The 57,671-nt window shown below is 34.4% G+C and carries 58 protein-coding genes, 2 tRNA genes and 1 other RNA gene (1 of these 61 running past the window's edge); 46 read left to right on the forward strand and 15 right to left on the reverse strand.

Translation table 11 applies throughout. From position 1 onward, the window contains the following. The 4 genes from F5ESL0233_RS02745 to F5ESL0233_RS02760 all read right to left on the reverse strand — a co-directional run. Window positions 1-527 carry the beginning of an ABC transporter permease gene (locus tag F5ESL0233_RS02745; RefSeq protein ID WP_122058616.1) on the reverse strand. 2,245 nt of this gene lie to the left of the window's left edge, so 527 of the gene's 2,772 nt are visible here — the first part of the coding sequence; it begins with the start codon at window positions 525-527; its stop codon lies off the left edge, out of view. Window positions 528-539: 12 nt separating this feature from the next. Continuing rightward, window positions 540-1,241 (reverse strand): ABC transporter ATP-binding protein, encoded by a 702-nt coding sequence (locus F5ESL0233_RS02750; RefSeq protein ID WP_122021511.1) that lies wholly within the window; start codon window positions 1,239-1,241, stop codon window positions 540-542. 49 nt (window positions 1,242-1,290) lie between these two features. Further along, entirely contained in the window at window positions 1,291-2,103 is an 813-nt protein-coding gene (locus tag F5ESL0233_RS02755) for a Cof-type HAD-IIB family hydrolase (protein WP_090093153.1), read from the reverse strand. A 107-nt stretch (window positions 2,104-2,210) separates the two neighbouring features. Further along, window positions 2,211-3,812, reverse strand: coding sequence for an APC family permease (locus tag F5ESL0233_RS02760; protein ID WP_370448338.1), 1,602 nt, complete (start codon window positions 3,810-3,812; stop codon window positions 2,211-2,213). Between the two features lie 254 nt (window positions 3,813-4,066). On the opposite strand from F5ESL0233_RS02760, the gene F5ESL0233_RS02765 reads away from it, so the two are divergent. The 18 genes from F5ESL0233_RS02765 to F5ESL0233_RS02850 all read left to right on the forward strand — a co-directional run bounded on the left by F5ESL0233_RS02765 (window position 4,067) and on the right by F5ESL0233_RS02850 (window position 19,950). Further along, window positions 4,067-4,792, forward strand: a complete 726-nt coding sequence (locus tag F5ESL0233_RS02765; protein ID WP_090093156.1) for a YebC/PmpR family DNA-binding transcriptional regulator — start codon at window positions 4,067-4,069, stop codon at window positions 4,790-4,792. 269 nt (window positions 4,793-5,061) lie between these two features. Next, a complete protein-coding gene (locus F5ESL0233_RS02770; RefSeq protein ID WP_122058620.1) occupies window positions 5,062-5,982 on the forward strand; it encodes a nucleoside hydrolase in 921 nt (306 codons plus the stop codon). An 11-nt stretch (window positions 5,983-5,993) separates the two neighbouring features. Then, window positions 5,994-7,400 carry a C4-dicarboxylate transporter DcuC gene (gene dcuC / locus F5ESL0233_RS02775; protein WP_122058621.1) on the forward strand — a complete coding sequence of 469 codons (1,407 nt, stop codon included), beginning with the start codon at window positions 5,994-5,996 and terminating at the stop codon, window positions 7,398-7,400. Window positions 7,401-7,586: 186 nt separating this feature from the next. After that, window positions 7,587-8,561 (forward strand): competence type IV pilus ATPase ComGA, encoded by a 975-nt coding sequence (gene comGA, locus F5ESL0233_RS02780; RefSeq protein WP_122021516.1) that lies wholly within the window; start codon window positions 7,587-7,589, stop codon window positions 8,559-8,561. Beyond that, window positions 8,527-9,531: a type II secretion system F family protein gene (locus F5ESL0233_RS02785; RefSeq protein ID WP_122058623.1), complete on the forward strand. Its 1,005-nt coding sequence runs from the start codon at window positions 8,527-8,529 to the stop codon at window positions 9,529-9,531. The genes comGA and F5ESL0233_RS02785 overlap by 35 nt, the downstream gene beginning before the upstream one ends. Window positions 9,532-9,542: 11 nt before the next feature. Then, window positions 9,543-9,893, forward strand: coding sequence for a competence type IV pilus major pilin ComGC (gene comGC / locus F5ESL0233_RS02790; protein WP_090093163.1), 351 nt, complete (start codon window positions 9,543-9,545; stop codon window positions 9,891-9,893). Further along, entirely contained in the window at window positions 9,865-10,305 is a 441-nt protein-coding gene (locus F5ESL0233_RS02795) for a hypothetical protein (RefSeq protein WP_090093165.1), read from the forward strand. Before comGC ends, F5ESL0233_RS02795 begins: the two co-directional genes overlap by 29 nt. A gap of 19 nt (window positions 10,306-10,324) precedes the next feature. After that, window positions 10,325-10,570: a hypothetical protein gene (locus F5ESL0233_RS02800; protein WP_147440866.1), complete on the forward strand. Its 246-nt coding sequence runs from the start codon at window positions 10,325-10,327 to the stop codon at window positions 10,568-10,570. Then, a complete protein-coding gene (locus tag F5ESL0233_RS02805) occupies window positions 10,557-11,039 on the forward strand; it encodes a ComGF family competence protein (protein ID WP_158593117.1) in 483 nt (160 codons plus the stop codon). The genes F5ESL0233_RS02800 and F5ESL0233_RS02805 overlap by 14 nt, the downstream gene beginning before the upstream one ends. A 197-nt stretch (window positions 11,040-11,236) precedes the next feature. After that, window positions 11,237-12,238, forward strand: coding sequence for a class I SAM-dependent methyltransferase (locus F5ESL0233_RS02810; RefSeq protein ID WP_122058626.1), 1,002 nt, complete (start codon window positions 11,237-11,239; stop codon window positions 12,236-12,238). A 46-nt stretch (window positions 12,239-12,284) separates the two neighbouring features. Beyond that, on the forward strand, window positions 12,285-13,469 hold the full coding sequence (locus tag F5ESL0233_RS02815; RefSeq protein WP_122058628.1) for an acetate/propionate family kinase: 1,185 nt from the start codon (window positions 12,285-12,287) through the stop codon (window positions 13,467-13,469). A 231-nt stretch (window positions 13,470-13,700) separates the two neighbouring features. Next, complete coding sequence (locus F5ESL0233_RS02820; protein ID WP_122058629.1) at window positions 13,701-14,513, forward strand: Cof-type HAD-IIB family hydrolase; 813 nt, start codon at window positions 13,701-13,703, stop codon at window positions 14,511-14,513. A gap of 54 nt (window positions 14,514-14,567) precedes the next feature. After that, window positions 14,568-14,933: a transfer-messenger RNA gene (gene ssrA / locus F5ESL0233_RS02825) on the forward strand. Window positions 14,934-15,463: 530 nt separating this feature from the next. After that, window positions 15,464-16,174: a hypothetical protein gene (locus tag F5ESL0233_RS02830; protein WP_090093175.1), complete on the forward strand. Its 711-nt coding sequence runs from the start codon at window positions 15,464-15,466 to the stop codon at window positions 16,172-16,174. Between the two features lie 207 nt (window positions 16,175-16,381). Further along, window positions 16,382-17,350: a type I phosphomannose isomerase catalytic subunit gene (locus tag F5ESL0233_RS02835; RefSeq protein ID WP_122058631.1), complete on the forward strand. Its 969-nt coding sequence runs from the start codon at window positions 16,382-16,384 to the stop codon at window positions 17,348-17,350. 26 nt (window positions 17,351-17,376) lie between these two features. Beyond that, a complete protein-coding gene (locus F5ESL0233_RS02840) occupies window positions 17,377-17,766 on the forward strand; it encodes an SdpI family protein (RefSeq protein ID WP_090093179.1) in 390 nt (129 codons plus the stop codon). A gap of 1 nt (window position 17,767) precedes the next feature. Further along, a complete protein-coding gene (locus F5ESL0233_RS02845; protein WP_165777852.1) occupies window positions 17,768-18,493 on the forward strand; it encodes a response regulator transcription factor in 726 nt (241 codons plus the stop codon). A gap of 2 nt (window positions 18,494-18,495) precedes the next feature. Further along, entirely contained in the window at window positions 18,496-19,950 is a 1,455-nt protein-coding gene (locus tag F5ESL0233_RS02850; RefSeq protein WP_090093180.1) for a HAMP domain-containing sensor histidine kinase, read from the forward strand. 157 nt (window positions 19,951-20,107) lie between these two features. Here F5ESL0233_RS02850 and F5ESL0233_RS02855 read toward each other — a convergent pair whose 3' ends face one another. Beyond that, window positions 20,108-22,291 carry an LTA synthase family protein gene (locus F5ESL0233_RS02855; protein WP_122058633.1) on the reverse strand — a complete coding sequence of 728 codons (2,184 nt, stop codon included), beginning with the start codon at window positions 22,289-22,291 and terminating at the stop codon, window positions 20,108-20,110. 143 nt (window positions 22,292-22,434) lie between these two features. Here F5ESL0233_RS02855 and F5ESL0233_RS02860 point away from each other — a divergent pair, with 143 nt between their 5' ends. From F5ESL0233_RS02860 to F5ESL0233_RS02870, 3 genes are all read left to right on the forward strand, one after another. Continuing rightward, complete coding sequence (locus F5ESL0233_RS02860; RefSeq protein WP_122058634.1) at window positions 22,435-23,031, forward strand: VanZ family protein; 597 nt, start codon at window positions 22,435-22,437, stop codon at window positions 23,029-23,031. 108 nt (window positions 23,032-23,139) lie between these two features. Continuing rightward, complete coding sequence (locus F5ESL0233_RS02865; RefSeq protein WP_122058636.1) at window positions 23,140-24,489, forward strand: glucose-6-phosphate isomerase; 1,350 nt, start codon at window positions 23,140-23,142, stop codon at window positions 24,487-24,489. A gap of 250 nt (window positions 24,490-24,739) precedes the next feature. Further along, a complete protein-coding gene (locus F5ESL0233_RS02870) occupies window positions 24,740-25,819 on the forward strand; it encodes a PTS sugar transporter subunit IIC (RefSeq protein WP_090093254.1) in 1,080 nt (359 codons plus the stop codon). 126 nt (window positions 25,820-25,945) lie between these two features. Here F5ESL0233_RS02870 and pgmB read toward each other — a convergent pair whose 3' ends face one another. From pgmB to F5ESL0233_RS02885, 3 genes are read right to left on the reverse strand one after another with little or no spacing between them, the layout of a single operon-like run. Continuing rightward, window positions 25,946-26,617: a beta-phosphoglucomutase gene (pgmB, locus tag F5ESL0233_RS02875; RefSeq protein WP_122058637.1), complete on the reverse strand. Its 672-nt coding sequence runs from the start codon at window positions 26,615-26,617 to the stop codon at window positions 25,946-25,948. Then, window positions 26,598-29,414 carry an alpha-L-rhamnosidase gene (locus tag F5ESL0233_RS02880; RefSeq protein ID WP_122058682.1) on the reverse strand — a complete coding sequence of 939 codons (2,817 nt, stop codon included), beginning with the start codon at window positions 29,412-29,414 and terminating at the stop codon, window positions 26,598-26,600. The genes pgmB and F5ESL0233_RS02880 overlap by 20 nt, the downstream gene beginning before the upstream one ends. An 18-nt stretch (window positions 29,415-29,432) precedes the next feature. Then, on the reverse strand, window positions 29,433-31,136 hold the full coding sequence (locus F5ESL0233_RS02885; RefSeq protein WP_122058639.1) for a glycoside hydrolase family 3 protein: 1,704 nt from the start codon (window positions 31,134-31,136) through the stop codon (window positions 29,433-29,435). A gap of 178 nt (window positions 31,137-31,314) precedes the next feature. Here F5ESL0233_RS02885 and F5ESL0233_RS02890 point away from each other — a divergent pair, with 178 nt between their 5' ends. The 5 genes from F5ESL0233_RS02890 to F5ESL0233_RS08305 all read left to right on the forward strand — a co-directional run bounded on the left by F5ESL0233_RS02890 (window position 31,315) and on the right by F5ESL0233_RS08305 (window position 36,923). Then, window positions 31,315-32,325: an AraC family transcriptional regulator gene (locus F5ESL0233_RS02890; RefSeq protein ID WP_122058640.1), complete on the forward strand. Its 1,011-nt coding sequence runs from the start codon at window positions 31,315-31,317 to the stop codon at window positions 32,323-32,325. Between the two features lie 166 nt (window positions 32,326-32,491). Further along, a complete protein-coding gene (locus tag F5ESL0233_RS02895) occupies window positions 32,492-33,685 on the forward strand; it encodes an MFS transporter (protein WP_122058642.1) in 1,194 nt (397 codons plus the stop codon). A gap of 35 nt (window positions 33,686-33,720) precedes the next feature. Then, window positions 33,721-34,701, forward strand: coding sequence for an alpha/beta hydrolase (locus F5ESL0233_RS02900; RefSeq protein ID WP_122058644.1), 981 nt, complete (start codon window positions 33,721-33,723; stop codon window positions 34,699-34,701). A gap of 312 nt (window positions 34,702-35,013) precedes the next feature. Beyond that, window positions 35,014-36,480, forward strand: a complete 1,467-nt coding sequence (locus tag F5ESL0233_RS02905; protein WP_122058646.1) for a beta-xylosidase — start codon at window positions 35,014-35,016, stop codon at window positions 36,478-36,480. 266 nt (window positions 36,481-36,746) lie between these two features. Then, window positions 36,747-36,923 carry a hypothetical protein gene (locus tag F5ESL0233_RS08305; protein WP_165777851.1) on the forward strand — a complete coding sequence of 59 codons (177 nt, stop codon included), beginning with the start codon at window positions 36,747-36,749 and terminating at the stop codon, window positions 36,921-36,923. 31 nt (window positions 36,924-36,954) lie between these two features. Here F5ESL0233_RS08305 and F5ESL0233_RS02910 read toward each other — a convergent pair whose 3' ends face one another. The 3 genes from F5ESL0233_RS02910 to F5ESL0233_RS02920 form a co-directional block, all read right to left on the reverse strand. Next, entirely contained in the window at window positions 36,955-37,965 is a 1,011-nt protein-coding gene (locus F5ESL0233_RS02910; RefSeq protein WP_122058648.1) for a serine hydrolase, read from the reverse strand. An 81-nt stretch (window positions 37,966-38,046) separates the two neighbouring features. Beyond that, on the reverse strand, window positions 38,047-38,505 hold the full coding sequence (locus tag F5ESL0233_RS08510; RefSeq protein ID WP_122058650.1) for a DUF3021 domain-containing protein: 459 nt from the start codon (window positions 38,503-38,505) through the stop codon (window positions 38,047-38,049). Then, entirely contained in the window at window positions 38,502-38,945 is a 444-nt protein-coding gene (locus tag F5ESL0233_RS02920) for a LytTR family DNA-binding domain-containing protein (RefSeq protein ID WP_090093201.1), read from the reverse strand. The genes F5ESL0233_RS08510 and F5ESL0233_RS02920 overlap by 4 nt, the downstream gene beginning before the upstream one ends. A 208-nt stretch (window positions 38,946-39,153) precedes the next feature. Here F5ESL0233_RS02920 and F5ESL0233_RS02925 point away from each other — a divergent pair. Further along, window positions 39,154-39,225, forward strand: a tRNA-Glu gene (locus tag F5ESL0233_RS02925). Between the two features lie 8 nt (window positions 39,226-39,233). Beyond that, window positions 39,234-39,305: transfer RNA gene (locus tag F5ESL0233_RS02930), tRNA-Gln, on the forward strand. A 509-nt stretch (window positions 39,306-39,814) separates the two neighbouring features. Here the strand turns inward: F5ESL0233_RS02930 and F5ESL0233_RS02935 are convergent. From F5ESL0233_RS02935 to F5ESL0233_RS02945, 3 genes are all read right to left on the reverse strand, one after another. Next, complete coding sequence (locus F5ESL0233_RS02935) at window positions 39,815-40,090, reverse strand: type II toxin-antitoxin system YafQ family toxin (protein WP_090093203.1); 276 nt, start codon at window positions 40,088-40,090, stop codon at window positions 39,815-39,817. Next, window positions 40,077-40,355: a type II toxin-antitoxin system RelB/DinJ family antitoxin gene (locus tag F5ESL0233_RS02940; protein ID WP_158593118.1), complete on the reverse strand. Its 279-nt coding sequence runs from the start codon at window positions 40,353-40,355 to the stop codon at window positions 40,077-40,079. The genes F5ESL0233_RS02935 and F5ESL0233_RS02940 overlap by 14 nt, the downstream gene beginning before the upstream one ends. Before the next feature lie 484 nt (window positions 40,356-40,839). Then, on the reverse strand, window positions 40,840-42,192 hold the full coding sequence (locus tag F5ESL0233_RS02945) for a Mur ligase family protein (protein ID WP_090093206.1): 1,353 nt from the start codon (window positions 42,190-42,192) through the stop codon (window positions 40,840-40,842). A 146-nt stretch (window positions 42,193-42,338) separates the two neighbouring features. Here F5ESL0233_RS02945 and F5ESL0233_RS02950 point away from each other — a divergent pair, with 146 nt between their 5' ends. From F5ESL0233_RS02950 to F5ESL0233_RS03035, 18 genes are all read left to right on the forward strand, one after another. Continuing rightward, window positions 42,339-42,947, forward strand: a complete 609-nt coding sequence (locus F5ESL0233_RS02950) for a thymidine kinase (protein ID WP_090093208.1) — start codon at window positions 42,339-42,341, stop codon at window positions 42,945-42,947. Between the two features lie 6 nt (window positions 42,948-42,953). Next, window positions 42,954-44,042: a peptide chain release factor 1 gene (gene prfA, locus F5ESL0233_RS02955; protein ID WP_090093210.1), complete on the forward strand. Its 1,089-nt coding sequence runs from the start codon at window positions 42,954-42,956 to the stop codon at window positions 44,040-44,042. Next, window positions 44,035-44,883 (forward strand): peptide chain release factor N(5)-glutamine methyltransferase, encoded by an 849-nt coding sequence (prmC, locus tag F5ESL0233_RS02960; protein WP_122058651.1) that lies wholly within the window; start codon window positions 44,035-44,037, stop codon window positions 44,881-44,883. The genes prfA and prmC overlap by 8 nt, the downstream gene beginning before the upstream one ends. Beyond that, window positions 44,883-45,887, forward strand: coding sequence for an L-threonylcarbamoyladenylate synthase (locus F5ESL0233_RS02965; RefSeq protein WP_122058653.1), 1,005 nt, complete (start codon window positions 44,883-44,885; stop codon window positions 45,885-45,887). The genes prmC and F5ESL0233_RS02965 overlap by 1 nt, the downstream gene beginning before the upstream one ends. A gap of 86 nt (window positions 45,888-45,973) precedes the next feature. Next, window positions 45,974-46,603 (forward strand): uracil phosphoribosyltransferase, encoded by a 630-nt coding sequence (gene upp, locus F5ESL0233_RS02970; RefSeq protein ID WP_090093217.1) that lies wholly within the window; start codon window positions 45,974-45,976, stop codon window positions 46,601-46,603. Between the two features lie 115 nt (window positions 46,604-46,718). Beyond that, window positions 46,719-47,432 (forward strand): F0F1 ATP synthase subunit A, encoded by a 714-nt coding sequence (gene atpB / locus F5ESL0233_RS02975; protein ID WP_122058654.1) that lies wholly within the window; start codon window positions 46,719-46,721, stop codon window positions 47,430-47,432. 18 nt (window positions 47,433-47,450) lie between these two features. Continuing rightward, the gene (gene atpE / locus F5ESL0233_RS02980) at window positions 47,451-47,675 is read left to right on the forward strand and encodes a F0F1 ATP synthase subunit C (RefSeq protein WP_090093219.1); all 225 of its coding nucleotides are present in this window, start codon (window positions 47,451-47,453) and stop codon (window positions 47,673-47,675) included. Window positions 47,676-47,722: 47 nt separating this feature from the next. Then, window positions 47,723-48,235: a F0F1 ATP synthase subunit B gene (gene atpF / locus F5ESL0233_RS02985; RefSeq protein WP_118896830.1), complete on the forward strand. Its 513-nt coding sequence runs from the start codon at window positions 47,723-47,725 to the stop codon at window positions 48,233-48,235. Further along, window positions 48,235-48,783 carry an ATP synthase F1 subunit delta gene (gene atpH, locus F5ESL0233_RS02990; protein ID WP_090093222.1) on the forward strand — a complete coding sequence of 183 codons (549 nt, stop codon included), beginning with the start codon at window positions 48,235-48,237 and terminating at the stop codon, window positions 48,781-48,783. The genes atpF and atpH overlap by 1 nt, the downstream gene beginning before the upstream one ends. A gap of 15 nt (window positions 48,784-48,798) precedes the next feature. Further along, window positions 48,799-50,310: a F0F1 ATP synthase subunit alpha gene (gene atpA / locus F5ESL0233_RS02995; RefSeq protein WP_122058656.1), complete on the forward strand. Its 1,512-nt coding sequence runs from the start codon at window positions 48,799-48,801 to the stop codon at window positions 50,308-50,310. Between the two features lie 10 nt (window positions 50,311-50,320). Next, window positions 50,321-51,283 (forward strand): F0F1 ATP synthase subunit gamma, encoded by a 963-nt coding sequence (locus tag F5ESL0233_RS03000; protein WP_090093226.1) that lies wholly within the window; start codon window positions 50,321-50,323, stop codon window positions 51,281-51,283. Window positions 51,284-51,306: 23 nt separating this feature from the next. Next, on the forward strand, window positions 51,307-52,746 hold the full coding sequence (gene atpD / locus F5ESL0233_RS03005; protein WP_122058657.1) for a F0F1 ATP synthase subunit beta: 1,440 nt from the start codon (window positions 51,307-51,309) through the stop codon (window positions 52,744-52,746). Between the two features lie 11 nt (window positions 52,747-52,757). Continuing rightward, on the forward strand, window positions 52,758-53,195 hold the full coding sequence (locus tag F5ESL0233_RS03010; RefSeq protein ID WP_122058659.1) for a F0F1 ATP synthase subunit epsilon: 438 nt from the start codon (window positions 52,758-52,760) through the stop codon (window positions 53,193-53,195). Between the two features lie 67 nt (window positions 53,196-53,262). Then, the gene (locus F5ESL0233_RS03015; RefSeq protein WP_090093232.1) at window positions 53,263-53,493 is read left to right on the forward strand and encodes a DUF1146 family protein; all 231 of its coding nucleotides are present in this window, start codon (window positions 53,263-53,265) and stop codon (window positions 53,491-53,493) included. Between the two features lie 82 nt (window positions 53,494-53,575). Further along, on the forward strand, window positions 53,576-54,562 hold the full coding sequence (locus tag F5ESL0233_RS03020; RefSeq protein WP_122058660.1) for a rod shape-determining protein: 987 nt from the start codon (window positions 53,576-53,578) through the stop codon (window positions 54,560-54,562). Window positions 54,563-54,582: 20 nt separating this feature from the next. Further along, complete coding sequence (yidD, locus tag F5ESL0233_RS03025; protein ID WP_122058662.1) at window positions 54,583-54,876, forward strand: membrane protein insertion efficiency factor YidD; 294 nt, start codon at window positions 54,583-54,585, stop codon at window positions 54,874-54,876. Window positions 54,877-54,884: 8 nt separating this feature from the next. Then, a complete protein-coding gene (locus F5ESL0233_RS03030) occupies window positions 54,885-55,112 on the forward strand; it encodes a DUF2969 domain-containing protein (protein ID WP_090093237.1) in 228 nt (75 codons plus the stop codon). A 17-nt stretch (window positions 55,113-55,129) separates the two neighbouring features. Next, window positions 55,130-56,323, forward strand: coding sequence for an FtsW/RodA/SpoVE family cell cycle protein (locus F5ESL0233_RS03035; RefSeq protein ID WP_122058664.1), 1,194 nt, complete (start codon window positions 55,130-55,132; stop codon window positions 56,321-56,323). Window positions 56,324-56,378: 55 nt separating this feature from the next. On the opposite strand, the gene F5ESL0233_RS03040 is transcribed toward F5ESL0233_RS03035, so the two are convergent. Further along, the gene (locus tag F5ESL0233_RS03040) at window positions 56,379-56,831 is read right to left on the reverse strand and encodes a universal stress protein (RefSeq protein ID WP_090093240.1); all 453 of its coding nucleotides are present in this window, start codon (window positions 56,829-56,831) and stop codon (window positions 56,379-56,381) included. Window positions 56,832-57,671: the final 840 nt, after the last annotated feature.

Here is a 57,671-nt window from a genome sequence, read left to right on the forward strand (position 1 = left end):
GAGAGAATTTGACTTGAGCGAACAAAGCCAACGATTTTAAAATTTTTATTTTTTAAAAAAGTAGTTCCTAAAATATTCTTTTTTTCATGAAAGCTAATAGTTGAGCCCAGTTTATATTTTAAGCGGTAGTAATCAGTAATGGCAATTTCATCTGACTTTTGAGGAAGGTGACCTTTGATGACTTGATAAAGTCCAACTTTTTGGGGTTTAGAAAAGATGCGAAAGCTATCATGACTATTTTTTAATACAGTATCAGTCATATAACCAAATTCTGCATTTTTAAGTCCCTTAAGTTTACGTATTTTTTGCGCATCTTGTTTATCAAGCCCATAATTAGAAACAATGGTTAAATCAGGTGTGTTTAATTTTTGGGCATAATGATTTCCGGTTGCTCGCATATTAGGTCCAGTGACAAACAGTCCCACAAGAGCAAAGGAACCGATGAGCATTAGAGCCATGATTGACAAAAACTGCCCTTTAGTCTGTCTAATAGATTGCCAAAAATCTTTCCAAATTATTTTTTTCATTGTTAATCTTTTCTACCATTTAATATTAGCTATATTTTCAGGATGCTTAGTTTGGGTAACTTTTGTTACTTGCCCGTCATGAAAATGAATTACACGATTGGCAATTGGGGCAAGGGCGCTATTGTGTGTCACAATAATTACAGTGGTGCCATGGTTGCGACTCATATTAGCAATTATTTGTAAAACGTTTTTCCCAGTTTGATAGTCAAGCGCTCCAGTTGGCTCATCACAAAGTAGAATTTTGGGATTTTTAGCAATGGCACGAGCAATTGCTACTCTTTGTTGCTCACCGCCAGATAATTCTGCTGGAAAATTATTAACGCGTGCTTTTAATCCCACGTCAATTAGAGTTTGAACAGGATCAAGTGCATCTGCAACAATTTCAGCAGCAAGCTCCACGTTTTCTTTAGCAGTTAAATTTTGAATTAAGTTATAAAATTGAAAAACAAAACCAATATCATTGCGGCGGTAGTTGGTTAGCTGAAGTTGATTATAATTGGCAATATTTTCTCCATCAATAATTATATTTCCAGAGCTATTAGTATCCATTCCCCCTAAAATATTAAGCATAGTTGACTTGCCAGCACCGGATGCCCCTAAAATAATTGCTAGCTCACCTTTTTCAATCGAAAAGCTAACATCATTATTTGCTAAAATTTCGGTGTCACCTGCTTGATAGCGCTTAAAATTATGTTGAACTTCAATGTAACTCATAAGATTTATCCTTCGTGTTAAAAAATATTTTTTATTTTACTAACTATATTTAAGCTAAATATTTTTCAAGTACTTGTAAAACGCCCATCTCATTGTTACTCGGTGCTTCATATTTAGCAATCTTTTTAAGACGCTCATCCCCGTTACGCATAGCATAGCTTAAGCCGGCCAGTTCTATCATTTCTTTATCATTCATGCCATCACCAAAAGCGATTAGTTCTGCTGGTTTGATATTGAAATAGCGTAAAAAATATTTCAAACCTTGCCCTTTGTTGACATTTGCTGGCATGACATCGATATTATCAAATCCGCTAGTTGTACAGTGAATTCTTTCGGGATTGCTTTGATTAAATTTTCGTTCCAAGTCATTAGCCAATTCTGAGGAGCATTTCAATGTGAGTTTAGTTAAACTATCACTGGTAGGAATATCCCTTAGATCTCCAATATCAATGGCATTGGGATAAAAGAAATGCATTAAATTTTTAAATTGAATTGGCGCTTTTTTGTTAACATATGCTCGTTCTAAGCCACTGGCTGCAATATTAATTTCTGGATAATTTGTCTCAATAAAATTAATCAACTTGATTCCAGTGCGGTAAGTAAAAACATGTCGTGAAATAATTTTATTATCCTGGGTTAAAATTGAGCCATTGTCAGCGACAAAATCAATTCGATCTAAAAAGTCGTAGAAATCTCGTTGTAATCGAGAGAGGGGCCGTCCACTTGATACAATAAAGTGAACATGCTGTTTGCGTAATTTGGTTAATATTTTTTCAAAACGCTGCTGGTCAAATTGTTTGTCATCATTTTCAAAAGTCCCATCCATGTCGACTGCAACAGCTTTAAAAGGTAAAAGTGTCATGTTTAAACTCCTTATTTTATAGTTAATAATGTCCTAATCTATATTTTAAAGCAAAAATAGCTTCATTTAACATAATGAAGCTATTTTTTGAATTTACTAATTAAATTTTATTTTACAGTAGGCTTTCTACGACCTATAAGCCAGCATAGCAAAACAGCCAGTATAGTTTCGCTAATAATCAAGATAATATTAAGCCCCAGTTTTATTTGCCCAATAGCAATTGAGTTAATGCCAAAAAGTTTATTTTTGTCACCTAAGTATAAATCAAAAATAATTGAGCCAATAACTAAAGTGAAAATAGTAATCCATTGGTTTCGACTAAAGGCAATGCCGTATTCTTCTTCTCTGCGCCTAATGCTTGGCAAAATGACCCCTAATCCAATTAAAACAACGACGGCAATAATATTAATAATTAGTTCGTACCACCAATAACCGCTAAATTCTTTGATGTCTTGAGGAGCAATTCCTAAAATTGTTGCAACAGCAGTTACTATTAGGAGGAATAATCCGGCTAAGTAGGCAAGTTTGTCATTTTTTAAGAAAACATAATCTGATGGGAATTTTTGCGAATTTTTTCTAATCTGCATAAAGGAGAAGAAAATCCAACATGTCACTCCAGGAGAAATAATGCCATTTAAGTTGAGTAGCCAGTTAAAAATATCATTCATATCTGGCAAAAAAATTCCTAAAAGCATGATAAAAGCTGATAAGGCAACAGTTAAAATGTAACCATTAATTGGCAAACCATTTTTGTCTTTCTTTTGCAAGAAATGAGGCATATATTTATCGCCTGTATCTGAAATCAACATTCTAGTCATTGCATCGAGTAAAACAGCTAGCAGTGCTGCATTATAAAAGACAGAAGTCCATGCCCAAACATAAAGTAGCGTTTTGCCCCAACCATATTGGTGCCCCACCATATCAAAAACATAGTATGCACCATTCATTTTTAAATCATTAGGAATATGATAACTGTTAAAGTAAATTCCGAGAGCAAAGGAGCCAAAAACAGTTAAAAAGATGGTCATTAAGGCCAAAGCAATCATTGCCTTGGGAAAATCTGATTTTGGCTTCTTCATTTGCGTAACATATGGAGCAACTAATTCGCAACCATTTAACGCATAAATAAGCATAGCGATTGTTGTCCAATAATGCATGTCAAACTTAGGAATTAATGTTCGCCAGGTAAAAGGTTGAGTTGCCATATGTCCACCAGATCTTACTAGTCCAGTAAAGGCTAAAAAGACAAACATTAATGTCATAATCAACATAAGTCCACCACCAATAGTGGATAAAACTTCCATTGATCTTGAAAAATAGTGTTCAATTACAATAAAAATAATAAACATCGCAAAGGTCATCAAAGCAAATTTTGTATTTGAAATTTGGCTTTGGAACTTTTCTGAGCCAGTTATTGCCCAACCAATATCTACAATTATTTCGTTAGCTGAATCGACAGCATAGGGAATTGATGCTGCCCAGTAAGTCCAGGCAGTAAAATAACCGAGAAATTCGCCATTAGTTCCGCGTACCCATGAAGAAAGCCCACCACCTTCATGGTCAAAAACTGATCCAAGTTGCCCAACCATTAATGAATAGGGAATAACATAAAAAAGACACATAATAATCCATGATGTGACTACTGGCATTCCTTGGTTTTGAAAATTGTACATGATATCATCAAGACCAATGACCGTGCAAAATGCCATTAATGTCAATATTGGCCAAGATATATATTTTTGGTTTGAATTTATTTCCTCCACTTAAACTATCTCCTTTTATAATAATCAATGTTTTCATTTTACTAATTAAAAAGAATATTGACTAGATAAAATTATAATTTCTTAGCTAATAAGGCAAAAATATAAAAAAATGTGCTTAATCAATTGCTGGTATTGAATTTTATTAGTCTATGCGGTAAGATTATATCGTTAAATATGATGAAAAAGAAAGAAGGATTCTCATGTCAGGACATTCAAAATGGCACAATATTCAAGGCCGCAAGAATGCGCAAGACGCAAAAAGAGGTAAGATTTTCCAAAAATTATCTCGTGAAATATATATGGCTGCAAAGAATGGTGGTCCTGACCCTTCCGGAAATCCTAATTTGCGGATGGTAATGGATAAGGCACATGCAAATAATATGCCTAAGACCAATATTGACCGCGCACTTAAAAAGGCTGAAGGTAATTCAGATGAGCACTATGATGAGATTACTTATGAAGGCTATGCTCCAGGTGGTGTTGCTGTTTTTGTTGAAGCTTTAACTGATAACAAAAATAGGACAGCTTCTAGTGTGAGAGTGGCTTTCACGCGTAATGGTGGTTCACTTGGTGCAACAGGTTCAGTTGCCTACATGTTTAACCGTAAGGGTTATATTGTAATTGATCGCACAACTACTGATGCTGATGAAGATCAGATGTTACTTGATGTGATGGATGCTGGTGGTGAAGATTTACAAACTAGTGCTGAAGCTTATGAAATTTATACTGATGCTAAGCAGTTTGCCCAAGTTAGGGATGCCCTGGAAAAGGCAGGTTATAAACTGGCTGATGCTGAATTAACTATGATTCCAGAAAATACAACTCCTGTGCCAGAAGATAAGAAGGAACAATTTGATAATCTGGTTGAAGCTTTAGAAGATGATGATGACGTGCAGAACGTTTATACAGCAGCTAGTGAAGAATAGGATTAATTAAGTAAGTTAGAAAGACCTTGAGCAATTATTTGCTCAAGGTCTTTTTGTTTAAATTACCTTAATTTGTAGTATAAACGATTTATTTTTACATTTATATACATAATAGTTCGCCTTTTGCTTGAAAAAAAGTAAATTATTTAAATTTTTATAATATAATTCGTAATATACATGGTATAATTCGTAAATATCAATTGTTGAAAATTGATATTTTCTTAATAAAAAGCTCACAATATGAGTTATAAGGCTAAGGAGGCTATTGAATGAAGAAACCTATAATTTTGAGTACAGATCCTGGTATTGATGATGCTGTGGCAATTGCAATTTTATTGTTTAGCAAACAATTGGATGTTAAATTGATTGCTGCAGCTGCAGGAAATGTTGGAATTGATCAAACTTTAAATAATGTTTTGAAGCTTGAAACATTATTTAAAAAAGAAATTCCAGTTGTACCAGGCTGTAGTCGTGCACTAATTAAGCACCCAATCGATGCAGTAGCAGTTCATGGAAAATCTGGTATGGATGGTTATGACTTTCCTGAGCCTAATCAGGATCTTATTCTTGAAAATAAAATAGCCCCAGTAGCATTTCACGAAGTTGTGACTGCAACGAAAAATAAAGTAACACTTGTAGGAATAGCTCCTTTAACTGATATTGCTTTATATCTCCGTCTTTATCCTGAAGACTTTAACCAAATTGAAGAAATAATAATTATGGGAGGTAGTATTGGCAGAGGTAATTATGGTATTTTTTCAGAATTTAATATTGCCAGCGATCCAGAAGCAGCTAAAATTGTTTTTGAAAGTGGATTAAAAATTCGTGTGGCACCGTTAGAATTGGGGATGCAAGCAAAAATCAAACCAGAAATTAGTGAAAAAATCAAAAATTTGGGTAAAGTTGGTGCAATGTTTTATAGCTTATTTAAACGTTATCGTGGAGGTAGTTTTGCGACTGGATTAAAAATTTATGATGCTCTAGCAGTTGCAATGTTGCTACAACCAGATATGTTTGAATTTGTAGCAACTCACGTTGAAATAGTGACGCAAGCAGGATTTACTTATGGCGCGTCTCTAATGGACTTTAATAATAAGTTACAACAATCTAATAATGCTTTGATTGGTACTAAGGTAGATGTTGACCAATTTATTGAGTGGTTTATAAATGCTCTAAAAAAGGCTTGCTAAGGAGAGATAAAATGAATCAGCTTATTGCAGTTATTTTGACGCTATTGTCAGTAATAGTTTTAGTTTACATGTTATCTAAAAAAATGGATATTAAAATTGTATTATTTGCACTTGGGTTAGTTTTATTGTACTGCGGCATCTTTATGGGGAATAAAATTAGCCTATTACAGCCAGTTGCCAATCAATTGTTACAGCCAATTCAAGTGATTATTGATCAATTTACAACGACTTTGTCGCAAGCAGGATTTGTTATTTTGCTACTGGCTGGATATAGTTCATATATGACTTGTATTGGAGCTAATAGTGTAACCATTGGTGGTTTAACTTCGACAATGAAAGGAATTAAATCAGTATACTTATTAGTGCCAATTGTTTTTCTAATGGGAAATATCCTTTCTTTGGTAGTTCCAAGTGCTGCTAACTTGGCAATTATCTTATTGGCAACACTATATCCTGTTTTGCGGACAGCGGGAATGAGTCGCTTAACTGCTGCAGCTGTAATTGCTACTACTGCAACGATTATTCCCACTCCACTTGGTTCTGATAATGTCGCAATTGCTGCAGCTTTAAAAATGTCAGTAACGCAATACGTATTTAGTTATCATGCTTTAATTTCAATTCCAACCTTATTGTTAATGGCAATTGTTCATTATTTTTGGCAAAAACATGAGGATAAAAAAGATGGTCAAGGTCTTAATTATCAAGCAGAATTGGCTCAATATGGGTTAAAAGATGATGATAAACAACAAACCCAAGTGGTTGGCAGTAAGTTTGTTCGCTTTATTTACGGGCTACTGCCTTTATTGCCAATTATTATTTTAATAATAGATTTTATTTTTAATGTTACTCAAGGTCGAAATTTAACGATGAATGTGCAATCAGTGACTATTATTAGTTGGATTGTGGCGATTATAATTGAGTTAATTAATAAAAAAGATACCAAGCAAGTTTTAAACGATACCAATACCTTTATTAAGGGAATGGGTAATGCCATGGGGATTGTTGTTTTGTTAATTGCAGCTCAAACTTATGTACAGGGGTTAAATGCTGTGGGAATTATGACCATGATTCAAAAGTTAATGACTAATATTCATGGTGCTGGCATTTTATTGCCATTAATAATGGTAATCTTGACCGCAATAATTGTCCTATTAAGTGGTAGTGGGCTAGCTCTTATCTTTGCCCTTATTCCGCTGATTGTTCCATTAGCCAAGTCAGCCGGAATTGAGCCCCAGCAATTAGCAGTACCACTACAGTTGGCTGGTAATTTGTTGCGGGCAGTTTCACCAGTAGCTGCGGTAATTTTAATTGTGTCTGGAGCAACACATTTAGAACCAGGTCAAATTATCCGCCGTACAGCTGTACCAATGATTAGTGGTGTCTTGATTATGCTGGTTTTATCATTTTGCCTACTATAAATAAAGTAAATAAAATTTAAAAATTAAATCTTAATAAGAACGCAAAGCATAGTTTACTGTGATTTGCGTTTTTATTATTTTTTGAGTCTGGTTAAACAATTTTATACACTACTAAAAAATTATAATCTCGGCAAACAATTTTTTCTTTTTTGCGTATTTAATATTGACACAAAAAAGGAGGTTTTTATGCAAATCAAGCAAGTGGTTAACTCATTAATTGAAGCAGCAATTATAGCTCATGCCAGTGATCTATTTTTTCTGGTGCGAAGGACAAAGTTAGTTGTCAACTTGCGTACTACTGATGGAATTACTAGCCAAGCTGATTTTACGGTTAACGAAGGGATGGAGATTATTAATTATTTAAAATTTATAGCTCAAATGGATATTGCAGAACATCGGCGACCACAGGTAGGAGCATTCGAATATCCTTATCAAGGAGAAAATTATTTTTTGCGCTTATCAAGCATCGGTGATTTTAACGATTATGAATCTTTGGTTATTAGAATTATTTATCAAATTGACCATAGTAATTATTTTTTTCCAAATCAAATTGAACATTTAAAAATGCTAACACATCAACGTGGCTTAATAGTTACAAGTGGTCCCACAGGTTCAGGTAAGACTACGACAATGTATAAATTGGCTAAATATGTAGGGCAAAAGCAAATGGTAATGACAATAGAGGATCCTGTCGAAATTCATGAAGCTAGTTTTTTGCAAACACAGGTTAATTTAAATGCTGAAATCACATATTCAAGTTTATTAGAAGCCGCGTTAAGACATCGCCCAGATATTTTAATTATTGGGGAGATAAGAAATGAAAAAACTGCTCGCTTGGCGATTGATGCTGCTTTAAGTGGGCATTTGGTATTTGCAACTGTGCATGCTAAAAGTACTTTGCAAACGATTCTGCGACTTGAAAGTCTACATGTCAATATTAATGAACTTTATAATTGCATAACAGCAGTTTGTTATCAGCGCCTTTTACCGACTAAGGATCACTTATCTTGTTTAATGGATATTGCTAGTGGGGAATTCTTACAAGAACAGCTTACTTGTAAAAAGCGTAAAGAATATATTAGCTGGTATGAAAATCTAAGTGAATTAAAAGAAAAGGGTGAAATTAGTGCGCAAGTATTTGAACAATTTAAGAAAGGATAAGTTGACACAAGAGCAACGATTAAATTTTCTTGATTACTTACATCATAGTTTAGCTAACGGTTTTTCATTAAATGCTAGCTTAGAGTTAATGCCAATATTATGGCCAAGTCGTAAGAATTTAATTGATAAGTTATATCAGAAAGTTCAAGCAGGAAATAAATTGAGTAATTTAATGCTTAAACTTGGTTTTTCAAAAACAGTAGTGACGCAAATTGATCTTGCTTTAGAACAAGGCAGTTTAGTAGAATGCTTGTCGCAGATAGCTACACTAAATCGCTTAAAATGTGAACAAGAAAAGAAATTGAAGACGGAATTGTCTTATCCTTTTGTATTAGTAGTAATGATGATTTTATTATTATTTTTTATGCAAACTTTCGTTTCAAACCAGTTTGCCAATTCTGATGAACACACAGGTGATCTCATGCTGTTGGGGCTATTATTCTTAAGTTTGGGCTTTGTATATTATCTGATACGAGTCTTAATGTTATTAAAAAAGCAGGATTACCATTCTTTGTATAAATTAGCTCATTACCCAGTCATTGGTTCGTTAGTTAAACTCTATGTAAAATATTTGTTAATTTATGATGTGGGACTTCTGTTAGCAAGTGGTTTTTCTTTACAAAAAATATGTGAGTATGCTGAAAATCAAGAGCAAGGCTCGCTTCAGCAGTTTATAGGTGAGAAAATAGCTAGTCAGCTCAATTCTGGTAAAAAACTAGCTGACATAATTGTCCAGGAATATTTCTTACCCGATGAATTATTATTGTTATTGCAGGTAGGATCAAAAAAAGCAGATTTGAGCCAACGTTGCCTTTTATTGGGACGTACTTTATTTTCAGATTTGACAAGTGATATTGAAAAATTGATTGTTAATGTCCAGCCATTCTGCTTTATTCTAATTGGGTTATGTATTATTGGGATGTATTTAAAACTATTGTTGCCAATGTATGCAATGATGCAAAATATTTGAGGTGAATTGTAATGAAAAACAGAATTAAAAAACATCTTTTAGATATTATTACTAAAGCTGAAAAGCCTCAGGGCTTTACTTTAATTGAAATGGTAGTAGTTATTGCAATTATTGTGATGCTATTAATTATAATTGCTCCTAATTTGACTAAGCAAAAAGAAAGTGCCAGTGAAAGAACTGATGATGCTTTTAAAACTACTTTACAAACACAAGTTAATCTTTATGAAGATGATAAAGATCGTAATGGTAAAGAAATAAATTTTAAAAATATGTTTGATGATGGCTATTTGACCAAGAAGCAACTTGATAAAGCTAAAAATTATGTGGTATCTAATGGTGTGGTTGAAAAGAATTCGAATTAGAAATAGTTTACCTGCTTTTACTATTGTTGAAATAATTATTACTTTGACTATAACTCTTACCTTAACTTTATTAGGAGTAGTTCAGCTCAAAGCCTATAATCAAAGATTGATTTTAGATAATACAACTAAGGAAGTTAAAAGCTCGATTGAACAAGCGGCACGAATTTCGACTATTCGGCATCAAGCCATTATTATTAGATATTATCCAGTATCCAAAAGTCTCATTTTAATTGGCAAAAAATATTACCGAGAACTAAAGGTTGCTAATGATATAGAAATATATAATCTGGCTTTATTGCAAATATCACCCAATGGCTCGCTACCAGCTCACACAATAACGATTACAAACCATAAAAATACTAGAAGAATTAAGTTACAAATGACTTGGGGGCGGCCAATCGATGATACTTAATAAGCTAAAAGGTTTTTTAATGGCTGAGGGTATAACCGCCTTAGCTATTGCCATTGCTGGTGTATCATTAATGGCGCTAGTTATAGGGGAAGGTCGAAGCATAGAACAAAGGATGGAGTTAAAAACTGATCGAGCCTATGCCTGGCATATTTTAAAAAAACTCGATCTGAAGGAAGTTAAAGTTCATGATCGAGTTTATGAATTGCGAGGTGCTAGTAGTGTATATGATAAGACAAGCCAAGAAACTTATCTTGTCAAAAAATAAAGGCTTTGTATTAGCTGAGGCCATGTTTGCTGTTATAATCACACTTTTAATAGTCTTGGTTTTACAAAATTTATTAAAAACTATCATGCTTTCTGATAAGGCTGACCATAAAACTGATAATGTGGTTTTTGCTTATGTTCAATTTAATCGTTTTTTACATGATGATGATACGAAACTAGCCTATCCTTTTCCAGAAATATCGACTTCTAGGCAAGCTGGGATAGTAAAGGTTGATCATGATAATAAATCAAAGATATATAAATTGAATTTTTATAAAAATATGGTACGTGTCACTACTCCAGATGGTGGTCATATGCCACTTTTACTTGAAGTTAAAAAAGCTAATTTTGTTACCACGAATAATCACATTAAAATAAGCATTACAGAAAAAGATAATCGTAGTACAGAAATATATTTTAAATTAGATGCTAAATCAAAAATAAAAGAAAGAGGAAGACAAAAAAATTGAAAGTAAAAGCCAGTACCTTGCTCAGTAGTGTTTTTGTCTTAGCAACTTGTTTACTTTTTATTCGCTTTTATCAGGATATATATCATGATAGCATGCAAAATGATTTATTATTAATTGAATACTTGGTAAATAACTGATTTACTTGCGCTTGTTGCCTTCATTCTATTAAAATGGATAAAAGATAAGGGGAATAAGTGATGAATAATATTGAAGAGTTATTTGAAAATTTCTTAAATTGTGTAGAATACTTACAAAAAGCATTAAATGTATCTTTTGGTGAAGCTTTGACTGAAACCTTTGATAATCTTGAAAATAATCAAATTAAGGTTGAACTTGGCGCTCCGGATAAAGCGACTGTTGAAAAATTAAGCCAAAAGTATAAAAAGTTAAATTATGATAAGTTGTCACAGCAATTAAAGGTACAAGTATATACTTATTTAATACTCAAGGCAGTAAATGAAGATGCTTTAGATATTAATCAAATGCCAACACCACCGATAGTTGCAACGATAGTAGCAATGTTTATGCAAAAATTGCTGCCTGACAAAAAAATAACAATTGCTGATCCAGCAATTGGGACAGGAAATTTATTGTTTTCGGTAATTAACCAGTTAAAGCATGCAAATCATTCTAAGATGAACTATCACTTGCTGGGAATCGATAATGATGAAGAAATGCTTAGCTTTGCTGATATTGGTGTCCATTTAAATGGGCTTGACATCGAATTATACTGTCAAGATGCTTTAACGCCATGGTTATTTACCAATCCAGATGTTGTTGTAGCGGATTTGCCAATAGGGTATTATCCAATTGACGAGAATGCTAATAATTTTGCTACTAAAGCGGAAAAGGGTCATTCGTTTGCTCATCTTTTATTTATTGAACAAATTATTAAAAATTTAAAAGCTGGTGGCTATGCTTTCCTCGTGGTTCCTAAAGCAATCCTTACTGGCAAAGGTGGCAGTGACTTTATGCCATGGCTATCAGATAAGGTCTTTTTAAGAGCAATTATTGAGTTGCCAGATAATGTATTCCAAAATAAGACAAATCAAAAATCGATTTTAGTGTTTCAAAATCATGGTAATAATGTTCAAAATAGTGAAGTTTTACTCACAAAATTGGACTCATTAAAAAAGGAAGAAGACTTAATAAAGCTTAATGTTAACCTAAATGAGTGGTATACTAAAAATATTCATTAATTTGTGAAAAAGTCAAAAGTATGTGTGTAGTGGAGGAATCTCATTTATGAAAAAAGTTTTAGCAATTAACTCAGGTAGTTCTTCATTCAAGTATAAGTTATTTGCCCTTCCCGAAGAACAAGTATTGGCGGAAGGAATTGCTGATAGAGTTGGCATTGAGGGCTCTTCTTTTGAAATTAAATTACCAAATGGCGAAAAACATACTGATGAAGTCTCTATTCCGGATCAAGAGGCTGCAGTTAACTTGTTACTGGTAGCATTAAAGAAGTATCAAGTTGTTACTGATCTAGACGAGATTGTCGGTGTAGGGCATCGAATTGTTGCAGGTGGGGAAGATTTTCCTGATTCAGCCATAATTGATCAAGAAAAATTACAGAAAATCTATGATTTAAAAGAATATGCTCCCTTGCACAATGTTGCTGAAGGAAAAGGAATAGAAGCCTTCATGAAATTGCTTCCTAATGTCCCAGAAGTTGGCGTATTTGATACATCGTTCCATCAAACATTAGATTCAGTTCATTATATGTATTCACTTCCTTATAAGTATTATGAAAAATATGGCGTACGTAAATATGGTGCTCATGGTACGTCAGTAAGATATATTGTTGGTCGTGCTGCAGAGATGTTAAATAAAGATCGTGCAGATTTAAAATTAATTGTTTGTCATTTAGGGTCAGGAGCCTCTGTGACTGCTGTGAAAAATGATAAGTCATATGATACTTCAATGGGCTTTACCCCGCTTGCAGGAGTTACTATGGGGACACGTTCAGGTGATGTTGATGCATCAGTTTTACAATACATAATGAATAAGGAAAATCTTGATATTAATCAGATGATTGATATTTTAAATGACAAATCGGGGTTATTAGGAATTTCTGAAATTTCTTCTGACATGCGTGACCTAGAAAATAATTCAGATGATAAAGCAAAGTTAGCTCGTGATATTTTTGTTAATAGAGTTAGACAATATGTTGGTTCATATATTACTGAAATGGAAGGTGTTGACGCAATTATCTTTACCGCTGGAGTAGGTGAACACGATGCTGGTGTTAGAGAGAAAATAATGCAGTCATTTGAATTTATGGGTTTAGATCCTGATTATGAAGCAAACAAATCAAATGGTGAGAAGTTTATTTCAAAACCTGATTCAAAGATAAAAGCGCTAATTATTCCAACTGATGAAGAATTAATGATTGAACGTGATGTTGTTCGTTTAGCCCATTTGAATTAGGTACAATTTAATATATAATAAAAGTCGTTAATAATTTTTAATGGCTTTTTATTTTGATATATACATAGATAATAATATATTTATAAAAACCGATTAGTTTATGAATGATATAATTATGTCGGTATGGTAATTAACAATAATAATTTAATATAAGTATTATCATAATCAAAAGAATAAGGCTGATTAAGAAAAGCAGTCAAGAACTATTTAATGAAGAAAGTATAGGGAAAAATGATAAGACTAGTAGCAATTGACGTTGACGATACATTGTTGAATAGCCATGGAGTACTACTTGAATCAACTAAAATAGTTATTAAACGCGCAATTAGTCAACAAGTTAAAGTTGTTCTTTGTTCAGGTAGACCATTAGCTGGTGTTAAGCACTTTTTGGCTGAATTAGGAATTACTACAGATAATCAATATGTTATTACCTTTAACGGGGCTGTAATCGAATCAGTTACTGGGAGAAAATTAGCCGAATCTGGATTAGAATTTTCAACCTATAAAGAAATTGATCGATATTCTAATAAACACGATATTGCATATAATATTGTTGATGCTGATAGTCAAATTATTACGAGTAATCACAATGTTAGTTGGGTTACAGTTGTTCAAGCTTGGGAAAATCGAGCTGGGCTTTTAATTAGGACACCGACGGAATTAGGTGAAACTGCTCAGGTTATTAAAGCAGTGTTTGCTGATGAAAAAGACAAATTAGACCAAGTAGAAAAAGAAATAATCAAAAAATTTGGGCAAAAAAATTATGTTGTTCGGGCTGCTGATAATTTTTTAGAAGTAATGCATCAAGATGTTAATAAAGGTAATGCTTTGAAAATTTTATCAAAGAAATTAAATATTTCGGCAAATGAAATTATGGCAATTGGTGATGAACGTAATGATATACCAATGTTTAATTTTGCAGGTATTTCGGTAGTAATGGCTAATGGATCAGCAGCAGCTAAAGAATATGCAGACTATGTGACAGAATCAAACGATGAAAACGGCATTGAGCAAGCATTCAATAAATTTGTTTTATCTAAATAAATCTAACTATTAGCAGTTAATAAGATGTATGCTATAATAATAGTATCCTAAAGCGGGGGTGTTTTGGGATTCGACAGGCGTAGATTTGCATTAACTGCGGTTCGTAGGTCACGTCTACGTAAAAACGTCACAGTTTTATAACTGCAAATAAAGAAAATTCATACGCATTAGCTGCCTAATTTAGGTACATGTGTTGCTTTTTATCGGATTACTCACGTCTGATATCAAGTATCAACTTAGTGAGTTACGTTTAACTACCTCATCTGAATAGTTAAGAAGAGTCATTGCAGATTAGCTAGTCCATTCTAGCCCTGTTATATGGCGTTTTGGACTAGTGAAGTTCAAATAGTATAACTATAATCGTAGATGTTAGTGACAGGATGCGTTTGGACAGGAGTTCAATTCTCCTCACCTCCATTTTAAAAAGCTTGTAACCATTTATGTTACAAGCTTTTTCTGTGTGCAAATTCGTCCAATGTTCACTGACTTTTTAAATTTTATCACGACTGCTAACAATTTGTCTGGTTTTTGTTTGAGCGTATTAACATTAAGGCCAAGGAATAAGTCTTCTGTATGTAATATACAAAGCTTTTAAGCAACTGGTTTAATAATAGATTCTTAAAGGGTCTTTGTCTTAAATTATATTCTTACTTCATTAGGCTAAGCCTTCGCGGCTGAACCTTTTTATTTGCAAATTACTACAGGAATATCAACTGACTTTTTTTGCTTTACCTATCTTAGACCAATGTAGCTTCTTGCACAGTCCAATTGTATAAAAAAATTCTAGTATCATAAGTCAAAATGCGATTTTATATGTTTTAATAAATATGTGTAGGTTATTACGATACTATCATTTTGCATGTAGGTAAATAAAAATTTGTTTTTTATTTACAACTGCCAAGCTGGTCATCAGAATCAGTTTTTTGTATGATTGCTTTGAGGTGAATAAAGTGAAAAAATTTTATCAAAAAAACAAATGGTTAATATTAGCTTTATGTACTTTTATAACAATCCCAGGTATTTTATTTTTAATTATTGGTAATTTAAAGCAGAGAACAGATTGGCTCAGCTTTTGGGGTTCATATCTTGGCAGTATAATTACAATTGCTTTTGCGTACATTAACACACAAGTTAGTAGTAAAGAGCAATCTGAAAATCTAAAATTACAGTTAGAGCAAAGTAAACAAAATGACTTAGACAATGCCATTAAACTTGATCGGATGAAAAGATTATTTTCTTTAATTGATTATTCCGATATAGTAAATCAAGAATTCAAAAGCGCAAAAATTCAAGCAGTGATAAATACCAAAAGAACAAGTTATGCTAAATTAGAGTTTGATAAAATTAAAAAAATAGTGACAGATTTAGATTTTTTTGTGCAAAAGGCAAATAACATTTTTTATATAACAGATTTTGAAAATAACATTGATTTAAAAGATATTAATAAAGACTTACTAAATTTTAAAGTAAATGATTTATTATTGATTGAATTTATTGAATCTAAAATACCAAAAAAAGCAACAGAAAAACTTGATGTTAAAAATAGGCAACATCTAAAAAAAATCAGCCAACATATTAATAAATTAGATTCAGACTATGATATTTTAGATAAAGAAATAAGAAAAGTATATAAACAAGAAACGCTGATAAATAAGGATTAATAAGTAAATAAAGTGGATTGCAAGTTTTAAAGTAGATTTTTTAAAAATAATCTTTTAAAGTCTTTACTAAAATATCTTTTTGTCAACTATTAATGGTTATAAACTGTATACATGTAAAATGTTATTTATTTTTAATCTTTAAATTATAAATAATAGTTTTAAATTTTTGAAATAAAAGTTTACACTTAAAGTATGAGGTGATTATAGATGGAAGCAATTTTTTTAAATCCATATTTTAGACCCAAAATTTGGGGTGGACGCAAATTAGAGACAATTTTTGATTATGACATTCCTAACGGAAAAGTTGGTGAAGCTTGGGTTATATCAGGTTATAAAAATAACGCTTCGACTGTGATTAATGGCAAGTTTAAGGGGCAAAGTTTACGTGCTGTATATCATGAGCATCCTGACCTTTTTGGAAATCCACAGAATAAGGAATTTCCCCTTTTGGTTAAATTTTTAGATGCAAATGATAATTTATCTGTACAAGTCCACCCTAATAATGACTATGCTAGGCAAGTTGAAGGGGATAGTGGTAAAACAGAAAGTTGGTATGTTCTGCAAGCTGATCCAGGTGCTTATTTGATTTATGGTCATACTGCTAAGACACGTGCAGAGCTTGCGGATATGATTCATAATGAAAATTGGGACCAGCTGCTGTGCAAAGTTCCAGTTAAAGCGGGCGATTTTTTCTATGTACCTTCGGGAACGATTCATGCCTTAACCAAAGGAATTATGGTAATTGAAACACAACAATCAAGCGATGTGACTTATCGCTTATATGATTATGATCGTGTTGACCAAAAATCAGGTAAAAAGCGGGAACTACATACACAAAAGTCAATTGATGTTACAACAGTACCTCATATTAATCCTAAACTTGATATTAAAGTCGCTAATGATCAAGATGCAGAAATTAAAACTTTAGTTGCACCACCAGTTTCACCATATTTTTATTTATGGCAAATAAATTTAAATGGAAGTTGGACAAGTAATCTTAAAGTCCATCCTTATTTATTAGTAACAGTTATCGCGGGAACAGGACAGCTTGTACTAGATGATAAAAAGTATGATTTATCTATGGGTAGTAATTTAATTATTCCCAATAAAACAGCTTCATTTACTTTTGCAGGTAAAATGAAAATGGTGCTTTCTGCTCCTGGAAAAGAAATTTAATTCTTAACAAAGAAAGGACAAAAAGTATGATTTATGTCGCATGCGGCTCAATTACACTAGTTATAGGTATACTTTGGTTAATTTCTCCAGCAAAACGACCTAACCCTTTTTACGGTTATTTTTCATACTTGTCACAAGTCAATAAAGCTAGTTTTCGTTTTGCTCAAAAAAAAGCCAGTATGTTTTTTATTATATTTGGTGTAGCACAAACCATATTTGGTCTGGGAATACATTTTTTAAATTTGGATAGGTATTTTTTTGTTTGGTTACTTACCTTTTATTTTTTTCCATTGTTTTCCATTATTTTAACGGAGAAGAGTGTAAAAAACTTTTTACTTAAGCGTCATGAATTACCTTCAGATTATATAGATCCTGATCAAGTAAAAAGTAAGAAAACTAAAGGATTCAAAAAATAGAATGAAACTGAAAATTTTAATGGTTGAAGACGATAAGTCGCTTTCAGAAATGATGTGCATGTTTTTTGAAAAAGAAGGTTGGAAAGTTGATGTTGCCTTTGATGGTGAGCAAGCCGTTAACCAGTTTAAGCAAGATCCAAATAAATATGATTTAATTACTTTGGATTTAAATTTGCCAAAGAAAGACGGTATTCAAGTTGCCAAAGAAATTCGTGCGATTTCAACACGTATACCAATTATTATGTTGACTGCAAGAAATAGTGAAGAAGATCAAATTTTAGGTCTTGGCGTTGGTGCAGATGATTATGTATCAAAGCCCTTTAGTCCGTTGGCTTTGATTGCACGAATAAAGGCATTGTTGCGTAGGATAAAGATTGAAGATAATCCTAAACTCAATAAACCGACTCAGCTTTATCAGGCTTTTGATATTGAGACAACACACATGAAAATTTCAAAAAGTAGACGTGAGGTTTTATTTGATGGTCAAGCTGTAGCTAATATTACGCCTAAAGAATTCTCGTTACTTTTTACAATGGCACAAAAGCCTAAGCAAGTTTTTGCACGTGGGCAGTTGCTGGAATTGGTTTGGGGTTATGATTATTTTGGTGAGGAGCGGACAGTTGATGCTCATATTAAAAAATTGCGCCAAAAATTAGAAAAAGTTGGAGCTAATGTCATTCAGACTGTCTGGGGTGTTGGCTACAAATTTGATGATTCACAGGTTTAGATATGAAGTTGTTATATCAACACATGCTTAGTTTTTTGTTGATTATTTTGACTATAGTTTCCATTATTGGTTATTCTGAAATAAATTACGTATCTAATCAATCCTATGTTCAAAATTATCAGCGAATGGAAGATTATGCGTCATCGTTGGGCTCATTAGCTGTAACTGATAAAACAGATGGTACACTAATACTTAATTCTGGATTTTTGGATCAGTTACAGTTTGTTTTACATAATGATGATCTCAATTTGCGTGTTTTTAATGCGCGTGGAGAGCAGATATATCCAGAAAAAAAGAAAAACTTGCATCTGGCAGAAGATGTTTGTGCCATCCTCAATCAAGGCCAAGAAATTTATATCAAAAATAATAACGATTCTCATACTTATGTTGGTAATACTAAGAACGCATATACTGGTATTCTTAAACCCTGGATGAATAAGGGGAAAATGATTGGTGCAATTTGGATTGGAAGTAAAATAAAGAGTGTGGAACAGCCAATTGTGATGGCTAAACATAATTTAATTAATGCACTTGTCATTGCACTGTGTGTGGGTCTGCTATTAAGTCTAGTATTTTCTTATTATTCAACCAGTAAGATTAAGCGATTATCGACAGCAACCAAAAAAGTAGCGTCTGGAAATTTTGATGTTCAGATTAATTATTATGGTAACGATGAGATTGATCAATTAGCTGCTAATTTTAATCAAATGGTTAGAACGCTTAGGAAGTCTAACGAAGAAATTAAAAGTCAAGAAAAACGGCGTGATCAATTTATGGCGGATGCAGCACACGAAATGCGAACACCGCTTACGACGATTAATGGTATTTTAGAGGGTTTACAGTATAATGCGATTCCTGAACAATCACGCTCTAAATCAATTGCGCTCATGCGTCGTGAAACTGAACGCTTGATACGTCTAGTTAATGAGAATTTAGATTTTGAAAAAATTAGAAATAATCAAATTAGTTTAGCCAAAGTAAACTTTAATGTACAGCCACTTTTGCAAGAAGTTGCTGATGAATTAAAACAAAATGTTAAAAAAGAAAAAGATGAAATCAAAATTATTGTCCCTACGGATTTGCCAATTTTTGCTGATCAAGATAGATTTCGACAGATAATGATGAATTTAGTCCAAAATGCAATTCAATTTACCCATCAGGGCAAAATTTTGATTAAAGGGTACCGTATCCAGCATGCAACGCAGATAATTGTTAAAGATAATGGTATTGGAATGAACGATGAGCAGATGAAGTACATTTTTGAGCGTTTCTTTAAAGCTGATCCTTCCCGTGCTCGTCTAGGAATTGGTGAATCAGGACTTGGTTTGTCGATTGTTTTATCATTGATTAAACAACACGGTGGGAAAATAAGTGTTAAGTCTAAGCCGCACGAGGGGACATGCTTTACAGTCACTATTTTTGATAAAGGATATGAACAATATATTACAATTAAGTGATTGCAAAAATTATTTAAAAAATTGAAGTAAAAAACTGTTAATTGACGTTTAAATAAGCCTAAGTTCTGAATCTATTTAGTTTCAGAAGATATTAAAACGTAATTAACAGTTTTTTATTTTGGTGCAATTAACTTGTTTAAGTGGTATTAAGTAATAATTACTTTTTATAGTATTTATTTGATTTACTATTTTTCTCGGTTAGATGATTGCCACTTACAGATTCTGGCACCTGTGAAATTTCTGCTTGTCGCTCTTTAAGTTCAGGGGCATCTGTTTCATATAAATTAGTAGTAGTTTTATGCTTTTTAGTAATTAAGGCAGTAGATTTAGTTCCTAGTATTTCAAGTAGTCCTTCCATTTGTTGAAAATTAGTTAGGTAGTTAAAATTATTAACTTCAACTGGCTTAAACCCATTAGGAGTATAAAAGCGCAATAGGTTATGGTTGTTTAGTAAATCAGAGTATTTCAATGAATTTTTACTTTTTTTAGTTAGTAGCGCAATTTCTGATTTTTCTTGATTAGTAAAATTAATTATTTGCTTTCCAGTTGCTCGCTCATAAACAGATCCTTTAATTCCTTTACCACCTAAAATAATATATTTTTGGCTAATAATTGTACCGTTGCGAAATACAATCCATGGCTTATAACCTGGTGCTAGGAGGTCGCTACCAAATTGAAGGTAATCATGATTCGAAATACCTAATAAATGAAGCAAAGTAGGTAGTACATCAATTTCACCAGCCACTTTGTTATGTATGCCTCCTTTTAAATTTGTTGCATGAATCATAAACGGTACTCGTTGCATTTGCACGTTATTATAGTTATTCCAAGTATCAGAACTTTCACCAATTATCGGGGCAAGAATTTCATTTTCAGAATTGGTAAGACCATAGTGATCGCCGTAGATTACCACCATTGTTTTATCGATTAAACCTGATTTTTTAAGATAATTAAAAAATTCACGTACAGCTTGGTCCAGATAATGGGCAGTTTCAAAATAATTATTAATTGATTTATCACTAGTTTGAACAGTTTTGAAAGTAGGATCTAAATCTTCATCATCCATTTCAAAAGGCGTGTGGTTGGTTACGGTAATGAATTTTGTATAAAAGGGCTGTTGCATCCGCTCAAGATACTTTATGCTTTCAGCAAACATGACTTTATCTTTAATACCATAACCAATATGGTCATTTTTTTCATGACTAAAATAATTTTGATCAAAAAAGTAGTTGTAGCCCATGTTTTTGTATACATCATCACGGTTCCAAAATGAGCCAACATTACCGTGAAAAACGGCAGAAGTATATTGGCCATTTTGCCGTAAAATTTGGGGTGCAGCTTGGAATGTATTTGAACTGCCTAATGCTGTGAATAGAGAACCATCAGAAATACCATAAGTGCTTGTTTCCAACATGTTTTCTGCATCACTAGTTCGACCAATTCCAACCTGATGATAAAAATTATTAAAACTAAGTGTATGCCGATTATGATAAATTGAATTAAGAAAGGGCGTGACTTCTTTGCCATTAATTTTTAAATCAATTAAGAATTGTTGAAAACTTTCTAGGTGAATTACAATCACATTTTTATTTTTTTCTTTGCCAAAATATAAATTACTTTTAGGTAATTGATTTTTCTTAGTAAAAGAAATTATTTTATTTAAGTCAGAAGTATTTGCGTTACGATTAACTTGTTCGGTTTGCTCATTTTTAATGCCATCATAAACGGTGAAAGTATCAATTCCTAAATATTTAACAATGTAAGAACGATCAAAAGTGGTTCTTAGAAGACGAGGACGTGATGATTCTGCTAGGAAGATATTTAGGACTAAGATTAACGCGCCTAAACTAGTAATGGTAAAAGGTGTGAGCAAGTCGTAAGACTTTTGGTCAATTTTAATTTTACGCATTACTAGTAAAAGAATAACTATAATTAAGTCTAACCAGAGTAGTAAATCTGTTGGTTCCAGTAGTGCTACTGCACTTTTTCCTAAACCTGGGGCAACTTTTCCAGAATTAATGATAGTTTTGACGGTAATAAAATCTGAAAACTGGCGATAATTTAAAATATTGGCAAAAAGCAAGCTAGTATTAGCAAAATCCATTAGAAGCATCATGCAATAAGACATAATCGGTTTAGAAAAGTAAAAACCAATATTAATTAAAATAATTGCAGTACCAATAGGACTGAGCCACATGATGAAGTGTTGATAAGGGTCAGCAAGCCCCAAATTAAAGTCATGATAAATAGCAAAAATATATTTTAGGGCATATAAAATTATTAGTAAGCAAAAAAAGCCAGTACGCTTTTGGATAAAATTGATTAAATACTTTTTTTTCAAATTTAATTCTCCTTAATTAGTTATTTTAAAAGTTTCTCCCCTTTTAGACAATCTTTTCTGCATTGTTAAGTTCTTTTTTAAGAATTATTTGTTCTAACTTGAGTATAATTTAATTAAATATAATTTTAGGAATTGACTGAGACATGATTTTTTTAGGACCGTTATACAGCACATTAGTTCATTATTTTGCAATGAAAATAAATCATTTTGCACTGATTAAGCTTACCATGGTAGGACTTGATAAGACTATTTTTTATTTTTTGCTCTTTGTTATCATCCGCTTATTATGGCTCAAGTTGTTTGGCAATCTGAGATCAATAAAAGTTGAAGTTGCTATATGGTTATTTGCCTTTTATATTATCTTATTATTAATGTTAACAACATTTCGGAAGACTTATTTTCCCTGGGAAATAAAATTCAACCTTAGGCGGCCACTAAGTGATATTAATCTGATCTTTTTACGCGAAACATGGAAATTGATATATGCCAAAAGTCATATTGATTTTATTTATAATTTTTTGGGAAATATATTTTGTTTTATTCCATTTGGATTTTTAGCGCCGATTATATTTAGAAAAAAACAAACTTTTAGGCAAATTTTTTTATTAGGAATCACTCTATCAATTGCTATCGAAAGCTTACAATTTTTGCTTGGAACAGGTATTAGTGATATTGATGACGTATTTTTCAATAGTTGTGGCGCAGCAATTGGGTATTTGATTTACTGGTTATTTATCTAATTAACCAAAACTATAAAACTATTAAAAAGAACTGGTATTTATAAAATAAGATTGCTAAAATATTCTTGTGAAATAGATATTTAAATCAGTAAGGGAAGCGTATTTAATATGAGTATAGTTAAATTTGACAGTACAAAGTTAACACCTTTTGTTCATGACAACGAACTAAATGAAATGCAGGCGATGGTCGATGCAGCTAACAAGCAATTACAAGAAGGCACTGGTGCAGGAAGCGACTTTTTAGGTTGGGTTAATTTACCAGTTGACTACGATAAAGATGAATTTGATCGAATTAAGCAAGCGGCGCAAAGAATTCAAAACAACTCTGAAGTTTTAATTTGTATAGGTATTGGTGGCTCATACCTTGGCGCTCAAGCGGCAATTGAATTTTTAAATAGCGCTTTTTATGGTGAGGGTAAAGAAAAATACCCAACTGTGGTTTTTTGTGGTAATTCACTTTCAGGCTCATATTTACACGATTTAATTGCTTGGCTTGGTGACAAAGACTTTAGTATTAATGTAATCTCTAAATCAGGTACTACTACTGAACCTGCAGTTGCCTTTAGAATTTTTAAAGAAAAGTTAATTGCTAAGTATGGTAAAGAAGAAGCAACTAAACGAATTTTTGCTACAACTGATCGTGCTAAAGGGGCATTAAAAACAGAAGCTGATGCTGAAGGCTATGAGGAATTTGTTGTTCCAGATGACATTGGTGGTCGTTTTAGTGTTTTATCAGCTGTTGGATTATTGCCAATTGCAGTTTCAGGTGCTGATATTGATCAATTAATGCAAGGCGCAGCTGATGCAAAAAGTGCTTATCAAGATACCGATTTGACTAAGGATAGTCCTTACCAATATGCGGCTTTACGTAATATTTTATATCGTAAAGGTTATACCACAGAAATTGTTGAGAATTATGAACCCAGTTTAAGAATGTTTAGCGAGTGGTGTAAGCAATTAATGGGTGAATCGGAAGGTAAAGATAATAAAGGAATTTGGCCAGCAAGTGCCAACTTTACTACTGATTTGCATTCACTTGGCCAATACATTCAAGAAGGATTGCGCAATTTATTTGAAACGGTAATTAGGGTCGAAAATCCGACTAATGACGTTGCGATTCCTTCAGACGAGAATAATTTAGATCAATTAAACTTTTTAGCTGGTAAGAGTTTGAATTATGTTAATGAACGAGCATATGAAGGTGTGGTCTTGGCTCATACTGATGGTGGTGTACCGGTTATGACGGTTAATATTACTGATCAAACTGAACACACATTAGGCTACCTTATTTACTTCTTTGAATTAGCGATTGCAATTTCAGGTTATTTAAATGGTATTAATCCATTCAGTCAACCTGGGGTTGAAGCATACAAGCGAAACATGTTTGGCTTATTAAACAAGCCAGGTTATGAAGAATTACATGATGATTTAACTGCACGTTTTAACGCAGAAAAGTAATTTAATCAAATATTTTATATAAAGTGATACCCTCCAAGTTGAAAACTTGGAGGGTATTTATATGATATTATTATAAATTTAATTAAATATTTTTTAATAATATTATAGACTTTTTAATTTATCATGATAAAATACTAAATAATAATTTTAAAGGAGTAATAAAATGAGAAAAATTAAAAGTAACTTTGTTTGTCAGTTGATGTGAATTTGATAGATAATTTATATGCGAAGGAGTACTCAGATGAATAGTATGAGCAAAAATAATAATTTATCTGCTAAAACTTTTTTTAATAATGTCTTAGCTGGAACGGCAACTGGAATTATTGTTGGTTTAATTCCTAATGCAGTAGTTAACGCTATTTTAAAATTATTTGGGCAAAATACAATTACGATAGGAATTAATCAGGCATTGTTGATTTTTCAATGTGCAACACCACTTTTAATTGGTGCTTTAATTGCGATTCAGTTTAAACTGGCTCCTTTAGATGTTGCTATTGTTGCTGGAGCAGCCTATGTTGGTTCTGGTGTAACTAAATTTGTACCGCAAATTGTTAATCCTGCTACCAAAGCTTCAGGAGCTCTAATTACTGCTGGCACAGGTGATTTAATTAATACGATGATTACTGCTAGCCTAGCGGTAGCCCTGCTGTTACTTGTGGGTGAGCGAATGGGTTCTGTAAAAATTGTTGCTGCCCCAATTTTAATTGGCGGTGGTGTAAGCTGGCTTGGCTTATTAATCTTGCCTTATGTCAGTAAAATCACCACTTGGCTTGGTTCGGTCATTAATTCCTTTACAAATTTACAACCACTTTTAATGTGCATTTTGATTGCTTGTATGTTTTCAGTTTTAATTATTTCTCCTATTTCAACTGTAGCAATTGGAATGGCAATTCAGCTCAATGGGATGTCGGCAGGAGCTGCTGCTATGGGGGTAGCTGCAACAACTATCGTTTTAGTAGTTCATTCTTGGCGTACTAATAAGTCAGGTATTACTATAGCGGTTGCGCTAGGAGCAATGAAGATGATGATGCCCAATTTATTTAGACACCCAATTATTTTAGTACCAACGTTAATTACTGCAATTATTTCTGCTATTCCCGTTGCTCTATTTCAAATTAATGGTACTCCAGCATCAGCGGGTTTTGGCTTGGTTGGTCTGGTCGGTCCGCTTGCCTCAATGAATGCGGGTAAAGCCAGTATAAATGCAGTCATGGTAATGATTTGTTGGCTTATTATACCGGCACTTGTAGCGATTATTTGTCGGTTCGTTTTTGAAAAAGTATTTCATCTTTATGATGAAAAAGTCGTATTTGCCTATTTGGGTGAATAGAATTAATAAATACCAACTCTATACAAAAAATACTCCTAAGTTACTATACTTGTAACTTAGGAGTATTTTTGTTATTTAATTATAAAGTAATTGAAAAATTCAAGTTTTAAGTTAAAAGTTGTAGGTTCAGTTTGAATTTTGGTTAAAGTTTTGCCAAGCTTGAACGATTTGCTGATAATTTAAATAAGAAGTATTTGGAAAAAGTAATTTGGCTTGATTTAATTCTGATTTATTGCCAACACCTACTGAAAAAGCACCAGCGCGGTTAATAGATTTAATACCAGCAATTGAGTCTTCAATTCCCACACAATCTTGGGGCTCGACATTGATAGCAGATGCAGCAGCTAGGAAAATATCTGGGGCCGGTTTTCCTGCCATTACTTTGCTGGGATCCGCAATTGCATCAAAAGCGGAATTTAATTGCAGTTTTTCTAAAATATAAGGCCCATTAAGACTGGCTGAGGCTAATGAAAGCTTGACATCATGTTCTTTAAATTGGGTGATTAAATCAGATATCCCTGGCAGAATATTTTGCGGTGTTAAGCTGGTAAGTAATTCGCGAAAGATTTTATTTTTTTCGTTAGTCATTTCTTGAAAATCCGCAGCACTAACTTTAATATCCAGATAGTTTAAAATCGCGGTTAAAGAATCATTGCGACTAACTCCTTTGGTTTGTTTTTCCAAGGCAGCAGGCAATTCGCGGTTAAAGTGATCTTTAATTAATTTGCGCCATGCCTGAAAGTGATAAACGGCTGTATCGGCAATTACGCCGTCAAGATCAAACAGTATGCCTTTCATTTAAGAACTTCCTTTCACTTGCTAATGGTGTTTGTACCATGATTTCTTTGATTTTTGCAAAATCATTATCTGAAATATTGATAAATGGGAGCATTACGTTCAGCTCGGTTAAAGAACTACCACCAAAAGTCTCCAGATTCTTAGAATCTTGCAAAAAATTAAATACGTTATTGATTGGTGCTAAATTTTTCACTAATTCTGGGTCAGTCATAATTTGCTTAACTGGCATTGCCAAATTGTAATATTCAATGTAACTAGTTACTGGTTGGTAGCTGATAGTGTATTTTCCGCCATTAAGAGTTAGTGGCAATTCTTTATTGACACCGTTTACTTGCACTTGTCCGTTAGTTCGAGGTAGTTTCACCGTTACTGTTTGTCCAAATGGAATAGTCAAGTTAATTTCAATTGTATGTTTTTCGTCTTTTTCAAGTTGATATTCAATTTGGAGATCACCATATGAACTTTCATAATGACCTTGAACCTGCTTAAGCCGATAATCAAATTGTGGTGCAAATTCAACTTTTTGGTAGCCATTTTCTTGTTGATGGAGCCCAAGAACTTGTTGATAAACCCACTGCATGATTGCGCCGATTGAGTAATGATTTAATGAATTCATTCCTTCAGGATTCATTGAACCATCAGGCAAAACGGAGTTCCAACGTTCCCAGATGGTAGTAGCGCCAAGGTTAACGGCATAAAGCCAACTTGGAAAATCTTCGTTTAGAAAAATTTGCATGGCTAGTTTATGCTCACCGTTTTCTGACAATACTTGACAAATCAACGGGGTACCAACAAAACCAGTCTTTAGATGATTATTATCTTTACCAAGGCGCGTTACTAAATCTTTTACGACACGCTTTTTCTGCTCTTCGGGAATTAGCCCAAAGCGTAGTGCCAATGCATAAGCCGTTTGGGTGTCAATTGCTAGGCGGCCATTTTGTGTGATATATTCAGCTCTAATAGCTTGTTTAATAGCTTTAGCTTGTTCAGCATATTGGTGAGCATCTTCTTGCTGACCTAAGACTTTTGCGCTGGCAGCAACGATTGAGCTTGAGTAGTAATAGTAAATGGAGGCAATGAAGTCTTCATCAGTTTTACCAGTAGGCATTGCTGGATTTTCACCATCAAGTGATAGCCAATCACCAAATTGGAAGCAACCTGTCCAAAGATTTGGGGTTGAGGTAGATTGGCTAATCCAGTCAACCCAAGCCTTCATACTAGGATAATTTTGCCTTAAGATTGCGGGATCACCGTATGCCTTATAAACTGTCCATGGAATGACAGTCGCAGCATCACCCCAAATAGCGGCCCCGTCACTGTCATTACCCATTGCTGGGGCATACATGGTAAGCATTCCAGTGTGCTGTTTTTGTTCAATTAACATGTCTTTAGCATATTTTTTGAAAAAGGCATAAGTATCCATATTTAAAACGGCTGTACTTGAAAAAATGTCTGCATCACCAGACCACCCAAGACGTTCATCACGTTGCGGACAATCTGTTGGCACGTCAAAGAAATTACTTTTTTGACTCCACATTACGTTAGCTAACAGGCGGTTAACTTTTGGATTATCTGTCTTAATGGCACCGGTAGTTTTCATATTTGAATAGATCACTGCTGATCTAAAATCTGCCTTAGTTAGTGGTTTAGTATTGCCAGTAACTTTGACATAGCGGTAGCCATAATAAGTGAAGTGGGGACGTATCCATTTTTGTTCACCATTGGAAGTATAATAGAATGCTGCTCGGGCTTCCCTTAAATTATCACGGTAAAAATTGCCATTTTGCAGAATTTCACCAACTTCCAATTTAAGGGTAGTACCAGTATTTTCACGGTTAAAGAATTCTGGCCATCCGGCATGATTTTGGCCGAAATCTAAGACCGTTTCACCAGCTGGTGTCTTAATTATTTCTTTCACGGGAAGATACTCATTGATTGTAAGAGGCAAACTTAAACGATCGTGTAGAATTTTCTTAGAGTGATCGAGCATGGTTACTGGCTGCCAGTTAGCTATTACATGAGTATCATCATAATCTTCACCGTAATAGATAGCCGACTTAGTGATTTTACCTGAAGTAGTTTTCCAGGAAGCATCACTTAAAATAATTTCCGTTGAATTATCAGTGTATTGAACATGTAGTTCGGCAATCGCCATTTGGCGATTACCATAGATATTGTCTTGTCCGCCGTCAAAACCAAAGTTACCTTTATACCAACCATCACCAAGTGAAATTAGTAATTCTTGATTAGCTGACTTTTGAAGTGGTTTAGTTACGTCATAAGTTTGAACTTGGATTAATTGATCGTATGCGGTAGTGCCCGGGGCTAGTAATTCATTGCCGACCTTTTCATTATTTAAATAGGCTTCATATACGCCCAAACCAGTCATGTAGAGACGAGCACTTTTTACCGGTTTTGTCAGTGTGAATTTTTTGGCAAGCAAGGTGTTTTGAATATCTTTATCATTATTGCCAATCCAACTAGCGGTAAACGGCTCCGCCATTTTACCAGTTTCAAAGAAACTATGCTTACTACTTTCATCAGTAGCGTTTTTAACATAAATGGTTAATTCGTAACGGGTTCTCGGCTGCAAGTTAAGCGCAAAATCAAAAAAGTTATTCTTGTAATCTTGCCAGTCTGAATCGTAAATTTCTTTATCTGCTTTAACTACGATTCTTTTCTTTGTGTCCTGCATAGTTGCAGAATTAGTAAGATTAAAGGCAACCCGTAAATGATTATCTAAGTCATAGCCAATGGGCTCAGTCATATGATTAATTGTAATCTGATTAATTTCAATCATTATTTTGCTCTCTTTCTATAGACGGGTATCGAAGCGACCACAGAAAGGATCTACTGGATTTTTACCAAGAAATTCTTCTTGACCCATCATTTTTTTCAGTAAGGCATCAATCGTAACTTCATTGCCTGTATAAGCATTAATGTAAGTTGAAACCATCGGAATATCAAAGAGGTGGTATGGGTTGCAAGTAGAAACAAAGACAGTTGGGATATCCTTCATGAACCATGGTGCATCAGCGGCCATCAAGTGAATCCAATCTAGTCTAGTGGTAGTCTGGTTACTTGCCGTTTCAACATTAGCTACATAAAAGGCAAGGTCAAAGCGATCTTTTTCAAATTGAACGCCACCTTCAAAAACTTCTTGGAAATCTAGGCGTTTTCGATTAAAAACAGTGACTTGGAATCCTTTTTCTTCAAGTTTTTCTTTAAATTTAGTAGTTACTTTACCGCCTTCTTTAAAGCCACCATCATCAGTATCACCTAAAACGACAAGACGAACTCGGGGGTATTTCTTTGGCGTTAGTGGCAATAGTTGGTCGCGGTCCTTAACCAGAGTAATTGATTCTTTAGCAACTTTAGCCGCAAGCTTCTCGTGTTCTGCTAATTTTAAGTCGAAATTACTTGTTGCAGGTTCACAGAGTTCGCCCGCAGTATTCATTACGCCTTGGGCAACCTTAGTTGCAATTATTCTTGTTACTGCTTCATCAATGCGGGCCATCGGAATAGTGCCATCAGTAACGGCAGCGGTAATAAATTGATAATCTTCGTCAATGTCTTTGTTAAAGAGAATCATGTCAATACCAGCATTGATTGTTGCTGGTAAAGCTTCTGAACGTTTCATTATTGCATTATAACCAATCATTGGCGTTGCATCAGTAATCGTTAAGCCGTTGAAGTTCAAAACTTTCCGAAGTAAGCCGTTAATTAAAAGCTTAGAAGTTGATGCTGGTCTTAAGTCTTTATCTTCAATTCCTGGCTCAAGTCGACGTTCCCAAGCTGGTTGCATAATATGAGCAATCATGATACTTGGTAAACCATTATCAATTAAGTGGTGATAAATTTCTCCGTAGGATTTCATCCATTCATCAGCGGAAAGTGAATTAATCGAACTTAACAAGTGCTGGTCGCGCTCATCGACACCATCACCAGGGAAGTGTTTAGCAACAGGAATAACGTGGTTAGCATTTAGTCCGGCAATTTGAGCATCTGACATTCTAATTACTCGTTCTTTATTACTACCATATGTGCGAACGTTCATAATTGGATTACGGAAGTTTTGGTCAAGATCAACAATTGGAGCAAATGACATGTTGCCCCCAACCTGCTTTGCTTCGTAACCAGAAACTTCGCCTAAGTTATAAGCGTTTTTAGTATCATCGGTTGCCGCAATCTGCAATGGGCGGCCTAACCAAGTACCACCATTTATGAGTCCATTACCACCGGCTTCAAGGTTAGCTGCGATTAAAAGTGGAATATTACTTGCTTTTTGTGAAGTTGCTATTTCATGCTGTAATTTTTTAGCATCATCAGGGCGGTACATAATTCCGCCAGGTTGATATTTTTTTACAAATGCAGCTAAGTCTGTGTTTTCTTCATCTTCACCAATGACAAAGAAAAGTTGACCGATTTTGGCTTCGGTTGACATACTTGCCACTTTTTGCTTAACAAAGTTAATTTGTGTAGCAGACAAGTTATAGGGCTTTTTAGATAGGTCTATCATCTTTTTCCTCCATGTGCTATAAATATAAATTGATTTAAGATTTATTCTAATCTAGTGTTAGCAGTTCTGCTATTGCCAAAAATCATAAATATTGTGTTGATTTCACAGATTTTATTTTGAAACAGAGATTAAAGTTTAAATAAACTGTACACTACCAACGAAAGAAAGAGTAAGCATTTTGAAAGAAGAAGTATTGCGCCTATTACGAAAAAATAATTCATCCCGAAATTGGTCAGATGTTCTTTCTACGGTTGAAAAAAACGGTAATCTGACAAAAAAAGTTGGACAAATCGAGAATGAACCAATCTACCGTTTCTTTGATACCTATTCGGATGATTTAACACTTAACAGCAGTTCTATTTCGATTGCAGTACAACCGATTAATTCTTTTATTCCATATCATATTCATGATTATGTTGAAATAATGATCCCACTAATTGAAGACTGTGTGGTGGTTTTAGAGCATTCCGAAATTAAAGTTAAACAAAATAACTTGATTTTTATGGGAAACAGAACTATTCATAAAGTTAAGCCAATTAGCAAAAGAGGAGTGGTTGTTAATATTGCATTACGAAGTTCAGCTTTTTCTTTAAACGAGCTTGACTATTTAAATCATCGCGAAAATGGTTCTAACATTTCTAATATCTTATTTTCACTTTTATCCAATGAAGAATATGGTGAGGGTCGTTATAGTCTGTTTGAAGTTAGCCATGATGTTAAAATTACTAATTTAATCTATGATATTATTTCAGAATACTATCACCCTGATATCCAGTCCGATCAGTTGATTCGGTTGGAAATGTTAATGTTATTTTCGCTATTAATTAGGCAGGCAGCTAACGCTGAAATTAAGGTGAAGGATTTTCGCAAGAAAAACAATAACTTACTATCACTTCTTTTATATATTGAAAAACACTACAATAACATTACATTGCAAAAGATGGCCACCCACTTTGGCTTTAATCGCAATTATTTATCTGACTATCTAAAAAAGCATACTGGTAAGACCTTTATCCAATTAGTGCATTTACAACGAATAAATGTTGCAGCTGAATATCTAACTTATACGACAGCGCCAATTGAAAGGATTGCTACTAGGGTAGGTTACGAAAATCCTTCGTATTTTTATAAAATTTTCAAAAAGTATTTTGGGATTTCACCAGCTGAATACCGTCAAAAAAATAGTTAAAAATATGACTAGTAATGTGACTACCGGTCATTTTTATTTTTTGTTGTTCATTAAAAACTGGGAAATGGATATAGTTTCTCTGTTTTTTGAATATGGTTACTACTCCTTCTGGATAATATACTTTTAAATGAAATTTGAAAGCGAATTCAAGTAAGGAGAATAATCAATGAATAAAAAACAAATATCTAAAGCAATAGGTATTTTAAGTATGAACCTATTGCTAATGTTGGCAACAGCAGTAACCTCCGCTATTGCGGCAATTGCTAAGTCATTTTCTAAGGAGCCTATTTCTAAGGTACAGTTAATTGGCTCTATCCCACAATTAGGTCAAATTATTGCTACGACATTATTTGCATATTTAACTTTTAAGATGACCAGAAAAAATTTAGGACTTTTAGCAGTTGCTGTTGTCGGAATTGCCGGAGTTTTACCAGCAATCTACGGTAATAGCTTAAACTTAATCCTAGCTTGTATGGTTTTAGTTGGTTTTGGAACAGGTACAATTACTAACGTTGTTCCCGTATTATTGCAGGAAAACTTTGAAGGTGAAGCAAGAGCTACAGCAATGGGCTGGGCAACTGGTGTAACTAATATTGGGATGATGGTTTTTACTGCTCTAGGTGGTGTTTTAGGTAGTACCAATTGGAGAAATCTTTTCTGGGTTTATGCATTAGCTCTAGTTGTTTTCATATTGGCATTTATCTTAATTCCACAAGATACTAAACTGCAAAATACAGATAAAAATAAAGAGGGTGGCAAGAAAGAAAGCTTTTGGACTTTGTTAAAGCAAATGAACAACCTAGTATATGTTTTATATCTAGTTAACTTCATGCTTTCTTTAGCAATGATGACATTCTTGTCTAACCAATCAATTGTTTTGGCTGCGCAAGGAAAAGGAACTGCTTATGTTGCCATGGTAACTGCTTTAGGTAATGTAGGTGGCATTATTACCGCGACATTCTTAACTTACATTAGAAAGTTCACTAAGAAAGATACAATTGCTTGGGGCTTTATTGCCTTTGCACTTTCATTTATTTGTATTGTCTTTTCATCAAATATTGTAATGCATATCATTGGTAATGCCTTTTCAGGAATGGGAATCGTTTTAGTTAACGCTACTGCACCGTTTGAAATGTCAATTTTAACAGACCAAAAGCAATTTCCATTAGCAATTTCAATCAACACTTTGTTAGGTTCAATTGCTGGTATGATTGTGCCGATGTTATTAGCAGCTGTCAAAATTGCACCAGGACGTGATTCATATATTGCTGGAATAGTTATTTCTGTAGTAACTGCTGCATTATTATTTATTACTCGTTTTGGTTCTAGAGTTGAAAAAGAACAAAGTAAAAACAAATAATTTTTAATAAAGAATAAAAGATTCGAGGAATTATTATGAAGATTGAACAATATAGTTTAGATGAAGATAACCCTAATGATACTTTAACTACCTATGTTTTGGATGACTCACCAGAAACACTAAATGGTAAGCCAAGACCAGCAATTATTATCTGTCCTGGCGGAGGTTTCTTTAGCTGTACTGATCGTGAAGCAGAACCTGTCGCAATGTATTTTGCATCAATGGGGTATCACAGTTTTGTACTGCGTTATTCAACTTACTTTAGTCATGGTTTAAAAATACCTGACTTATCAAAGCCTTTGCCGTTAAAAAAAGAAACAATATATCCTAAGCAAATTAGGCAATTAGGGCAAGCAATGCTTTTAATTAAAAGAAATGCTGAAAAATGGCATGTCAATCCTGATCAAATAGGTGTGTGCGGCTTTTCAGCAGGTGGTCATATTGCATCGTTATATGCTACCAGGTACAATGAGACTGTTTTAACTGATTACTTGAATGCAAGTAGTCAACAATTGAGACCAGCATTTGCGATTATTGGCTACGCTCTTGCTGATTATCATTTGTTAGACCAGCAATTGCGCGCTAAGAAAGATTCGCCTGGTGAATATGCTTTTATGAAAGCTTCTAACGTGGCTTATGCTGGTGTCGAATTTCCAGATAAAGAATTGGAAAGTGAAATCAGTCCAGTAGATCACGTTGATAGTGAAACACCGCCATTCTTTATTTGGGCAACAGCAACTGATCCATTAATTTCTCCACTTAATTCATTACATATGGCATCCTGCTTAGCAGAAAATAATATTCCGTATGAAATTCACGTTTTTGGAGAGGGAACTCATGGCTTAAGTTTGGCAACTCAAGCTGTGGCGGATTCTAAGTCACAAATTGAACCAATTGTTGGCCAATGGACAACTCTATGTACAAAATGGTTAGAAAAACGCTTTTCCTTGGACTTGCCCGCAAAGAGTCCTTTTGAGGAAATGAAGGACAAAGAAGAAAGCAACGCTAAAAATTGAGTAAATCAGATCGTCGATCTAATTTTTTGTTTACTTTTAGAATTGTTTGCAAACGTAACGGAAAAATGTTGGTCGAAAAACTGTAAAATCGACATACATTTTCTGGTTTTTCCCTATAGCAGAGAAAGAAATTCAACTCATATACTTAAATTATTGATGTAAGCTTATTAATCGGTGCGATAAAGATAACTAGCATCTTTTTTACTAAGTAATTCAATATTTGGAGAGAAAGTAGCACAGTAAATTTTACTTGACAAAGACTGCTAATCGCACATAATTCAATTATTTTGATAAATTAGGAAGGGCAAAAGTATGCTTAATTTTAAAATAGAAGAAAATAAAATAACTCCTTTCCCACATTATTGGGAGACTTGTGTTGGTAGTTGCCATGCTTATACTGCATTAAGAGAAGATTATCGCCAACAGTTGATTAAAGCACATAATGAACTTGGTTTTAAATATGTTCGTTTTCATGGCTTATTTGATGATGAAATGAGTGTTTGCATTGAAAATTTTGATTTTAGTGGCAATTCACAGGGTATTACCTATAATTTTCTCAATATTGACAAGGTTTTTGACTTTTTGCTAAAAATTGGTATGAAACCATTTGTAGAGTTAAGTTTTATGCCAACTTGCCTTGCATCTAAAGAAAATAGAGTTTTTCCGTATGGCGGAAACAATACCATGCCTAAATCAGATGACTTATGGGAAGAATTGATTAGAAGATTTATTAAACACATTATTGACCGTTATGGTAAAGAAGAAGTTGAATCGTGGTTCTTTGAAGTTTGGAATGAGCCTAATTTGCCACTATTTTTTGCTGGAACACAAAAAGATTATTTTCACTTATATCAAATAACTGTTGCAACAGCGAAAAAAATTGATAAAAATCTTAAATTTGGTGGTCCTGCAACATCATTTAATTCATGGATTCCCGAAATGATTGATTTTTGTGAAACTAATAATGTTCCTTTAGATTTCTTAACAACGCATCATTATCCTACAGATGATCCACTTTGGCAAAGTGGGCTAGGAATCGAAGAATTTTTTAAAAATTCAGATCAAACTAAAACTGATTATCATCGTGGCATTTTAAAAGAAATGACTGCTAAAACTGTCAAGCAAGCCAAGGGCTATCCCCTTTATTATACAGAGTGGAATGTTTCAGCAATGGTAGGTGATATGATTCATGATGAACCATATGCTGCTGCAATGGTTGCCAAAACAATCGCAGATAATGATAGCATGGTAGAAGGTTATTCATTTTTTACCTTTACTGATATTTTTGAAGAGCAATCGCAAAAATTGGGTCAATTCCATGGTGGTTATGGTTTGCAAACTGTTGATGGAGTTGAAAAACCTGTTTATCGTATTTTTGAAATTTTACATAAGCTAGGTTTTAAGCGATTGGGTGTGCAAGGCAATGATCAGGGAACTGCAGAGCTTTTAGCAGTACGAAATGACGTAGATTTGCAATTACTTGCATATAATCACAATGTTCCAAGTGAAGAAATTAAAACAGAAAAAGTGCAGATAGGACTTGAAAGCAAAAAAAATTTTGCTGGAATTTTAGAAAGAATCGATGATAGCCATGCCAATCCAATGAAAAAATGGATTGAAATGGGTAAACCAGACTACCTTAAACAACCAGAAATAGATTTTTTGAGGGAAAATTCTAAATTACAAAAAGAACAGATTTTAGTTGAAAATGGGAAAATTATACTAAGTTTACTGCCTAATTCGTGTATATTTATAACAATTCCTAATTATTTTTTGTAGAAAGATCACTCTAAAATAGTTTTAATATATTGTTAAAATGGTTAATTAAATTACATAACAAGTAAATCATAATAATTCTGATAAATTGTTTTATGTTTTGATAAAAAAGTTTACTTATGCTTACGTATGTAAACATTTTGAAATAATAACATTATAAGCAATAAAAAATGATAGTAGCGTAAAATTTTAAATAAATAACTAAAAATGCCCCCAATTTATTAATAAAAACGGTATAATTAAGGTAAATTGAAGGGAGCATTATTCAAATGATGTGTGAAAATTTATTTTTTAAAATTTTATGGGTAATTGTCTATGGCATTACTGCTTACTTTACTTTTACTGATAAAATGATGATGGCGATGTACTGGATGGCTGGGGGAATGTTTGCCCAGGCTGTTGTTGATTTGGTTTACCATTTTTGGACAAAGAATAAAAAATGTTAATTAAAAGCAACTTCATTTTGAAGTTGCTTTTTTAATGATCATTTTCAATTAAAAAATTTTGAATAATTTTTTCGCGCATTGCTAAAAAAATTTGATTGTGATCGGTGGGATGAATTCGGTTAGTTAAAAGAATTAAGCCGGATTTTTTAATACGATCAAGAACAATTAAGGTTCCAGTATAACCAGTATGTAAAATAATTGGATAATTATCTTGTGGGTCAAAGCGTAAATCCCATCCCCATGAACGTGGCGCAACACCGCTGGGGTTCTTATTATCAAATAGTAAACTAACAGTATCTTGACTAAAGGGGAGGATATCACGATCGATTCCAAGGTAGCCTTTACAAATTTTCACTAAGTCGTTTAAAGTTGAAAACAGCCCAGCGGAGCCACAATCTTGCCCAAGTTGACGAGCTTTAGGATCATGGGGGATGCCCTGAAGAATTTTATCTTTGACTAAAGCAGTAGGAACACACAAGTTTTTATCAGGCTTAAAGCCTGTTTCTTTTAGACCCATTGAATTTATAATTTCTTGCTGACCAACTTTTTGCACAGGAAGATTGTAAATTTTTTTAATGACTAGGCCTAGAAGAATAAAATTAGTATCAGCATAACGCATTTTATGTTCAAATTCATTGGTTACCGGAAGGTGAATAATTGCGTCTAAAAGTTCATCATGGCTAAGTTCATCGCGATTTTTTATCCATCCCCGAATACCACTTGTATGTGTCATTAAGTGAAAAAGTCGCACCCGCTCATCGGTAAATTCAGGAATAAACTGGTGCAGTGGTTCGGAAAAATTTAGTTCATTTTTTTGATAAAGTTTTAATAAGATATTTTCTGTAATTAATACTTTAGTTAAACTTGCTAAATCATATTCTGCAAATGGACTGAGTTGCGTTACGGTGGGATAAATGCTTGCAAAACCAATTGTTGATGTAAAAATTTGCTCATTATTAATAAAAGTGTAATTAACGCCAGGGACCACACGGTCTGAAACCATTGATTCAATTAAATTTTGGGTAGCTGAATAATCGATCATAAAATTTGTCCTTAATTAAATTTGCATACTCAGTCTATTATATCCAATTTTGTATCTCAATAGCCAAAATTATTCTACGGTTTAATTTTGATTTTTTTGGTGCAATTTTCGATTTAACGATTTAACAAACATCTTTGCTCTAATTAGACTTACGGACCAAGAAATTAAATAAATAATACAAAAATCAATCGTAAAATCAAGTAGGTAGTACCAGTTCCATTTGTGTTCATTAACTAAAATACTCAGGATGATAAGAAAAAAATAAGTAATACAGAAATGGACTAAGGTTTGCTTAGTAATGCTCCAAGTCTCTATCTGATAAATAAGATTGCTGCAACCAAAAATAATTCCAATTAGCGCCCAAATAACTAAGTCTACCAAATTTACCGAAACAGAATGCTGAAAAAAGCGTTCGAAGTTTGATAGTGATGAGAAGGGATTGAAAGAGGGACTAAAAATAAGGCATGAGAATATGCCAATATTGACTCCAATTGGAGCGGACCAAAGAGCTAATTTTAAAATTTTTTTGCAAAGGTTCATGATAAAAACTCCTTTTTAATTTTTTGCATGTAACGGCGTGAACTGTAGGTGGTATGACCATTTTTAAAAATAATTTGATAAATGCCATTACGCGTAAGGGCAAATTCTTGAATACAACTAAAATTTACGATTTCAGAACTTGAAACTTGAATGAAGACTCGTTGAGGTAGAATTGACTTGATTTCATATAGTCGCTTTTTTAAGCGATAATTTCCTTGATTAGTCTCACAAATAACTTTCTTATCTTGTGTATGAATAGAAATTACATCATATAGGGCGATTACCTTTTGGCGTCCATTTTGATAACCAATCAGATTTTGTTCATTGACAAAATAAGACAAATTATCTTGTAAAGTAGTACTGTTATTATCAATTTGAGGTGTATTAACAGTCACTGATAGGTCAACTGCTTGGGGGTCAATTTTTTGATTAACAAGCATAAATGCATCTCCTTTCTGTTTTTTTAAGATAGCAAAAGTAAATATGTTAAACAACAATTTAAAGATGAATGGTCATTTTTTTAGGATAAATGGTAGATCGACTATAAAAAAAGCAATTACCTGCCAAATTAATTAAAAAAATACTTTTTTGCGATAAAAAGCACTTGACTTTACCCCTGGCTTCAAGCATAATAATTACTGTTGATTTTGCCCGTTGGTCAAATGGTTAAGACGCCACCCTCTCAAGGTGGAGTTACGAGTTCGATTCTCGTACGGGTGATTTAACACTGGGATATAGCCAAATGGTAAGGCACAGGTTTCTGGTTCCTGCATGTTTCGGTTCGAGCCCGGATATCCCAATATAAATGGCTTAACAGCAGGCTTTAAGAAGGTCTTAAAACTGCTTTGTCCATCATATTATTTGAACTAAAAAAGCTAGATGAAATAAATCATCTAGCTTTTTTAATCTCTTTATCGCTTTTTCTCTTATCCTCATCAATATAGTAGGCATAGACGTCTAAGGCTGGCTTTCATCGCACTGATTTTAGCAGTTCGTGGTAATAGAAAATTTTAGATATGCAAAACAAATACAAGGCTATTTATCAAGCAATAGATTATTGCTCAGATAGTTAAAGCCAGCTATTTAGGACGATTTTAAATACTGTATATAGATGAACTTAAAGACTGGCAAGTTGCTAACAAAGTTAAATATAGTGCCCCTTGCTATAGCGCTTTGAAACGATATGCCTTATGCCAATTTGCTGATTTTATTGAAACTTGGAAGATTAAATATGATGTAGATAGACCTGAATTAAATATTTACAAATATAAAAAAGCTTAGGTAGCCATAAAAAGTTACTTAAGCTTTTTTATTTATCAAATAATTGTCTATGTGAGCCTGTATCGACTAAATAAAGGATTAGTTCGTTATTTTTGATTTGATAAGTTAATAACCAATCCGGTTCGATATGTAACTCACGAATTCCTTGCCATTTGCCTTTAAGTTCGTGGTCATGATACTTGGGACCAATGTTGTTTGTAATGATAGCTTCTACAGCAGCAAATAGTTTGTTAAGATCTTTCCCCTGTTTGACTGCTTGCTTGGCGGATTTTTTGAATTTACGTGATTGCTTAATCTTGTACATATTTACGCAAATCTTCTTCCCAATCTTTAACAGAATCAAATGATTCAATGTTACCTGATTTGATTTCATCCAAAGCTTGGTCTAATTCGCTAGTCACACGTGGCTGAAAGGGTAATTGGCGATCATCAACGGAACGCTTTAAGAACATTGTAATTGCAGAGCTTAAAGTTAAGCCCATATCTTTAAAAACTAAATCCGCTTCATTTTTTAGATCGGTATCAATTTTAACATTCAAGTTAGTTTTTTTACTCGTTTTAATTGACATTGACATTTCCCCTCTTTCTTTTATTCTAGGGATATTATATCCTTGTTTCATTCTTTAATAAAGCATAATAAATAAAAATGGATAAATGATTGGTATGATTTTTAAAAATCGGTGCAGATTCGGAGATGAATCCGTAATTAATGGGTGTTATATTAATATTGTCGGTAGTAGTATTAATAATCATTATGGCAATAATCTTGCTACAATATTTAGAAATTATGGTTTAGTAACTTTGAGAATAGCGAGCATACATGGAGGATAAAGCAATGAGTAAACGTATGGCTTGGACAATAATATTAATAGGTTCAGTAATAACAATAATTTTAAAAGTATTGATGATGGCAAAGGGATAATCTGCTCCAGCTCATGCAATTAAAGTAGCTTAAATCATAGAAATAAATTTAAGTAATAATTATTACATCGCCCTTAGTCCCAATAGCAAGAACCCAAGCAAAAACGGTAAGCAATCAGTGCTTACCGTTTTTTACATCCCAGCTTGAATAATATTCTTATCGGCCATTGACTTACGCAATGAAAGTAGGGCCGTGTAGGTTGATAAAATATAAACTTTCTTAGTTGGTAATTTGGCTAATTGCGCAATGACATCATTATCAGTTTTGCAGGTAGTCATCTGAGCTGGATTAAAGCCAGCAACTTCCAAACGAAAGCTCATATCATGCCAGCGCTGACCGCCGACGATGACCTTTTTAATTTGGGACTGGTGTAATTCTTCAAATTGTCCATCCCAAATCCATGAAGTATCAATTCCGTCAGCGTGATTAGCATTCAGTAGCGTGACTAATGAATAGTCTTCTTTTTCTGTATTTAATAAGTGGAGTACTTCATCTAGACCTACTGGGTTTTTAACTAAGATCAAATCAATTTCTTTATCGGCATAGTTAATCAATTCTTGCCGCCCAAAGACACGCTTGTTTTTGGCAAAGGCACTGGCGACTTCGTCATCACTAAGACCAAAATAACGGGCAACGGCGTAGGCGGCTAGGGCATTGTAAATATTATAGGTACCGCCGATATTGATACTGTACTCTTTAGTTCCCATTTGAAACTTAAGGTGGTTGGGGCTTTGCTTAATAATTTGGTTAACTGAATAGGTTAACTGCGGACGCTGATAGTCGCAATTAGGACAGAAAAAGTCGCCAAGATTTGCGTAGATTCGATCGTGAAAGTGCAAGATATGGTTGCATTGCGGGCAAAGGACACCATCTGTGTTAACTGGTGCAATGAGATTATTTTCTGCTTGATCGCTAGGTAAGTTAAATCCATAAAAAATCTTCGGATTAGGTAAATCAACAGAAGAAAAGATACTGGCATCGCCATTGGCAATTACGGTTGCTTTTGGTTCAAGTTTGATGCCGTCTAGAATCTTTTCATAAGTTGTATAAATTTCGCCATAACGATCCATCTGATCACGAAAAATATTGGTCAGAACAAAGCAACTTGGATGCAATAATTCAGTCACCAGCTTCACGTTGGCTTCATCAACCTCTAACACGGCAATTTTGCGGGAAGCTGCCTGGTCTCTATGTGCTAAAAAGGCAGTTACAATTCCTTGCTGCATGTTTGAACCAGACGGATTAGTTAAAACATCACCATATTTTTCGCGTAAAGATTCAACAATTAACGCCGTTGTCATTGTTTTCCCATTCGTGCCCGTTACAATTACAGTTTCATAATCATTGGCTAAAGTATTTAAAATTTTAGGATCAATTTTCATAGCAATTTTACCTGGAAAACTAGTCCCACCTTTAAGGATATTATGTAAAAACCAGTAACTTAATTTTCCGGTAAATTTAGCAATTCTAGATTTTAATTTCATGTTTATCCCTCACTTTAAAATCAATATCAACTATAGCATAGGCGACAAACTAAAACGAGTTTTTGGTTATAATTTAACTGCACAGATTTTGATTTTCATCTATACTAGATAAGTTAGGTGAATTTGATTTGAACAAAGGAGCAAAAATGGCACAGTTATTTTTTCAATACGGCGCAATGAATAGTGGTAAAACCATTGAAATTCTCAAAGATGCGCACAATTATGAGGTGCAAGGTCGTAAAATTGCACTTTTAACAAGCGCTCTTGATACTCGTAATGGTGTTGGTAAAATTGTTTCAAGAATTGGTCTTCAGCGTGATGCTATACCAATTAGTCACGAGATGAATCTTTTTACTTATATTCAAGAATTAAATGCTCAAGACGAAGCCCAAGGGGATGGACCAATTGCGTGTGTCTTTATTGATGAAGCTCAATTTTTAGAACGACATCACGTTATTGAATGTGCCCGAATTGTTGATGAGCTTAATATTCCGGTGATGACTTTTGGTTTAAAAAATGATTTTCAAAATAATTTATTTGAGGGAACTAAAAATCTTTTACTTTTCGCAGATAAAATTAAGGAAATTAAAACAATTTGCCACTACTGTGGCCATAAAGCTATAATGAACTTGCGTATTCATAATGGAAAGCCTGTTTATGAGGGCGAACAAGTCCAAATTGGCGGGGACGAAAGTTATCACCCAGTTTGTCGTTTTCATTATTTTCACCCCAAAGCAAGAATAGAGAGGGATTAAAACAATATGGATAAAATTATGGCACAGCTTGAAGGTCTGATTGCTCATTATGAAGAGTTACAAGAGATGATGGCCGATCCTGAAGTTATTAATGATACTAAGCGCTATATGGAAATTTCAAAAGAAGAAGCTGATTTGCGTGAAGTAGTCGAAAAATATAAAAAGTTTAAAGCAGATAAGCAAGAAATAGCTGATAATAAGGAAATGATGGCTAGTGAAAGCGACCCTGACTTAATCGAAATGGCCAAGGCAGAAAATACTGAGCTGGAACAAGAAATCGTTGCCTTAGAAGATCAGATTAAGCTGTTAATGCTACCTAAAGATCCCAATGATGATAAGGACATTATCATGGAAATTCGTGGAGCAGCTGGAGGAGACGAAGCGTCACTTTTTGCAGCAGATTTGCTTAGAATGTACGAAAAATATGCCGAACAACAAAATTGGCAAGTTTCAGTAGTTGATAGTGAGCCCACTGAGGTTGGTGGTTATAAACGCATTGCCATTATGATCAATGGTAATAAGGTTTATTCTAAGCTTAAATATGAAAATGGTGCCCACCGCGTTCAACGAATTCCAGTAACTGAATCTCAAGGAAGAGTGCACACTTCTACGGCTACCGTTGCTGTAATGCCGGAATATGAACAAGTTGACTTTGAAATTGATCCTAAAGATTTACGAGTTGATGTTTATCGGTCAAGTGGTGCCGGTGGTCAGCACATCAATAAAACTTCTAGTGCCGTACGGATGACCCACTTACCGACTGGCATTGCTGTTGCAATGCAGGATCAGCGTAGTCAGCAACAGAACCGGGAAAAGGCTCTGCAGATTTTGACTTCACGTGTTTATGATTATTATGAAAGCCAAAATCGTGATCAATATGATGCTAAACGAAAAGATGCTGTTGGAACTGGTGACCGTTCTGAGCGAATTAGAACCTATAATTACCCGCAAAACCGGGTAACTGATCATCGGATTGGGTTGACAATTAATAAATTGGATCGCGTAATGAATGGCGAAATGGATGAAATTATTGATGCTTTGATTTTATATAATCAGACAAAACAATTAGAGGAGTTGGCCGACCAAAATGGCTAAAATTAATACTTTAAATGATTTAAATACCTGGGCAACCCAAGCAGCTGCCGATCAGCGGCCAGAAGATATTGCCTTTTTATTGGCAGAAAGATTAGGCTTAAGTCCAAGTGAATTTCAACTTAAGCAGGAGCTAGAACTTTCATTAGACCAAGTCCAACAAGCTCAAAAAGATATCAAAAAATTAGCCAGAGGGATTTCACCGCAATATATCTTGGGCTATTCTTGGTTTTTAGGTTATAAAATCATGGTTCAGCGTGGAGTATTGATTCCGCGTTTTGAAACTGAAGAATTAGTGGAATGGGCTTTGCAGAGTTTGCAAGCAAACAATAAGATCCTTGACTTAGGTACAGGTTCTGGTTGTATTACGGTTGCTCTGGCTAAAGAAGCAGCCAAAAAGGGTTTTACTGATCTTAATTTATACGCATCTGATGTTTCAGATGTAGCTTTAAGGACTTCTGAAGAAAATTTCTTAACCTATCAGGTAGATGCAATAGTTCGTAAGGCTAATGTTTTAATTGGCTTAGAAAAATTTGACAAAATTATTTCTAATCCGCCCTACATAAAAGATACCGAGCGCGCAGAAATGGATCAAAATGTTTTACAAAATGAGCCCGAAGAAGCCCTATTTGGCGGTGTAGATGGTCTTAACTTTTATCGTAAATTTGTCCAGCAAGTACGTGAACATTTGAATAATGGCGGTGAATTTTTCCTAGAGTATGGCTATAATCAAAAAGAGCAACTACAAGACCTGTTTGCGCAAGAACTACCAGACTTTACAATTGAATTTAAAAATGATTTAGCAAATAAGCCACGCATGGTGAAGGGAAAGTGGAACAACTAATGGAGACCAAAATATTCTTACCCGAAGAAATTGATGCTGCAGCCAAATTACTTTTAGCTGGTGAATTAGTTGCGTTTCCTACGGAAACGGTCTATGGGTTAGGCGCTTTAGCAACTAACGAAAAGGCTGTTAAAAATGTATATGCGGCTAAAGGTCGTCCAAGTGATAATCCCTTGATTGTAACCGTAGCCGATGAAACTATGATGAGTAAGTATGCCAAGGCTGTTCCTAAGCGAGCTAAAAAATTACTTAAAAAGTTTTGGCCAGGTCCGCTTACTATTTTATTAGAAGTTAAACCTGGTTCTTTACCAGAAGCGGTAACTGGTGGATTAAAGACAGTAGCATTTCGTTGCCCTGATAATAAATTGACGCATGCGTTAATCACTAAGCTAGGTTATCCAATTGTCGGCCCATCGGCCAATACTTCTACTAAACCTAGTCCAACTACCGCGCAGCATGTTTTTCACGATCTTAACGGAAAAATTGCTGGTATTATCGATGGTGGTCCCACCAAGGTAGGGCTTGAATCAACTATTATTGACTTATCTGTGGCAACTCCTATAGTTTTGCGCCCAGGTGCAATTACGCCTGAGGAATTGGGGTCCGTCTTACAGGAAAAGGTTTTAATTAATAGTGGCAAAGTTAGTGAAAAAGATGTCCCTAAAGCTCCTGGCATGAAGTATCGCCATTATGCTCCTAGTGCGCCAGTAATTATTGTTGATAATTTAGCTGATTTTAAAGCAATTACTTATGATAATCAAACAGCAGTAATGGCGTTAAATCCGGTTTTAGCTAAAATTGATTTACCGCAAGTAAATAAGTTTAATTTGGGTGATAATCTAAGTGATGCTGATCATAATTTGTTTGCTGGCTTGCGTTATTTTGATGATCAACCAAAAATCAAACAGATTTATGTTCAAGGTTTTAATGGTAGTCAAGCGACCATGGCTTACATGAATAGATTAGAAAAAGCTGCTGCTGGTCATCATTATCGGGTAAAATAAAAAATATTTAGAAAAAAGCTTTAAAGCGTTTGTTTTTTTGATTAAAATAGCAATGGATTTAGAGTAATTACGTATAGGAGGAATATATGGGCAAGTTTACAGTTTTAGATCATCCGTTAATTCAACACAAGTTGACGATTATCAGGCGTAAGGAAACAAGTTCAAACGAATTTAGACGCATTGTTGGTGAAATCGGTGGCCTTATGACCTATGAAATCACCCGCGACTTACCTTTGAAAGATGTCGAAATTGAAACCCCAATGGGTAAGACAACGCAAAAGGAAATCGCCGGGAAAAAATTAACTATCGTACCAATTTTGCGTGCTGGAATTGGGATGCTTAACGGTGTCTTAGATATGATCCCGTCAGCTAAAGTAGGTGTCATTGGGATGTTTCGCGATGAAGAAACCTTAGAACCCCATGAATACTTTTGCAAAATGCCTAATGATGTTGCAGAACGCGAGTGCTTAGTAGTGGATCCTATGCTAGCAACTGGTGGCTCTGCCAATATGGCAATTGCAGCCTTGAAAAAACGCGGCGTTAAGGATATTAAACTAGCGGTGTTAGTTGCTGCACCTGATGGTGTCAAAGCTATTCAAGCTGAACATCCAGATGTCGACATTTATGCCGCCGCCGAAGATGATGATTTATTGGACAATGGCTACATTTTTCCTGGTTTAGGGGATGCGGGCGATCGGTTATTTGGCACTAAGTAGAAGTTTTAAACAAATATTTATAGAATTCGCTTACATAGTTACACAAATTTATTGAAAGTGTTAATATTGTATGAGTGTTCGATAAACTGGACACCAGAAGGGAGGTCACGAAGTAATGGAGCAACCATTTGTATTTAACTTCTTGGGTTTAAACTTTGATCTTGCGGGAATGATTGGTTCAACACTGATGGCAGCTGTAATCCTATTTGTTTGTATCTGGCTTTCACGCAAGGTTGAAATGAAACCAAATAAAAAGCAGAATATTCTTGAATATTTACTTGACTTTACTGATAACATTGTCAAGGATAACGTTAGCGATCCTGATGCCCAAAAGCATTTATCGCTTTACGCTTTTGTTTTGTTTCTCTTTATCTGGTTTATGAATCAATTGGGTTTGTTTATGGAAATAAAAGTTGGTGATTTTATGTTTGTGAAATCACCAACCGCAGATCCTGTAACGACAATGTCATTTGCGATGATGACCTTGCTTTTATCATTTACATTTGGCATACAAAAATTTGGTACCGGTGGTTACTGGCGTAATTACGCCGAACCAGTTAGTTTCTTATTTCCAATCAATATGATTGAAGAAGTAACTAACTTCTTAACGCTATCATTACGTTTGTATGGTAATATTTATGCAGGTGAAGTTTTATTAACATTGATTGGTAATCGTCTAGCACCGAGCTTCGGGATTACTACGATGGTTTTAGCAGCTCCACTCGCCATGATTTGGCAAGGTTTCTCTGTCTTCATTGGCTCTATTCAGGCATATGTTTTTGTAACGCTATCGATGGTTTACGTTGGTAAAAAGGTTACAAAAGAATAATTTTTTGGAGGTTTAAATATGTCACAAGCTTTTAAATATATTTCTGCAGCACTTGCAGCTGGTCTTGCTGCTTTAGCTGCTTCTTGGGGTAACGGTAAGGTTATTACTAAAACCATTGAAAGTATGGCTCGTCAACCTGAAAGTGCTGGCAATTTGAGATCAACGATGTTTATTGGTGTTGGTTTGATCGAAGCCGTTCCTATTTTAGCAATTGTTGTTGCCTTTTTAATTCTTTTCCTTTAATTTTTTATTTGAAAGAATTTAGGCTAAAAAGATAAGAAGGGCAGTAAATGACATTTCAAACTTTATTTGCAGCCTCAGCGAATCATATATATATCGGCAATACGCTATGGTATTTAATTGTATTCGTAATTTTGCTTCTTTTGGTAAAACATTATGCTTGGGGACCAGTTTCCGACATGATGGAAAAAAGACGGCAAAAAGTGATCAATGATTTGGATGCGGCTGCTGACAATCGTAAAAAGGCTGAAGTATTGGCTAATGAGCGCGAAGCTGCCTTGAAAAATTCAAGACAAGAGGCAACACAAATTATTTCTGAAGCAAAAGTAAGTGCTCAGAAAACGAGTAGCCAGATTGTAGCTGATGCTAACAAAAATGCCACTTCAATTCATGAAAAGGCAAAAGCTGATGCTGCTCAAGCAAAAGCTGATGCTTTAGATGAAGCGCGTTCACAAGTTGCTGATCTTTCAGTTGCAATTGCAGAAAAAGTAATTGCCAAAAATTTATCAGCGACTGATCAAAAAGATCTAGTCGATCAGTTTATTAAGGGGCTGAATAAATAATGGCCTTAAGTAAAGAAGAGATTGCTGCACGATATGGTACTGCACTGTTTGATTATGCGCAGGACATGCATGCTGAGGATACTGTTCACGAGGATTTAGTAGAACTGCTAAAAGCTATTTCTACTTATCCGCAAATCTTAAAAGTTTTTAGTGATCCAATTTTTAATAGTGATGAAAAAAGAGCTTCTCTTGCGATAATTACCAAAGGCTTATCTCAAGAGGTGCGGACTTTTTTGAAATTATTGTTGGAATATAACCATTTTTTAGAGTTGCCTGATATTATCATGTACTATAATGATTTGTACAATAAGGATAAGCAGGTGACTAGGGGACTTGCAATTACTGCAGTCAAATTGACTAGGCAACAACTCAAGCAGTTGGGTGATAGTTATGCCCAAAAATATGGTTTTAGTAATGTTGAACTTGAAAATCAAGTTGATGAAAGCATTATTGGCGGCGTAATTTTAAAAGTTGGCGATTATGTGATTGATGGTTCAGTTAAAAATAAGCTTAAAAAGATTCGTGCGCAGTTAATTAACAAAGATTAAAAAGAGGTGAAACCATTGAGCATTAAAGCAGAAGAGATTAGCTCTTTGATCAAGCAACAGCTTGAACACTATGATGACAAACTCGACGTTAATGAAGTCGGTGTTGTAACATACATAGGTGATGGTATCGCCCGTGCTCACGGATTAAACAATGTTTTAGCGAATGAACTGTTAGAATTTGATAATGGTTCATATGGTATTGCTCAAAACCTTGAATCAAATGATGTTGGTATCATTATTTTGGGTAATTTTGATGATATTCGTGAAGGCGACCAAGTTAAGCGAACTGGGCAAATTATGCGTGTACCAGTTGGCGATGAATTAATTGGTCGCGTAGTTAACCCTTTGGGTCAACCAGTTGATGGGCTAGGCGATATTAAAACGACTAAAACTCGACCAATCGAGGATTCAGCACCAGGTGTTATGGAGCGCCAGTCTGTTAATCAGCCGTTACAAACTGGAATCAAAGCGATTGACGCCTTGGTGCCAATCGGTCGTGGTCAGCGTGAGTTGATTATTGGTGACCGTAAAACTGGTAAAACTAGTTTGGCTGTTGATGCAATTTTGAATCAAAAAGGTCAAGATGTAATTTGTATTTATGTCTTTATCGGTCAAAAAGAATCAACAGTTAGAACTCAGGTTGAAACATTAAAACGTTTTGGCGCAATGGATTATACAATTGTGGTTGAAGCGGGACCAAGTGAACCAGCACCAATGCTTTATATTGCACCTTATGCTGGTACTGCGATGGGTGAAGAGTTTATGTATAATGGTAAGGATGTTTTGGTAGTCTTTGATGACTTATCTAAGCAGGCTGTGGCTTACCGTGAACTTTCTTTATTACTTCGTCGTCCGCCTGGTCGTGAAGCATATCCTGGTGATGTTTTCTATCTTCATTCACGTTTATTAGAGCGTAGTGCTAAATTGAGTGATAAACTTGGTGGCGGTTCAATGACTGCGTTACCATTTATTCAAACGGAAGCTGGAGACATTTCAGCATATATTCCAACTAATGTAATTTCAATTACTGATGGACAAATTTTCTTACAAAGTGATTTGTTCTTTGCAGGAACTAGACCAGCGATTGATGCGGGTAATTCTGTTTCCCGTGTTGGTGGTAGTGCACAGATTAAAGCCATGAAAAAAGTTGCAGGTACTTTGCGAACAGATCTAGCTGCTTTTCATGAATTAGAAAGTTTTGCTCAATTTGGTAGTGACTTAGATCAAGCAACGCAAGCTAAACTTAATCGTGGTCGGCGAATTGTTGAGGTTCTAAAACAGCCTTTACATGACCCAATTCCAGTTGAAAAACAAGTTATCATTTTGTACGCTTTGACTCATGGTTATGTTGATGCAATTCCAGTTGAAGATATCGCTCGTTTTGAGAAGGAATTATACGATAACTTCGATAGTAGTCATGCGGATTTATTAGAACATATCCGTCAAACGGGTGAGTTGCCGGATGAAAATGAATTAAAAGATGCAATTGCAAAATTTGCTGATAGTTTTTCACCAAGTAACAAATAGGAGGTAGCTTATGCCTGCATCTTTACTTGAGTTGAAGAAAAAGATTGCTTCAGTTAAGCAAACTGGTAAAATTACCGAAGCGATGCGGATGGTTTCGGCGTCAAAATTAAATCAAACTGAAAAACGAGACGAAGGTTATACAGTATATAACAATCATATTAGACAAACTTTATCTCGTTTGATGAGTGCAGAGGTTATTAACCACTTGCATAAAGAAAATTTAGTTGTTGATGAAGATAGCATTAGTAAAATCGATTATGAAAATGTTTTTGGCTTAGGTATTGTTTCAAACCTAGTGCAGTCGCGCAAAGAAATTAAATCAACCGGATATTTAGTTATTACTGGTGATCGCGGGCTAGTTGGTTCTTATAATAGCGCCGTCATTAAAAATATGATGGGTTTAGTGCAAGATGCTAAAGCTGAACATAAGGATATTAAAATTTTGGCAATTGGTTCCGTCGGTGCAGAATTTTTTAAGAAAAACAATTTAAATGTTGTTTATGAAAATAATGCGATTTCGGATGTGCCAACTTTTGAAGAAATTTTACCAATTGTTTCAACCGCAATAAAAATGTATTTAAATGGCGTATATGACGAATTGTACGTGTGTTATACGCATCATGTTAATACTTTATCATCAGCGTTTAGAGTTGAAAAAATGATGCCAATCAATAATCTTGATATTGGTGTTAAAGAAGCTGAAGCACATAAGGATTTAGAATATGATATCGAACCTGATGTCAACACTGTTTTAACTACTTTAATTCCGCAATTTATTCGTTCTGGAATTTATGGCGCGATTTTGGATGCCAAGACTGCTGAACATGCAAGTTCAATGACCGCCATGCAAAGTGCAACGGACAATGTTGATGAATTAGTTTCGAGTTTAACTACTAAATTAAATCGTGCAAGACAAGCAGAAATTACTACTGAAATTACCGAAATTGTCAGTGGTGCTAATGCTTTGAAATAATATGAGAAAAGGAGGTAGATGTTTTGAGTGAAGGTGAAGTTGTTCAAGTAATCGGCCCAGTGGTCGATGTTAAATTTCCACTTGATAAAAACCTACCTGATATTGACAATGCTTTGCGCGTAATTAAATCTAAGGATGAGACAATTATCCTTGAAGTTACGCTAGAGCTTGGTGATGGTGTCCTAAGAACTATTGCAATGGAATCCACTAATGGATTAATGCGTGGAATGAAGGTTGAAGATACTGGTAAACCTATTTCCGTGCCTGTTGGTAATGATACATTGGGGCGCGTTTTCAATGTTTTAGGGCAACCAATTGATGATGGTCCTAAATTTGATAAAGATCACGCCCGCGAAAGTATCCATAAAAATGCACCAAAATATGATGAACTAACCACTAGTCAAGAAATACTTGAAACTGGTATTAAAGTTATTGACTTGCTCGAGCCATATGTTCGAGGAGGTAAGGTCGGTCTGTTTGGTGGGGCTGGTGTTGGTAAGACAACCATTATTCAAGAATTAATTCATAACATTGCTCAAGAACATGGTGGTATTTCTGTTTTCACTGGTGTTGGAGAAAGAACTCGTGAAGGTAATGACCTTTACTTTGAAATGAAAGCATCTGGTGTTTTAAGTAAGACAGCAATGGTCTTTGGGCAAATGAATGAGCCGCCTGGTGCCAGAATGCGAGTAGCTTTAACTGGCTTGACTTTAGCTGAGTATTTCCGTGATGTTGAAGGACAAGATGTCTTGCTGTTCATTGATAACATCTTTAGATTTACCCAAGCAGGTTCTGAAGTTTCTGCTTTGCTTGGTAGAATGCCGAGTGCCGTTGGTTATCAGCCAACTTTAGCCACAGAAATGGGTCAATTGCAAGAAAGAATCACTTCAACCAAGAAGGGTTCAATTACTTCAATTCAAGCCGTTTATGTGCCTGCTGATGACTATACTGATCCTGCCCCAGCTACTACTTTTGCCCATCTAGATGCTACAACTAACTTGGAGCGTAGCTTGGTTGAACAGGGTATTTATCCAGCGGTTGATCCTTTAGAGTCAACTTCAAGTGCTTTGGATCCAGAAGTTGTCGGTGCTGATCACTATGAAACTGCTACACGGGTGCAACATATTTTGCAAAGATACCATGAATTGCAGGATATTATTTCTGTGTTAGGTATGGATGAATTATCAGATGAGGAAAAGGTAATCGTTAGTCGTGCCAGAAAGATTCAATTTTTCTTATCTCAAAACTTCTTTGTAGCAGAGCAATTCACTGGCGTTCCTGGTTCTTATGTGCCAATTAAGGAAACAATTAAGGGCTTTAAGATGATTCTGGATGGTCATTTAGATGATTTACCAGAAGATGCTTTTCGTAGTGTTGGTCCAATCGAAGATGTTTTGAAAAAAGCACAAAAGATGGGCGTAACAGCTAGTGATCCAGAAGCTAAAGCATTGTTAGAAAAGTAGGGTGATGTCCAATGGCAGATCCAGAAAACCTTTTTATCGTTAATGTTGTAACTCCTGATGGTTTGATTTTTTCACATCATTGTAGCCTTGTTGAAATGCGCGCAATTGATGGTCAACGTTCAATTATGTATAATCACTTACCGATTTTGACCCCGCTAACAATTGGTGAAATTAGGGTCAAACGTGGTCGTGAGATGAATGAGACCGTAAATCATATTGCCATCAGTGGTGGTTACTTTGAATTTTCTAATAATGTTGCTACAATTATTGCAGATAGTGCAGAACGCTCGACTAGAATTAATCTTTCCCGAGCAGAAGCCGCAAAGAAACGTGCCCAAAGTGAACTGAAAAAGGCCAAATCTATGCATGACCAACGTTCTATTGAACGAGCACAGGTTGCATTAAGAAGAGCCGTTAATAGAATTAGTGTTTATAATTCAGATAATTAAGATAGTTTTAAACGGATGCACAATGGTGTATCCGTTTTTACTTAGTTAAAGTAAAGTGAGAAATAAAATGTTCCAACTTGGCGTTCATGCTTTAATCAGTATTGTGATTTACTTAATTACAATTGCTTTATCTTTTCAAATTATGAAAAGTGTACAAATTGAAAAAATTATTCGAAAAAATAAAGTCTTTGAAGCCCAGCTTTTAATGGTTTTTGCTGCAATTGCAATGGGTTTTTTAGTAGGTAATTTTCTAATTACCTTAATTGATACTTCATTACAATTAAGTAATTTCTTTTAAAACTTACTTAAGTAAATGAAGTCAACGGCAAACTTACCATCTTTATGGTAAAATATACAATGAATATTTATGGAGGGTTATCGTGGCACGAGATATAGGAATTGATTTAGGGACAGCGAATGTACTGATTAATGTTTCAGGCAAAGGAATTGTTTTAAATGAGCCATCAGTTGTTGCTGTCAATACAAGTACAAATAAAGTTGTAGCAGTTGGGACTGAAGCATATAAAATGGTTGGTCGTACACCTGGTAATATACGAGTTATTCGTCCCTTAAAAAATGGTGTAATTGCTGATTTTGACATAACTGAAGCGATGCTTTCTTATTTTATTGAAAAGCTAAATGTTAAAGGCTTTATGTCTAAGCCTAATATACTAGTTTGTGCCCCAACTGGTGTGACTTCAATTGAGCAAAAGGCGATTATTCAAGCTGCAGAAAAATCTGGTGGTGGTAAGGTATATTTAGACTTTGAACCCAAAGTAGCTGCTGTCGGTGCTGGACTTGATATTTTTAAGCCTCAAGGTAATATCGTAATTGATATTGGTGGTGGGACAACTGATATCGCAGTTTTATCTATGGGTGAAATTGTTACCAGTCAATCGCTGCGTTATGCCGGTGACCATATGAATCAAGCTGTTGTTGCTTATATCAAGAATAAGCACAACTTATTAATTGGTTCACGAACAGCTGAACAAATCAAAATTGAAATCGGTAGCGCCTTTGAACCTGATGAAGATGAGACCATCACAGTGCGGGGTCGCGATATGGTTGATGGTTTGCCAAAGCAGGTTACAGTTTCTGCAACTGAAATTCAAGAAGCTTTATGTGACGGGTTAATGACGATTGTTGCGGCTACAAAAGAAGTTTTAGAAAATACTCCGCCAGAATTGTCAGCTGATGTCATTGATCGCGGCATTATGTTAACTGGAGGAGGCGCCTTATTAAAGAATCTTGACAAATTAATTTCTTATTACTTGAAGGTTCCAGTTTTAACAGCAGATCATCCCTTGGAAGCAGTCGCTTTAGGTACAGGTATTTTACTTAAAAATATTGAAAAACATCAACGATAATAATTTAGTAGGAGGCTGGTTTGCGTAAATTTTTAATTTTTTTAGTAAAATTTTATCAAAGGATTATTTCTCCCGCATTGCCTCAAAGTTGTCGCTACTATCCGACTTGTTCAACTTATATGATTGATGCTTTAACTAAATTTGGTTTAATTAAAGGTTTGATTATGGGCACTTGTCGCATATTACGTTGTAACCCATTTGTGCGTGGTGGGGTCGATCCAGTTGCGGATAAATTTACTATTTTTCGTAATCCTCACCCAGAAAAGTATGAAGATGAAATTATTGCTAAAAAGTTTCATCCTTCTGTAAAGTAGGAGTTATTATGTCAAGAAAACCCGAAAATATTAATGTAGAGATTAATGAAGTCAAGAATAGGGAAAATCCGACTTGGGAAGTGGTTATCCCCCATAAAAAAACGATCGGTCTAATCGAAAAATTGTCTGGTCGCTACCGAGCAACTTCAACTAAGAATAGTAGTATTTTATATGCTAAGAGTTTAGAGAGTAGTATCAATGACTTGCTTTCATACTATGTCTTACATGAAAAATAATAGGCAGTGATAATTAAATGGTAAAAGTTGAAAATAAAACAAACTTATTTAATCGAATTGCATGGAATATTGTCATCCCTGTTTTATTGCTAGCGGCAGTTGGTTTATATTCAATTTATTTTGCCGCCATTGATGATCCGAGTCATATGGGTAGTCCGCCAAAAGCCGTTTTAATGCAAGGACTGTGGTATATCATTTCGGTAGTAATTGTTTTATTCGTAATTCAATTTGATGCCGAACAACTTTTTCGTATTGCGCCTTATGTTTATAGCTTTGGGATTGTCCTTTTGATTGCAGTTTTATTCTTTTATAATCGGAGTATTGCCGCTGATGCAGGAGCAAAAAGTTGGTTTAAATTAGGACCGATTTCCTTTCAACCCTCTGAAGTCATGAAACCGGCCTTCATCTTAATGTTGGCTCGAGTAGTTCATCAGCACAACCAGAAATTCGAACATACAATTAGAAATGATTGGAACTTAATTGGCAAAATTATTGCTTGGTTGATTCCCATTGCAATTCTATTAAAACTACAGAATGATTTTGGGACCATGCTAGTTTTTGTTGCAATTACTGGCGGGGTAATTTTAGTTTCTGGTATTTCTTGGAAAATTATTACTCCAATGTTTATTGCTGTCGCAATTCTCGGAATAACCGTCATTATCATGGTTACTACACCACAAGGTCAAGTTCTCTTAAGTCATTTTTTCCAACCATATCAGTTTAAGCGTATTATGTCTTGGCTTAACCCCTCATCTGACACTTCCAAAGATGCCTATCAGTTGTGGTTAAGTATGCAAGCAATTGGCTCTGGGCAAATATTTGGTAATGGCTTTGGCAAATTAAGTGTTTATGTTCCAGTTCGGGGCTCAGATATGGTCTATTCCGTAATTGGTGAGTCATTTGGCTTTGTCGGTAGTGTTGCAGTTATTTTGTTATATTTATATTTAATTGTCCAGATGGTTCGAATTACCTTTGACACTAAGAATGCTTTTTATTCTTATGTTTCAACTGGCGTAATCATGATGATTTTGTTTCATGTATTCGAAAATATTGGCATGAGTATTGATTTGTTGCCGTTAACGGGGATTCCGCTACCCTTTATTTCACAGGGTGGTTCAGCCCTAATTGGTAACATGGTCGGTGTTGGCATGATTCTATCGATGAAATTCCATAATAAAGATTACATGTTTAGTAAAGCCGGCGACTTTTAGAATTTAATTTAAATAATAAAAAAAGCATTTCAACCTTGAAATGCTTTTTTATTATTTAGATTCTTGTTGGTCTAGTTGAACGACAAACTAATACGTCACAAGGGGCAGTTCTAGTTACATAATCGGTTACACTACCAATTAACATACGCTCGACTGCATTTAAACCAGTTGAACCAAGAATAATTAAATCAATCTGGTGCTCTTTGGGGAATTGCTGGGCAATAATTGCCTTAGGAGAACCAAATTCAATGGAAAAATGAACTTCCTTGATTCCCGCATTTTGCGCTACTTCATAATATTTTTCCAATTTTTCTTTTGCATCGTTAGCAACTTGTTCGACCATATCCGAGTCAAAACTTGAAACATTTTGAAATGACTTTGTATCAATGACATGGAGAATTTCTAAAGTGGCATTATTACGCTGAGCCACTTCAATTGCTTTCTGAAAAGCTAATTCTGCTTCCTTGGAGCCATCAACAGCAACTTGTATTTGATGATATTGTTTCATAATTAATACCTCGCTTACTTTTATTCTACCAAATTTTTACCTGAATTATTCGTTCTTTTGATTAATTAAGAGGCTAAAAATTAAAATAGTAGAACAACTTAGAAAAATTGTAATTAAATTATAGTATTTGTTGGTAAATAGCAATAGTAAAACAAAGCCAAGTAGGCTTTCAAGAAAGAGCAGAATAGCGGTACAGGTCATGATTGTCTGAAAGTTAGTATTGGTTTGGTTATTAAATATTAAAAAGTGATCCTTGCGTTTTTGCCAAAGATAATAAGCAGTTAGCAAAAGCAAGCAGAGGTAAACCAAAACGACAATTTTTAAAATCATAAAAATCTCCATTAAAAAAGCGGTCCTCGTGACCGCTTCTATTATTTTCTAAAAAATCTAAGTTGAATTAACAGTGCAAAACAGTGCTGTTGAACCCGCAGTGTTCAAATAAATGAGTAGTATCGCAACGAATATGGATCCTATGCAAAATGGGTGATAGTGTTCCGATCCGACAGTTATTTACAGACTCGCACGTTTTTAGTTTGACCGGTCAACTTATACAATTAAGCTTGTTAATCAACTTAGACCATAGTTATACTATCTAATCAATTTTAGTTTGTCAAGAATAAATTCTAAATGACAAGTAAACACACAAAGTAACTAGGCATAATTTAAAAAAATACTTAACCAAAATTTTTTAAACTAAATTTAGATATTTTTCTTATATTTAAATAAAAATATTTTAAATGTGTTTGTATATAAAATTAAGCCCAAAAATTTATAATATAGATTTATTGTTAATTTTACCATAAATGTTATTTAAATTTCGAATAAAAAACCTTATTTAAC

Origin of the sequence: Lactobacillus sp. ESL0233 (assembly GCF_003692995.1) — a bacterium.
Lineage (GTDB): Bacteria > Bacillota > Bacilli > Lactobacillales > Lactobacillaceae > Lactobacillus > Lactobacillus bombicola.

Bases quoted from the DNA above. Each gene is read 5' to 3' on its own strand.
- F5ESL0233_RS02755 (WP_090093153.1), bottom strand. From the start codon at position 2,103: ATGACACTTTTACCTTTTAAAGCTGTTGCAGTCGACATGGATGGGACT.
- F5ESL0233_RS02865 (WP_122058636.1), top strand. From the start codon at position 23,140: ATGAGTATAGTTAAATTTGACAGTACAAAGTTAACACCTTTTGTTCAT.
- F5ESL0233_RS02900 (WP_122058644.1), top strand. From the start codon at position 33,721: ATGAAGATTGAACAATATAGTTTAGATGAAGATAACCCTAATGATACT.
- comGC (WP_090093163.1), top strand. From the start codon at position 9,543: ATGAAAAACAGAATTAAAAAACATCTTTTAGATATTATTACTAAAGCT.
- F5ESL0233_RS02795 (WP_090093165.1), top strand. From the start codon at position 9,865: ATGGTGTGGTTGAAAAGAATTCGAATTAGAAATAGTTTACCTGCTTTT.
- F5ESL0233_RS03015 (WP_090093232.1), top strand. From the start codon at position 53,263: ATGTTCCAACTTGGCGTTCATGCTTTAATCAGTATTGTGATTTACTTA.
- F5ESL0233_RS02870 (WP_090093254.1), top strand. From the start codon at position 24,740: ATGAGCAAAAATAATAATTTATCTGCTAAAACTTTTTTTAATAATGTC.
- F5ESL0233_RS03040 (WP_090093240.1), bottom strand. From the start codon at position 56,831: ATGAAACAATATCATCAAATACAAGTTGCTGTTGATGGCTCCAAGGAA.
- F5ESL0233_RS02815 (WP_122058628.1), top strand. From the start codon at position 12,285: ATGAAAAAAGTTTTAGCAATTAACTCAGGTAGTTCTTCATTCAAGTAT.
- F5ESL0233_RS02845 (WP_165777852.1), top strand. From the start codon at position 17,768: ATGAAACTGAAAATTTTAATGGTTGAAGACGATAAGTCGCTTTCAGAA.
- pgmB (WP_122058637.1), bottom strand. From the start codon at position 26,617: ATGAAAGGCATACTGTTTGATCTTGACGGCGTAATTGCCGATACAGCC.
- prmC (WP_122058651.1), top strand. From the start codon at position 44,035: ATGGCTAAAATTAATACTTTAAATGATTTAAATACCTGGGCAACCCAA.
- F5ESL0233_RS02945 (WP_090093206.1), bottom strand. From the start codon at position 42,192: ATGAAATTAAAATCTAGAATTGCTAAATTTACCGGAAAATTAAGTTAC.
- atpE (WP_090093219.1), top strand. From the start codon at position 47,451: ATGTCACAAGCTTTTAAATATATTTCTGCAGCACTTGCAGCTGGTCTT.
- F5ESL0233_RS02860 (WP_122058634.1), top strand. From the start codon at position 22,435: ATGATTTTTTTAGGACCGTTATACAGCACATTAGTTCATTATTTTGCA.
- F5ESL0233_RS03010 (WP_122058659.1), top strand. From the start codon at position 52,758: ATGGCAGATCCAGAAAACCTTTTTATCGTTAATGTTGTAACTCCTGAT.
- F5ESL0233_RS02965 (WP_122058653.1), top strand. From the start codon at position 44,883: ATGGAGACCAAAATATTCTTACCCGAAGAAATTGATGCTGCAGCCAAA.
- F5ESL0233_RS02935 (WP_090093203.1), bottom strand. From the start codon at position 40,090: ATGTACAAGATTAAGCAATCACGTAAATTCAAAAAATCCGCCAAGCAA.
- F5ESL0233_RS02940 (WP_158593118.1), bottom strand. From the start codon at position 40,355: ATGTCAATTAAAACGAGTAAAAAAACTAACTTGAATGTTAAAATTGAT.
- F5ESL0233_RS02910 (WP_122058648.1), bottom strand. From the start codon at position 37,965: ATGATCGATTATTCAGCTACCCAAAATTTAATTGAATCAATGGTTTCA.
- atpB (WP_122058654.1), top strand. From the start codon at position 46,719: ATGGAGCAACCATTTGTATTTAACTTCTTGGGTTTAAACTTTGATCTT.
- F5ESL0233_RS02820 (WP_122058629.1), top strand. From the start codon at position 13,701: ATGATAAGACTAGTAGCAATTGACGTTGACGATACATTGTTGAATAGC.
- F5ESL0233_RS02835 (WP_122058631.1), top strand. From the start codon at position 16,382: ATGGAAGCAATTTTTTTAAATCCATATTTTAGACCCAAAATTTGGGGT.
- F5ESL0233_RS03035 (WP_122058664.1), top strand. From the start codon at position 55,130: ATGGTAAAAGTTGAAAATAAAACAAACTTATTTAATCGAATTGCATGG.
- F5ESL0233_RS02950 (WP_090093208.1), top strand. From the start codon at position 42,339: ATGGCACAGTTATTTTTTCAATACGGCGCAATGAATAGTGGTAAAACC.
- F5ESL0233_RS02895 (WP_122058642.1), top strand. From the start codon at position 32,492: ATGAATAAAAAACAAATATCTAAAGCAATAGGTATTTTAAGTATGAAC.
- comGA (WP_122021516.1), top strand. From the start codon at position 7,587: ATGCAAATCAAGCAAGTGGTTAACTCATTAATTGAAGCAGCAATTATA.
- atpH (WP_090093222.1), top strand. From the start codon at position 48,235: ATGGCCTTAAGTAAAGAAGAGATTGCTGCACGATATGGTACTGCACTG.
- F5ESL0233_RS02760 (WP_370448338.1), bottom strand. From the start codon at position 3,812: ATGGCATTTTGCACGGTCATTGGTCTTGATGATATCATGTACAATTTT.
- dcuC (WP_122058621.1), top strand. From the start codon at position 5,994: ATGAATCAGCTTATTGCAGTTATTTTGACGCTATTGTCAGTAATAGTT.
- upp (WP_090093217.1), top strand. From the start codon at position 45,974: ATGGGCAAGTTTACAGTTTTAGATCATCCGTTAATTCAACACAAGTTG.
- F5ESL0233_RS02850 (WP_090093180.1), top strand. From the start codon at position 18,496: ATGAAGTTGTTATATCAACACATGCTTAGTTTTTTGTTGATTATTTTG.
- F5ESL0233_RS02920 (WP_090093201.1), bottom strand. From the start codon at position 38,945: ATGCTTGTTAATCAAAAAATTGACCCCCAAGCAGTTGACCTATCAGTG.
- F5ESL0233_RS02800 (WP_147440866.1), top strand. From the start codon at position 10,325: ATGGCTGAGGGTATAACCGCCTTAGCTATTGCCATTGCTGGTGTATCA.
- F5ESL0233_RS02840 (WP_090093179.1), top strand. From the start codon at position 17,377: ATGATTTATGTCGCATGCGGCTCAATTACACTAGTTATAGGTATACTT.
- F5ESL0233_RS02810 (WP_122058626.1), top strand. From the start codon at position 11,237: ATGAATAATATTGAAGAGTTATTTGAAAATTTCTTAAATTGTGTAGAA.
- F5ESL0233_RS08305 (WP_165777851.1), top strand. From the start codon at position 36,747: ATGATGTGTGAAAATTTATTTTTTAAAATTTTATGGGTAATTGTCTAT.
- F5ESL0233_RS08510 (WP_122058650.1), bottom strand. From the start codon at position 38,505: ATGAACCTTTGCAAAAAAATTTTAAAATTAGCTCTTTGGTCCGCTCCA.
- F5ESL0233_RS02750 (WP_122021511.1), bottom strand. From the start codon at position 1,241: ATGAGTTACATTGAAGTTCAACATAATTTTAAGCGCTATCAAGCAGGT.
- prfA (WP_090093210.1), top strand. From the start codon at position 42,954: ATGGATAAAATTATGGCACAGCTTGAAGGTCTGATTGCTCATTATGAA.
- atpF (WP_118896830.1), top strand. From the start codon at position 47,723: ATGACATTTCAAACTTTATTTGCAGCCTCAGCGAATCATATATATATC.
- F5ESL0233_RS02765 (WP_090093156.1), top strand. From the start codon at position 4,067: ATGTCAGGACATTCAAAATGGCACAATATTCAAGGCCGCAAGAATGCG.
- F5ESL0233_RS02885 (WP_122058639.1), bottom strand. From the start codon at position 31,136: ATGATAGACCTATCTAAAAAGCCCTATAACTTGTCTGCTACACAAATT.
- F5ESL0233_RS02905 (WP_122058646.1), top strand. From the start codon at position 35,014: ATGCTTAATTTTAAAATAGAAGAAAATAAAATAACTCCTTTCCCACAT.
- F5ESL0233_RS03030 (WP_090093237.1), top strand. From the start codon at position 54,885: ATGTCAAGAAAACCCGAAAATATTAATGTAGAGATTAATGAAGTCAAG.
- F5ESL0233_RS03000 (WP_090093226.1), top strand. From the start codon at position 50,321: ATGCCTGCATCTTTACTTGAGTTGAAGAAAAAGATTGCTTCAGTTAAG.
- F5ESL0233_RS02770 (WP_122058620.1), top strand. From the start codon at position 5,062: ATGAAGAAACCTATAATTTTGAGTACAGATCCTGGTATTGATGATGCT.